This is a genomic window from Enterobacter sp. MEB024 (genome assembly GCF_030209635.1).
Taxonomy (GTDB): Bacteria; Pseudomonadota; Gammaproteobacteria; order Enterobacterales; family Enterobacteriaceae; genus Enterobacter; species Enterobacter ludwigii.
This window is the reverse complement of the sequence record NZ_JARVRQ010000010.1, coordinates 115,343-155,868: the sequence shown is the minus strand read 5'-3', so window position 1 is coordinate 155,868 and position 40,526 is coordinate 115,343. Positions and strand designations below refer to the sequence as shown.

General features: G+C 55.9%; 40 protein-coding genes and 1 other RNA gene (1 of these 41 cut by a window edge). 21 read left to right on the top strand and 20 right to left on the bottom strand.

The annotated features are described in order from the left end of the window. Positions 1 to 73: 73 nt before the first annotated feature. The 4 genes from rnpB to garL all read right to left on the bottom strand — a co-directional run bounded on the left by rnpB (position 74) and on the right by garL (position 3,373). An RNA gene (rnpB, locus tag QRN24_RS16945) (RNase P RNA component class A) lies at positions 74 to 452 on the bottom strand. 32 nt (positions 453 to 484) lie between these two features. After that, the gene (gene garK / locus QRN24_RS16940) at positions 485 to 1,630 is read right to left on the bottom strand and encodes a glycerate 2-kinase (protein WP_284942896.1); all 1,146 of its coding nucleotides are present in this window, start codon (positions 1,628 to 1,630) and stop codon (positions 485 to 487) included. A gap of 60 nt (positions 1,631 to 1,690) precedes the next feature. Continuing rightward, the gene (gene garR / locus QRN24_RS16935; RefSeq protein ID WP_284942895.1) at positions 1,691 to 2,581 is read right to left on the bottom strand and encodes a 2-hydroxy-3-oxopropionate reductase; all 891 of its coding nucleotides are present in this window, start codon (positions 2,579 to 2,581) and stop codon (positions 1,691 to 1,693) included. A gap of 21 nt (positions 2,582 to 2,602) precedes the next feature. Further along, positions 2,603 to 3,373, bottom strand: a complete 771-nt coding sequence (gene garL, locus QRN24_RS16930) for a 2-dehydro-3-deoxyglucarate aldolase (protein WP_040018767.1) — start codon at positions 3,371 to 3,373, stop codon at positions 2,603 to 2,605. A 407-nt stretch (positions 3,374 to 3,780) separates the two neighbouring features. On the opposite strand from garL, the gene garD reads away from it, so the two are divergent. Beyond that, complete coding sequence (gene garD, locus QRN24_RS16925) at positions 3,781 to 5,352, top strand: galactarate dehydratase (protein ID WP_063214113.1); 1,572 nt, start codon at positions 3,781 to 3,783, stop codon at positions 5,350 to 5,352. A gap of 35 nt (positions 5,353 to 5,387) precedes the next feature. On the opposite strand, the gene QRN24_RS16920 is transcribed toward garD, so the two are convergent. Then, positions 5,388 to 6,197 (bottom strand): DeoR family transcriptional regulator, encoded by an 810-nt coding sequence (locus QRN24_RS16920; protein ID WP_020883561.1) that lies wholly within the window; start codon positions 6,195 to 6,197, stop codon positions 5,388 to 5,390. 252 nt (positions 6,198 to 6,449) lie between these two features. On the opposite strand from QRN24_RS16920, the gene kbaZ reads away from it, so the two are divergent. The 11 genes from kbaZ (at position 6,450) to QRN24_RS16865 (ending at position 18,538) form a co-directional block, all read left to right on the top strand. After that, entirely contained in the window at positions 6,450 to 7,745 is a 1,296-nt protein-coding gene (gene kbaZ, locus QRN24_RS16915) for a tagatose-bisphosphate aldolase subunit KbaZ (RefSeq protein ID WP_279261717.1), read from the top strand. Positions 7,746 to 7,764: 19 nt separating this feature from the next. Continuing rightward, positions 7,765 to 8,238, top strand: coding sequence for a PTS N-acetylgalactosamine transporter subunit IIB (gene agaV, locus QRN24_RS16910; protein WP_221709560.1), 474 nt, complete (start codon positions 7,765 to 7,767; stop codon positions 8,236 to 8,238). A gap of 10 nt (positions 8,239 to 8,248) precedes the next feature. Next, positions 8,249 to 9,028: a PTS N-acetylgalactosamine transporter subunit IIC gene (gene agaW, locus QRN24_RS16905; RefSeq protein WP_020883559.1), complete on the top strand. Its 780-nt coding sequence runs from the start codon at positions 8,249 to 8,251 to the stop codon at positions 9,026 to 9,028. After that, complete coding sequence (gene agaE / locus QRN24_RS16900; RefSeq protein WP_025202940.1) at positions 9,018 to 9,896, top strand: PTS N-acetylgalactosamine transporter subunit IID; 879 nt, start codon at positions 9,018 to 9,020, stop codon at positions 9,894 to 9,896. The genes agaW and agaE overlap by 11 nt, the downstream gene beginning before the upstream one ends. A 15-nt stretch (positions 9,897 to 9,911) precedes the next feature. Next, positions 9,912 to 10,346: a PTS galactosamine/N-acetylgalactosamine transporter subunit IIA gene (gene agaF, locus QRN24_RS16895; protein WP_020883557.1), complete on the top strand. Its 435-nt coding sequence runs from the start codon at positions 9,912 to 9,914 to the stop codon at positions 10,344 to 10,346. After that, positions 10,343 to 11,476 (top strand): N-acetylglucosamine-6-phosphate deacetylase, encoded by a 1,134-nt coding sequence (nagA, locus tag QRN24_RS16890; RefSeq protein ID WP_284942894.1) that lies wholly within the window; start codon positions 10,343 to 10,345, stop codon positions 11,474 to 11,476. The genes agaF and nagA overlap by 4 nt, the downstream gene beginning before the upstream one ends. Before the next feature lie 247 nt (positions 11,477 to 11,723). Beyond that, positions 11,724 to 12,872 carry an SIS domain-containing protein gene (locus QRN24_RS16885; protein ID WP_284942893.1) on the top strand — a complete coding sequence of 383 codons (1,149 nt, stop codon included), beginning with the start codon at positions 11,724 to 11,726 and terminating at the stop codon, positions 12,870 to 12,872. Between the two features lie 12 nt (positions 12,873 to 12,884). Further along, on the top strand, positions 12,885 to 13,757 hold the full coding sequence (gene kbaY / locus QRN24_RS16880; RefSeq protein ID WP_014171757.1) for a tagatose-bisphosphate aldolase subunit KbaY: 873 nt from the start codon (positions 12,885 to 12,887) through the stop codon (positions 13,755 to 13,757). Between the two features lie 118 nt (positions 13,758 to 13,875). Continuing rightward, positions 13,876 to 15,447 carry a maltose/glucose-specific PTS transporter subunit IIBC gene (gene malX / locus QRN24_RS16875; protein ID WP_032679035.1) on the top strand — a complete coding sequence of 524 codons (1,572 nt, stop codon included), beginning with the start codon at positions 13,876 to 13,878 and terminating at the stop codon, positions 15,445 to 15,447. 12 nt (positions 15,448 to 15,459) lie between these two features. After that, the gene (locus tag QRN24_RS16870) at positions 15,460 to 16,632 is read left to right on the top strand and encodes a MalY/PatB family protein (protein ID WP_284942892.1); all 1,173 of its coding nucleotides are present in this window, start codon (positions 15,460 to 15,462) and stop codon (positions 16,630 to 16,632) included. A gap of 16 nt (positions 16,633 to 16,648) precedes the next feature. After that, entirely contained in the window at positions 16,649 to 18,538 is a 1,890-nt protein-coding gene (locus QRN24_RS16865; protein ID WP_284942891.1) for an alpha-galactosidase, read from the top strand. 36 nt (positions 18,539 to 18,574) lie between these two features. Here QRN24_RS16865 and rsmI read toward each other — a convergent pair whose 3' ends face one another. Then, positions 18,575 to 19,435 carry a 16S rRNA (cytidine(1402)-2'-O)-methyltransferase gene (rsmI, locus tag QRN24_RS16860; RefSeq protein WP_284942890.1) on the bottom strand — a complete coding sequence of 287 codons (861 nt, stop codon included), beginning with the start codon at positions 19,433 to 19,435 and terminating at the stop codon, positions 18,575 to 18,577. A gap of 62 nt (positions 19,436 to 19,497) precedes the next feature. Here rsmI and QRN24_RS16855 point away from each other — a divergent pair, with 62 nt between their 5' ends. The 4 genes from QRN24_RS16855 to dolP are packed head-to-tail and all read left to right on the top strand — an operon-like array spanning position 19,498 to position 23,192. Continuing rightward, positions 19,498 to 21,642: a penicillin-binding protein activator gene (locus tag QRN24_RS16855; RefSeq protein ID WP_183516736.1), complete on the top strand. Its 2,145-nt coding sequence runs from the start codon at positions 19,498 to 19,500 to the stop codon at positions 21,640 to 21,642. Continuing rightward, a complete protein-coding gene (locus QRN24_RS16850) occupies positions 21,600 to 21,995 on the top strand; it encodes a YraN family protein (RefSeq protein WP_020883549.1) in 396 nt (131 codons plus the stop codon). Before QRN24_RS16855 ends, QRN24_RS16850 begins: the two co-directional genes overlap by 43 nt. Before the next feature lie 21 nt (positions 21,996 to 22,016). Next, positions 22,017 to 22,607 carry a DnaA initiator-associating protein DiaA gene (gene diaA, locus QRN24_RS16845; RefSeq protein ID WP_003861754.1) on the top strand — a complete coding sequence of 197 codons (591 nt, stop codon included), beginning with the start codon at positions 22,017 to 22,019 and terminating at the stop codon, positions 22,605 to 22,607. Between the two features lie 9 nt (positions 22,608 to 22,616). Next, entirely contained in the window at positions 22,617 to 23,192 is a 576-nt protein-coding gene (dolP, locus tag QRN24_RS16840) for a division/outer membrane stress-associated lipid-binding lipoprotein (protein ID WP_014171764.1), read from the top strand. A gap of 51 nt (positions 23,193 to 23,243) precedes the next feature. Here dolP and QRN24_RS16835 read toward each other — a convergent pair whose 3' ends face one another. Together QRN24_RS16835 and QRN24_RS16830 are read right to left on the bottom strand one after the other, a co-directional pair. Further along, a complete protein-coding gene (locus QRN24_RS16835) occupies positions 23,244 to 24,281 on the bottom strand; it encodes a permease (protein WP_284942889.1) in 1,038 nt (345 codons plus the stop codon). A 40-nt stretch (positions 24,282 to 24,321) separates the two neighbouring features. Then, a complete protein-coding gene (locus tag QRN24_RS16830; RefSeq protein WP_047355536.1) occupies positions 24,322 to 24,966 on the bottom strand; it encodes an NAD(P)H-binding protein in 645 nt (214 codons plus the stop codon). 130 nt (positions 24,967 to 25,096) lie between these two features. On the opposite strand from QRN24_RS16830, the gene QRN24_RS16825 reads away from it, so the two are divergent. Then, positions 25,097 to 25,615: a type 1 glutamine amidotransferase domain-containing protein gene (locus QRN24_RS16825; protein ID WP_014171767.1), complete on the top strand. Its 519-nt coding sequence runs from the start codon at positions 25,097 to 25,099 to the stop codon at positions 25,613 to 25,615. Here the strand turns inward: QRN24_RS16825 and QRN24_RS16820 are convergent. Then, entirely contained in the window at positions 25,595 to 26,029 is a 435-nt protein-coding gene (locus QRN24_RS16820; protein WP_044866070.1) for a YhbP family protein, read from the bottom strand. The genes QRN24_RS16825 and QRN24_RS16820 overlap by 21 nt on opposite strands. 14 nt (positions 26,030 to 26,043) lie before the next feature. Here QRN24_RS16820 and QRN24_RS16815 point away from each other — a divergent pair, with 14 nt between their 5' ends. Beyond that, positions 26,044 to 26,373, top strand: a complete 330-nt coding sequence (locus tag QRN24_RS16815; protein ID WP_014171769.1) for a GIY-YIG nuclease family protein — start codon at positions 26,044 to 26,046, stop codon at positions 26,371 to 26,373. Here QRN24_RS16815 and QRN24_RS16810 read toward each other — a convergent pair. Together QRN24_RS16810 and ubiT are read right to left on the bottom strand one after the other, a co-directional pair. Further along, the gene (locus QRN24_RS16810; RefSeq protein WP_020883545.1) at positions 26,360 to 26,863 is read right to left on the bottom strand and encodes a GNAT family N-acetyltransferase; all 504 of its coding nucleotides are present in this window, start codon (positions 26,861 to 26,863) and stop codon (positions 26,360 to 26,362) included. The genes QRN24_RS16815 and QRN24_RS16810 overlap by 14 nt on opposite strands. Then, positions 26,857 to 27,381 (bottom strand): ubiquinone anaerobic biosynthesis accessory factor UbiT, encoded by a 525-nt coding sequence (ubiT, locus tag QRN24_RS16805; protein ID WP_032679042.1) that lies wholly within the window; start codon positions 27,379 to 27,381, stop codon positions 26,857 to 26,859. Before ubiT ends, QRN24_RS16810 begins: the two co-directional genes overlap by 7 nt. A 211-nt stretch (positions 27,382 to 27,592) precedes the next feature. On the opposite strand from ubiT, the gene ubiU reads away from it, so the two are divergent. The 3 genes from ubiU (at position 27,593) to QRN24_RS16790 (ending at position 30,571) form a co-directional block, all read left to right on the top strand. After that, positions 27,593 to 28,588: a ubiquinone anaerobic biosynthesis protein UbiU gene (gene ubiU / locus QRN24_RS16800; protein ID WP_020883543.1), complete on the top strand. Its 996-nt coding sequence runs from the start codon at positions 27,593 to 27,595 to the stop codon at positions 28,586 to 28,588. A gap of 7 nt (positions 28,589 to 28,595) precedes the next feature. Continuing rightward, the gene (locus tag QRN24_RS16795; RefSeq protein WP_020883542.1) at positions 28,596 to 29,474 is read left to right on the top strand and encodes a U32 family peptidase; all 879 of its coding nucleotides are present in this window, start codon (positions 28,596 to 28,598) and stop codon (positions 29,472 to 29,474) included. An 89-nt stretch (positions 29,475 to 29,563) separates the two neighbouring features. Continuing rightward, positions 29,564 to 30,571, top strand: a complete 1,008-nt coding sequence (locus QRN24_RS16790; protein ID WP_032679044.1) for a luciferase-like monooxygenase — start codon at positions 29,564 to 29,566, stop codon at positions 30,569 to 30,571. Between the two features lie 45 nt (positions 30,572 to 30,616). On the opposite strand, the gene mtr is transcribed toward QRN24_RS16790, so the two are convergent. The 9 genes from mtr to infB all read right to left on the bottom strand — a co-directional run. Then, positions 30,617 to 31,861, bottom strand: a complete 1,245-nt coding sequence (gene mtr / locus QRN24_RS16785) for a tryptophan permease (RefSeq protein ID WP_020883540.1) — start codon at positions 31,859 to 31,861, stop codon at positions 30,617 to 30,619. A gap of 142 nt (positions 31,862 to 32,003) precedes the next feature. Beyond that, complete coding sequence (locus QRN24_RS16780; protein WP_020883539.1) at positions 32,004 to 33,908, bottom strand: DEAD/DEAH family ATP-dependent RNA helicase; 1,905 nt, start codon at positions 33,906 to 33,908, stop codon at positions 32,004 to 32,006. Beyond that, entirely contained in the window at positions 33,901 to 33,981 is an 81-nt protein-coding gene (yrbN, locus tag QRN24_RS22740) for a protein YrbN (RefSeq protein WP_100122156.1), read from the bottom strand. The genes QRN24_RS16780 and yrbN overlap by 8 nt, the downstream gene beginning before the upstream one ends. 107 nt (positions 33,982 to 34,088) lie before the next feature. Further along, positions 34,089 to 34,973 (bottom strand): lipoprotein NlpI, encoded by an 885-nt coding sequence (gene nlpI, locus QRN24_RS16775; RefSeq protein WP_013098912.1) that lies wholly within the window; start codon positions 34,971 to 34,973, stop codon positions 34,089 to 34,091. A 108-nt stretch (positions 34,974 to 35,081) separates the two neighbouring features. Next, entirely contained in the window at positions 35,082 to 37,220 is a 2,139-nt protein-coding gene (gene pnp / locus QRN24_RS16770; protein WP_014171780.1) for a polyribonucleotide nucleotidyltransferase, read from the bottom strand. Positions 37,221 to 37,462: 242 nt separating this feature from the next. Next, entirely contained in the window at positions 37,463 to 37,732 is a 270-nt protein-coding gene (rpsO, locus tag QRN24_RS16765; RefSeq protein ID WP_013098914.1) for a 30S ribosomal protein S15, read from the bottom strand. Between the two features lie 155 nt (positions 37,733 to 37,887). Then, positions 37,888 to 38,838 carry a tRNA pseudouridine(55) synthase TruB gene (truB, locus tag QRN24_RS16760; RefSeq protein ID WP_284942888.1) on the bottom strand — a complete coding sequence of 317 codons (951 nt, stop codon included), beginning with the start codon at positions 38,836 to 38,838 and terminating at the stop codon, positions 37,888 to 37,890. Beyond that, positions 38,838 to 39,242 carry a 30S ribosome-binding factor RbfA gene (rbfA, locus tag QRN24_RS16755; RefSeq protein WP_014171783.1) on the bottom strand — a complete coding sequence of 135 codons (405 nt, stop codon included), beginning with the start codon at positions 39,240 to 39,242 and terminating at the stop codon, positions 38,838 to 38,840. Before rbfA ends, truB begins: the two co-directional genes overlap by 1 nt. A gap of 88 nt (positions 39,243 to 39,330) precedes the next feature. Continuing rightward, positions 39,331 to 40,526, bottom strand: partial view of a translation initiation factor IF-2 gene (gene infB / locus QRN24_RS16750; RefSeq protein WP_014171784.1) — the 3' portion only. Its footprint extends 1,492 nt past the window's final position; the window shows 1,196 of its 2,688 coding nt (coding positions 1,493–2,688); its start codon lies beyond the right edge, outside the window; its stop codon occupies positions 39,331 to 39,333.

Sequence of the window (40,526 nt, the reverse complement as noted above, 5' to 3'; positions counted from 1 at the left end):
AAGCGGAGTGGACAGTCATTCATCTCATTTAGTGCAGATAGCAAAAACCCCGCCGTAGCGGGGTTTTGTAAGAAGTTGAAGCTGACCGATAAGCCGGGTTCTGTCGTGGACAGTCATTCATCTAGGCCAGCAATCGCTCACTGGCTCAAGCAGCCTACCCGGGTTCAGTACGGGCCGTACCATGTGAACCCCTATTTGGCCTTGCTCCGGGTGGAGTTTACCGTGCCACGGACTGTTGCCAGCCGCGCGGTGCGCTCTTACCGCACCCTTTCACCCTTACCTGATCCCGCTTGCGCGGGCCATCGGCGGTTTGCTCTCTGTTGCACTGGTCGTGGGTTTCCCCCCCAGGCGTTACCTGGCACCCTGCCCTATGGAGCCCGGACTTTCCTCCCCTCCGCCCGTCTCCCCCCGAAAGGGGACGACGACGAAGCGGCGACTGTCTGGTCAGCTTCGGCGCGCAGTATAGAGGGTTTGTGCCCCGCTGTCACCCTTGGGCGTGCATCCCTATCTGCAAAGTGGCGGCGATATTGCGCGAGGCGCGGTAAATATTGTCAAACGCCCCACGGTAAGCCTCTTCCAGCGACTCGACGCGGCTCAGCACGCTGAATACCGCGTCGATGCCATACTGATGCACGACCCCCACATCCCGGGTCAGACTGCCGGCAATGCCGATCACCGGCTTATGGTATTTTTTGGCGATACGGGCGATACCGACGGGCACTTTGCCCTGAATGCTCTGGCTGTCAATGCGCCCTTCGCCCGTCAGTACCAGCGTGCAGTCGTGAATATGTTCTTCGAGGTTAAGTGCATGGGTGACAATCTCAATACCGCTCTTCAGTTCCGCGCCGAGGAAGGCCATCAGGGCCGCCCCCATGCCCCCCGCGGCACCCGCACCGGGAACCTGTTTCACGTCAATTCGCAGAGATTTTTTTATCACATCGGCATAGTGGCTGAGGTTAGCGTCGAGAGCGAGGATCATCTCCTCTGTCGCCCCTTTTTGCGGGCCAAAGATACGGGAAGCGCCTCTCTCGCCAACCAGCGGATTCGTGACGTCGCACGCGACGTGGATTGTGCAATCTTTTAGCCTGGCGTCGAGGCCGGAGAGATCGACGCTGTTGAGCGCCATCAGGCTGCCGCCGCCATAACCAATTTTAGTGCCGTTGGCGTCGCAGAGCGTGGCCCCCAGCGCCTGCATCATTCCGGCGCCGCCGTCGTTGGTGGCACTGCCGCCAATGCCGATAATGATATGTCGGGCACCTTTATCCAGCGCGCTGAGAATAAGCTCCCCGGTACCGCGGGACGTGGTGACGAGCGGGTTACGTTGGGTGGCCGGGACCAGTGCCAGACCGCTGGCGGCGGCCATCTCAATAAATGCCGTGCGGCCATCGCCGGACATGCCCCAGCGGGCGTTTACCTGTTCACCCAACGGGCCAGTGACCCTGGCATACTGTTCTGTGCCCTGGGTGGCGGCGATCATCGCGTCAACCGTACCTTCCCCGCCGTCAGCAACCGGCACCGAAACATAAAGTGCATCGGGGAAAATTTCCCGAAATCCTTTTTCAATCGCCTGAGCAACCCCGGAGGCAGAAAGGCTTTCTTTCCAGGAATCTGGCGCGATTACGATTTTCATAGTTGTCGCCTGTTACCGCACTCGGCAAAAATAGCGGACGCGTTCCCGCGTCCGTTTTTATTAGCGAGAGACTTCCACCTTCGCCAGTTTTTCGTAGTAGCACGCAATCGCGCTGTGGTCGGCAGTGCCCAGACCATCCGCGCGCAGGGCCTGCATCATCTCCATGACGGCGGCGGTCAGCGGCAGCTGCGCGCCCACGCCGTGGGAGGTATCCAGGGCATTCGCCAGATCTTTAATGTGCAGGTCGATTCTAAAACCGGGCTTGAAGTTACGATCCATCACCATGGGCGCTTTGGCATCCAGCACGGTGCTGCCCGCCAGGCCGCCACGGATCGCCTGATACACCAGATCAGGGTCAACGCCCGCTTTGGTGGCCAGCGTCAGCGCTTCCGACATTGCAGCAATGTTCAGCGCCACAATCACCTGGTTTGCCAGCTTGGTGACGTTACCCGCCCCGATATCGCCGGTATGCACCACGGATCCCGCCATGGCTTTCATCAGGTCGTAGTATTTGTCGAAAACAGCTTTGTCGCCGCCAACCATCACCGACAGGGTGCCGTCGATGGCTTTGGGCTCTCCGCCGCTGACCGGGGCATCCAGCATATCGACGCCCTTCGCGTTTAGCGCCTCACTGATTTCACGGCTTGCCAGCGGCGCGATAGAACTCATGTCAATCACCACCAGGCCAGGTTTGGCACCGTCAATGATGCCGTTCTCCCCCAGGGCCACCTCTTTCACATGCGGGGAGTTTGGCAGCATGGTGATAATGACATCGCACTGCTCAGCAATCGCTTTGGCGTTTGCTGCGGTTTCTGCGCCTGCGGCAATCACCTCGGCCACGGCTTGCGGATTATGGTCTGCAACCACCAGGGAGTAACCTGCTTTGATGAGGTTTTTACTCATGGGTTTACCCATGATTCCAAGGCCAATAAAACCCACTTTCAGCGTCATAATTCGTTTCCTCAATGATGGTTATTTTTTAAAGGCGTCCGCTAACTTCTGCGTGGCCGAGCGGAATACGCCGAGGTCGCTACCGACGGCAACGAAGGTCGCGCCCCACTCCAGATAGCGGCGGGCATCAGCCTCAACCGGCGCCAGAATGCCGCACGGTTTGCCGTGTGCGTTGGCACGGGCAAAGATGTGCTGAATAGCGCGCTGCACCTCCGGATGACCCGCATTGCCCAGATGGCCGAATGCCGCAGCAAGATCGCTTGGGCCAACGAAGATGCCATCCACACCGTCGGTGGCAGCGATAGCGTCGACGTTATCGACCCCCTGCTGGCTCTCAATCTGTACCAGGATGGTGATGTTGCTGTTGGACTGTGTGAAGTAGTCCGGGACGGTGCCAAACATGTTGGCACGATGGGAAACGGAGACCCCGCGGATCCCTTCCGGCGGATAACGTGTTGACGCCACGGCCTGCACCGCCTGCTCTTCCGTTTCCACAAACGGGATCAGGAAGTTGTAAAACCCAATATCCAGCAGACGTTTGATGATTACCGGCTCGTTGGTCGGGACGCGAACCACCGGCGCGCTATGGCTCCCTTTGAGCGCCATTAACTGCGGAATAAAGGTGCTGATATCGTTCGGCGCATGTTCGCCGTCCAGCACCAGCCAGTCGAAACCGGCCAGGCCCAGTACTTCGGTGCTGATGGGGCTTGCCAGCGCGGACCAGCAGCCAATCTGGATCTGGTGCGCCGCGAGGGCCGCTTTAAACTTATTCGGGAAGATATCATTATTCATCGCGTTTACCTTTTTAATTCCGCAGTCTTATTCAGGTTCATATTTATATTTTCAGACGCAGCGTCAGCGTAATATTTATTTCCTGACTTAATTTAGGCGTTATAAAATCGTCATTCAGTATAATCCTCACGTCATGACAGCACATTGTTTTAATGCTCAAGCATTGCGGCGTGTTTTGATAATATTTTGAGCATATGCACAACGCGATGGGCGCTGATGCACAGAATCAGGCATTGCTGGCCGGGTGGCATCTGCGCCGGTTTTAAGGAGCGATCGGGATCACATTTTGATATCTCGTCTCCTGACATTCTTTATTGACTCAAGCCGCGTCTTTATTTCTGCGATAAGAAAATAAACATCCCCTGGCTGCATTCACTATCAGACATTTTGCTGGAGAATATTGAACAATGGCCGACATTGAAATTCGACAAGCGTCGCCGACGGCGTTCTATATCAAAGTTCACGACACGGATAATGTGGCGATAATTGTTAACGACAACGGTCTAAAAGCGGGAACTCGTTTCCCGGATGGGCTGGAGCTGACTGAACATATTCCGCAGGGGCATAAAGTCGCCCTGGTGGATATCCCGGCCCACGGTGAAATCGTGCGGTATGGCGAAGTTATCGGGTATGCGGTTCGCGCTATTCCTCAGGGGAGCTGGATTGAGGAGTCGCTGGTTGAGCTACCCGAAGCGCCGCCGCTGAACACGCTACCCCTGGCCACCCGGGTTCCTGAGCCACTGCCCCCGCTGGAAGGGTACACATTCGAAGGGTACAGGAATGCGGACGGCAGCGTAGGCACCAAGAATCTGCTCGGTATCACCACCAGCGTGCACTGTGTGGCAGGCGTGGTGGATTACGTGGTGAAAATCATTGAGCGCGACCTGCTGCCGAAATACCCGAATGTCGACGGCGTGGTGGGTCTGAACCATCTGTACGGCTGCGGCGTGGCCATCAATGCACCGGCGGCCGTGGTACCGATTCGTACCATCCATAATATCGCCCTGAACCCGAATTTCGGTGGCGAAGTGATGGTCATTGGTCTGGGTTGCGAAAAGCTGCAGCCAGAGCGTCTGCTGCAGGGCACCGAAGATGTGAATGCCATTCCGGTCGACGAGGCCAGCATTGTTCGTTTACAGGATGCGCATCACGTCGGATTCCGTTCAATGGTTGACGATATCCTTCAGGTGGCGGATCGCCATCTGGAAAAACTGAACCAGCGCCAGCGCGAGACCTGCCCGGCGTCAGAGCTGGTGATAGGCACCCAGTGCGGCGGCAGCGATGCGTTTTCAGGCGTCACGGCGAACCCGGCGGTGGGCTATGCCTCGGATCTGTTTGTCCGCTGTGGCGCCACGGTGATGTTCTCCGAAGTGACCGAAGTGCGTGATGCCATCCATTTGCTCACCCCACGCGCCATCAATGAAGAGGTGGGCAAACGCCTGCTTGAGGAGATGGCCTGGTACGATAACTATCTCGACATGGGACAAACCGATCGCAGCGCCAACCCCTCTCCGGGCAATAAAAAGGGCGGTCTGGCGAACGTGGTGGAAAAAGCCCTCGGCTCGATTGCCAAATCCGGCCAGAGCGCCATTGTTGAAGTGCTCTCCCCGGGCCAGCGCCCCACCAGACGCGGCCTGATTTACGCCGCGACCCCTGCCAGCGACTTCGTCTGTGGCACACAGCAGGTGGCATCCGGCATTACGGTACAGGTCTTTACCACCGGGCGCGGCACGCCGTACGGGCTGATGGCGGTACCGGTGATTAAAATGGCCACCCGTACCGAGCTGGCAAACCGCTGGTATGATCTAATGGACATCAACGCGGGCACCATTGCCACTGGCGAAGAGAGTATTGAGGATGTCGGCTGGAAGCTGTTCCACTTCATTCTGGACGTGGCAAGCGGCCGTAAGAAGACGTTCTCCGATCAATGGGGATTACATAACCAGCTGGCGGTGTTTAACCCGGCACCGGTGACGTGATCGTTTTCCCCCTCTCCCAAAGAGAGGGGGGCAACTTAGCCCTTCACCAACACCACATCTATCCCGCTCTTACGCAGCCCTTCCAGGCTCTCAGGCGGAATCCCTTCATCGACGATAATCATGTCGATTCTCTGGGTATCGATGATTTTATGCAGGCTCGAACGGTTAAATTTGCTGGAGTCAGTGACCACGATAATACGCTCTGCCACCTCGCACATCCGTCGGTTCAGTCGGGCTTCATCTTCATTGTGGGTACTGACGCCGCGATCGAGGTCGATGGCATCGACCCCCAGAAAAAGCAGATCAAAGTGGTAATTCTGTAAGGACTGCTCTGCCTGGTCGCCGTAAAAGGATTGCGACTGGCGGCGCAAGTGCCCACCGGTCATCAGCAGCTCCACCCCTTCCGCTTCCAGTAATGCATTCGCCACGTTCATTCCGTTGGTCATGGCAATCACATCCGTGTGCTGACGCAGCATACGGGCGATTTCAAACGTCGTGGTCCCGGAATCCAGAATGATGCGATGACCCGGCTTCACCAGCGCGGCGGCCGCCTGCGCGATACTGCGCTTAACTGCAGTATTGAGCGAACTTTTGTCCTCCACGGAGGGTTCAGTGCCAGGCGCATTGCCTTCACAAATCAGCGCTCCGCCATAAGCACGAACGGCAATGCCCTGCTTCTCAAGAAACGCCAGGTCGTTACGGATCGTCACCGTGGAAACGCCATATAAATGAGAAAGATCGTTAACCTGCACGCTTCCCTGTGCCCGCAACCGCTGAATGATCTGCTCTCGCCTTTCACTGGTGCCGGTGACGCGCTTCTCCGCGGATGAATCGGTGCTGCTCATGCGAGCTCCTTAATAAATGGTCTTTCGTTTCATTTCGTTTTGTCTATTAAGGCCTTTCTTTTATGGGAATGCAAGCCCTGCCTGCTTCCAGTCAGCGCACACTCTCGTCGCTGAAACCTTTCATTATGTTTCTTTTGTGAAACAGATCGGAAAACTATTATCTTTCGTTTTATTTTTATACCACCATGATGCAGGATTAAATGAAACAAAACGAAAGATGAAAAACCATCACCATCCGAAATGGAGAGGAAAGTGAAACATCTGACAGAAATGGTGGAACAACATAAACGGGGGAATGCGAACGGGATTTATGCCGTTTGTTCCGCACATCCACTGGTACTTGAAGCCGCAATTCGTTACGCCCAACTGCATCACACGCCGCTGCTGATTGAAGCCACCTCTAATCAGGTGGATCAATTTGGCGGTTACACCGGTATGACACCCGCCGATTTTCACGGGTTCGTCTGTAAGCTGGCGGAATCCCTTGGTTTCCCGACATCGCAACTGATCCTCGGTGGCGATCATTTAGGGCCAAACCGCTGGCAAAACCTGCCTGCCCGGCAGGCGATGGCGAATGCCGAAGATCTGATCAGAAGCTATGTCGCCGCCGGGTTTAAAAAGATCCACCTCGACTGCAGCATGTCCTGCGAAGACGATCCAGTACCGTTAACCGACGCCATCGTTGCCGAGCGCGCGGCGCGCCTGGCGAAAATTGCGGAGAAAACCAGCCTGGCGCACGCTGATGTCGCTGACCTGGTCTATGTCATCGGTACGGAAGTGCCGGTTCCGGGCGGCGCGCATGAAACGCTCACCGAGCTTGCCGTCACGACCCCAGAAGCCGCGCGTGCCACCCTTGAAGCTCACCGCCACGCGTTCGAGAAAGAAGGGTTAAGCGACATCTGGCCACGCATTATTGGCCTGGTGGTTCAGCCTGGCGTTGAGTTTGACCACGCACATGTGTGTGACTATCAATCCCAAAACGCCGTCGCCCTGAGTCATATGGTTGAAGCTTACGACACGCTGATATTTGAAGCGCACTCTACCGACTACCAGACACCGCAGGCGCTGCGCCAGCTGGTGAAAGATCACTTCGCCATCCTCAAAGTTGGCCCGGCACTGACCTTTGCCCTGCGTGAAGCGTTGTTCTCGCTGGCCGCCATTGAAGAAGAGTTGCTGCCTGCAAAAGCCTGTTCGGGCCTGCGTCATGTCCTGGAAAACGTGATGCTCGATCGCCCCGAATACTGGCAAAGCCATTATCACGGTGATGGCAATGCGCGACGCCTGGCACGCGGGTATAGCTACTCCGATCGGGTGCGCTATTACTGGCCGGACAGCCAGATTGACGAAGCCTTTGCGCGACTGGTACGCAACCTGGCAGACGAACCGATCCCGCTGCCGCTGATCAGCCAGTACCTGCCGTTGCAGTACAGCAAAGTTCGCGAGGGTGCTCTCAAGTCGACACCACGGGACCTCATCCTCGACCACATTCAGGACATACTCCAGCAGTACCATGCCGCCTGCGAAGGCGTAACGACTCAAAACGCATAATTAAAAAGAGGAAAGCGCTATGCCAAACATTGTCTTATGCCGCATCGATGAACGCCTGATCCACGGTCAGGTAGGTGTGCAATGGGTTGGGTTTGCGGGGGCCAACCTGGTGCTGGTCGCTAATGATGACGTCGCTGAGGATCCGGTTCAACAAAACCTGATGGAGATGGTGCTCGCAGAAGGGATCGCCGTGCGTTTCTGGTCGCTGCAAAAAGTGATCGACAACATTCATCGCGCTGCCGAGCGCCAGAAAATTCTGCTGGTCTGCAAATCACCCGCGGATTTTCTGACGCTGGTCGAAGGCGGCGTGCCCATCACCCGTATCAACGTAGGAAACCTGCATTACGCCAGTGGCAAAAAACAAATTGCCAAAACGGTCTCTGTCGATGCGAACGATATCGCCGCATTTAACGGCCTGAAAGCCGCCGGAGTGGAATGCTTCGTTCAGGGTGTTCCGACTGAGACTGCTTTGGATCTCTTTAAACTGCTCTGAGGGATTCACAATGGAAATTAGTCTCTTGCAGGCATTCGCGCTGGGCATTCTCGCCTTTATCGCGGGCCTGGATATGTTTAACGGGTTAACACACATGCACCGCCCGGTGGTGCTCGGGCCGCTGGTTGGCCTCATTCTGGGCGATCTGCACACCGGTATTTTAACGGGCGGTACGCTGGAGCTGGTCTGGATGGGGCTGGCTCCGCTGGCCGGCGCGCAACCGCCAAACGTCATTATCGGCACGATTGTCGGCACCACGTTTGCGATCAGCACCGGTGTGAAGCCGGATGTCGCCGTTGGGGTCGCCGTCCCGTTTGCGGTTGCGGTACAGATGGGGATCACTTTCCTGTTCTCCGTCATGTCCGGGGTGATGTCCCGCTGTGACCGCATGGCAGCCAATGCGGACACGAACGGCATCGAAAGGGTCAACTATCTGGCACTGCTGGCGCTCGGTATCTTCTATTTTCTGTGTGCCTTCCTGCCGATCTACTTTGGCGCTGAACACGCGAAAACCGCCATTGATGTGCTGCCGGAACGTCTGATTGACGGCCTCGGCGTCGCCGGCGGCATCATGCCCGCAATTGGCTTCGCCGTATTGCTGAAAATCATGATGAAAAACGTCTATATCCCTTACTTTATCATCGGCTTTGTTGCCGCAGCCTGGTTGAAACTGCCGGTGCTGGCGATTGCCGCGGCTGCGCTGGCAATGGCGCTGATTGACCTGATGCGTAAATCGCCTGAACCGGCGACACCTGCAGCCCAGAAAGAGGAATTCGAAGATGGCATCTAATCAAACTACGCTGCCTGGCGTTTCTGACCACGAAGAGACGCTGCTCACGGGCGTGAATGAAAACGTCTATGAAGATCAACATATTGGTGCCGAGCTGACGAAAAAGGATATTAACCGTGTCGCCTGGCGTTCGATGCTGCTGCAGGCCTCGTTTAACTATGAACGTATGCAGGCTTCCGGCTGGCTGTATGGCCTGCTGCCCGCGCTGAAAAAGATCCATACCAACAAGCGGGATCTGGCCCGCGCCATGAAAGGCCATATGGGCTTCTTCAATACGCATCCGTTTCTGGTGACATTTGTCATTGGCATCATCCTGGCGATGGAGCGCTCCAAGCAGGATGTCAACAGTATCCAGAGCACCAAGATCGCCGTGGGGGCACCGCTTGGCGGCATTGGCGATGCCATGTTCTGGCTTACGCTATTGCCAATTTGCGGCGGGATCGGCGCAAGCCTTGCCCTGCAAGGCTCCATACTGGGTGCGGTGGTCTTTATTGTGCTGTTTAACGTAGTGCATCTTGGCCTGCGTTTTGGCCTGGCACATTACGCCTACCGGATGGGTGTGGCAGCCATCCCGCTGATTAAAGCCAATACCAAAAAGGTCGGCCACGCGGCTTCCATCGTGGGGATGACGGTCATTGGCGCGCTGGTGGCAACCTACGTACGTCTCAACACCACGCTTGAAATCAAGGCCGGGGATGCGGTGGTCAAGCTGCAAGCCGACGTTATCGACAAACTGATGCCCGCTTTCCTGCCGCTGGTCTATACCCTGACCATGTTCTGGCTGGTTCGTCGCGGCTGGACCCCACTGCGCCTGATCGGTATCACCGTTGTGCTGGGGGTTGTCGGTAAGTTCTGTCACTTCCTGTAAAGCAAAGAGGTCGCAATGTTAGGCATTATTTTGACGGGTCACGGCGGGTTTGCCAGCGGGCTTGAACAGGCGATGAAGCAAATCCTCGGCGAGCAGCCGCAGTTTATCGCCATCGATTTTCCTGAAAGCTCCACCACCGCGCGGCTGACCGCGCAGCTTGAACAGGCAGTCAGTGAACTGGACGGACAGCACGATATTGTGTTTCTCACCGATCTGCTCGGGGGGACGCCGTTCCGGGTGGCATCAACACTCGCCATGAAAAGACCCGGCAGCGAAGTGATTACCGGTACAAACCTGCAGCTGTTGCTTGAGATGGTACTGGAGCGCGACGGGTTAAGCAGCGAAGCCTTTCGTCTGCAGGCCCTGGAATGCGGGCATCGCGGCCTGACCAGCCTGGTGGATGAGCTGGGGCGCTGTCGTGAGGAAGCCCCCGCTGAGGAAGGGATATGAGCCAGGTACTGCGCGCGCGTCGTCTGCTGACCGAGCAGGGCTGGCTGGAGGATCACCAGCTACGCATGGAGAGCGGAATTATCACCGCCATCGAGCCGATCCCAGCTGGCGTGCATGCCCGGGATGCCGACCAGCTTTGCCCGGCGTATATCGATACCCACGTTCACGGTGGCGCGGGTGTGGACGTGATGGATGATGCCCCAGAGGTGCTGGACACGCTGGCGATGCATAAAGCGCGTGAAGGCACAGGGGCTTTTTTACCGACGACCGTCACCGCACCGCTGGAGACTGTCCACCGGGCGCTCGCACGCATCGCCCGGTGCTGTATGTCCGGGGGGCCCGGCGCGCAGATACTGGGCAGCTATCTTGAAGGTCCCTATTTTACGCCACAGAACAAAGGGGCACATCCGCCTGCGCTGTTTCGTGAGCTGGATGTCAGCGAACTGGACTCGCTGATAGAAGTATCGCAACACACCCTCAGGGTTGTCGCTCTGGCACCGGAGAAACCCGGTGCGTTGCAGGCCATTCGCCACCTTAAGCAGCGTGGGATACGGGTCATGCTCGGCCACAGCGCCGCGACGTACGATCAAACGCTTGCCGCTTTCGAGGCGGGCGCTGATGGGCTGGTGCACTGTTATAACGGCATGACCGGGCTCCATCATCGTGAACCCGGTATGGTCGGTGCAGGTTTGACGGACCCGCGGGCATGGCTGGAACTGATTGCCGACGGGCATCACGTTCACCCGGGCGCTTTGCGGCTGTGCGCCTGCTGTGCCAAAGAGCGGATCGTTCTGATTACCGATGCCATGCAGGCCGCAGGGATGCCCGACGGACGTTACAGGCTGTGTGGCGACGAGGTCAACATGCACGGTGGGGTGGTACGCACCGCTTCCGGTGGGCTTGCAGGCAGCACGCTGTCTCTCGATGCCGCCGTGCGCAATATGGTGGCGCAGGCGGGAATAACGCCAGCGGATGCGATCCATATGGCCTCGCTGCACCCTGCCCGCTTGCTGGGTATTGATCACCAGCTCGGTTCATTAAAACCGGGCAAGCGTGCCAATATGATTGCGCTGGATGAAGGCTTATACCTTCAGCAGATCTGGATCCAGGGTTTGGCTCTCCCCCTTTAGACCTTTCATTGTCTCGTTGTTGGGCCTTGCGGCAAGCGATCGCAAGGTCTTTCTTTTCCTTTCCTTAATCATTGCCTTTTCTTTGCCGATCACACTTTTCGTTTTATTTCTTTTCTTTCATTGAACTTTCGATTTCTTTTCTATAGATTTTATTTAACTGCTTAAGTGAACAAGTGAAACGAAACGAAAGATAGCGACACGTTTGCCAGCGTCTGATGTGGAATTCACACGACTAAGGACTGAAGTTATGTCAGAAACCAACACTACCGCCACCACCGGCACATGGACCGAAGAAGAGATCCGCCAGCAACCCGCCAGCTGGATCCGCTCACTCAACAATATCGATAACCTGCGCGCGTCGATCGATAACTTCCTGACGCCGCTGCTGCGCAAGCGCGAGCTGCGGATCGTGTTGACGGGGGCAGGCACCTCGGCCTTTATCGGCGACATCATTTCGCCCTGGCTCGCCAGCCACACCGGGAAAAACATTACCGCCATACCGACGACCGATCTGGTCACGAATCCGATGGACTACCTGAGCGCCGCACACCCGCTGCTGCTGGTGTCGTTTGCCCGCTCCGGCAATAGTCCGGAAAGCGTAGCCGCCGTTGAACTGGCAAACCAGTGTGTGCCGGAGTGCTACCACCTGTCGATCACCTGTAATGAGGCGGGAAGCCTTTATCAGACTGCGGTAAACAGCGATAACGCGTATGCGCTGCTGATGCCTGCCGAAACACACGATCGCGGGTTCGCGATGACCAGCAGCATTACCACCATGATGGCAAGCTGCCTGGCAGTCTTCGCCCCGGAGACGATCAACAGCCATACCTTCCGCGATGTGGCCGATCGCTGCCAGACGATCCTCACGTCACTGGGCGATTTCAGTCAGAGCGTCTTTGGCAACGATCCGTGGAAAAGGATCGTCTATCTGGGAAGCGGGGGTCTGCAGGGGGCCGCTCGTGAATCGGCGCTGAAGGTGCTGGAGCTGACGGCAGGCAAGCTGGCGGCGTTCTACGATTCCCCAACCGGTTTCCGCCATGGTCCTAAATCGCTGGTGGATCGCGAAACGCTGGTGGTGGTGTTTGTCTCCAGCCATCCGTATACGCGGCTGTACGATCTGGATCTGCTTGCTGAGCTGCGCCGCGATCGTCAGGCCATGCGCGTGGTGGCCATTGCCGCCGAAACCGATCCGGTCGTTGAGGCTGGCCCGCATATCCTGCTGCCCCCTGCCCGCACGTTTATCGATATGGAGCAGGTCTTCTGCTTCCTGATGTACGCCCAGGTCTTTGCTCTGTCTCAGTCACTTCGTGTGGGCAATACCCCGGATACACCGTCCGCCAGCGGCACGGTTAACCGTGTCGTGCAGGGCGTCGTTATTCATCCGTGGCAGGCTTGAGAGGATCCGATCATGAGTATTATTTCGACAAAATATCTTCTGCTGGACGCCCAGGCGAAAGGCTACGCCGTACCGGCGTTCAACATCCATAACGCGGAGACGATCCAGGCGATCCTCGAAGTGTGTAGTGAAATGCGATCGCCGGTGATCCTCGCGGGCACGCCGGGCACCTTTAAGCACATTGCCCTGGAAGAGATCTACGCCCTGTGCAGCGCGTACTCCACCACTTACGACATGCCGCTGGCGCTGCACCTCGATCATCACGAATCGCTCGACGACATTCGTCGCAAAGTTAACGCGGGTGTGCGCAGCGCGATGATCGACGGCAGCCACTATCCGTTTGAGCAAAACGTAAAGCTGGTGAAATCAGTGGTCGACTTCTGCCACCTCAACGATTGCAGCGTTGAAGCCGAACTGGGCCGCCTGGGCGGCGTGGAAGATGACATGAGCGTGGACGCTGAAAGCGCGTTTCTGACCGACCCGCAGGAAGCGAAACGCTTCGTTGCGCTGACCGGCGTCGACAGCCTGGCTGTGGCCATCGGAACCGCCCACGGTCTTTATACCAAACGGCCAAAAATCGACTTCCGGCGGCTGGCTGAAATCCGCGACGTGGTGAGCGTACCGCTGGTGCTGCACGGGGCGAGTGATGTGCCGGATGACGATGTTCGCCGCACCATAGAGCTGGGCGTCTGCAAAGTGAACGTGGCAACCGAGCTAAAAATTGCGTTCTCTGGCGCCGTTAAGGCCTGGTTTGCTGAGAACCCGCAGGGCAACGATCCGCGTTTCTACATGCGGGTTGGCATGGATGCCATGAAAGACGTGGTCAGAAGCAAAATCACCGTGTGCGGCTCGGCGAACCGATTGCTGCTCCCGGCGGAAGCCTGATCTCATCGCATAGAACATCAATAACTCAAAAATAACTATAAGCCTCGCAAATATGAAGGCGCGTCCTTAAGCCAGACAGCGCCTTCCATTACGATAAATAATTCCGAGGAGTCCCTACATGACACAGGAAAAGTCGTTTAAATCGAAAGCGTGGGAGTTTTTTCAGAGCCTGGGAAAGACCTTTATGTTCCCGGTCTCCCTTCTGGCCTTTATGGGGTTATTGCTGGGTATCGGTAGTTCTGTTACCAGCCCCTCCACCCTCAAAAGTTTCCCCTTTCTGGGCGGCGAATTAACTCAGCTCACCTTTGGCTTTATTGCCATGGTCGGCGGCTTCGCCTTTACCTATCTTCCCCTCATGTTTGCCATGGCGATCCCAATGGGGCTGGCCAGACGCAACAAAGCAGTGGGCGCTTTTTCCGGGTTTGTTGGCTATATGCTGATGAACATGAGCATCAATTATTACCTGATTGCGACCCACCAGCTTGCCGATGCCGCCTCCATGAGACAAGTCGGGCAATCGATGGTGCTGGGCATTCAAACCCTGGAGATGGGTGTGCTGGGCGGTATCGTGGTTGGGGTCATTACCTTTTTCCTGCACGAACGTTTTCAGGACACCGTTTTACACGACGCGTTCGCCTTCTTTAGCGGCATTCGTTTTGTGCCGATTATCACCGCCCTCACCCTCTCACTGGTGGGGCTGTTTATTCCCCTGCTGTGGGAGTATGTTGCGCTGGGCATTACCGGGATTGGCCATATTATCCAGAGCACCAGCGTGTTCGGCCCGTTCCTCTACGGCGTGGGGGTACTACTGCTCAAACCCTTTGGCCTGCACCATATTTTGCTGGCGATGGTGCGCTTCACGCCCGCGGGCGGTATTGAAATGGTCAATGGTCATGAAGTCGCCGGGGCGCTGAACATTTTCTACGCCGAACTGAAAGCGGGTCTGCCGTTCAGCCCGCACGTTACCGCGTTCCTGTCGCAGGGCTTTATGCCGACCTTTATCTTCGGCTTACCGGCGGTGGCATACGCCATCTATCGCACGGCCCGCCCGGAAAACCGCCCGGTGATTAAAGGCCTGCTGCTCTCCGGCGTGCTGGTCTCCGTCGTCACCGGGATCTCCGAGCCAATTGAATTCCTGTTCCTGTTTATCGCTCCTGCCCTTTACGCCTTCCATATTGTGATGTCGGGCCTGGCCCTGATGGTCATGGCTCTGCTGGGGGTGACCATCGGCAACACCGACGGCGGCATTCTGGATCTGCTTATCTTCGGGGTCATGCAAGGAATGTCGACCAAATGGTATCTGGTATTCCCGGTAGGCATTGCCTGGTTTGCCCTCTACTTCTTCGTCTTCCGCTGGTACATCCTCAAACACGATATTAAAACGCCGGGCCGTGAAGTGGACACCCAGGGTGCACAGCAAGCCGTCGAGGCCAATACCCGGGCACGCGGAAAATCGAAATACGATCATGGGCTTATCCTGCGTGCGCTCGGCGGTAAAGAGAACATCGAGTCGCTTGATAATTGCATTACCCGGCTGCGTCTGGTGGTGAAAGACATGAGTCTCATCGACCAGCAGGCGTTAAAAGAGGCCGGTGCATTGTCGGTTGTGGTGCTGGATGCGCACAGCGTCCAGGTGATCATCGGCCCGCAGGTGCAAAGCGTAAAAACCGGCATTGAAGCCTTAATTTAACAGGGGGTTGTGGTGTTTAATTTTGACGAAATCATTGAGCGTAAAAGCGACCGGTGTCGAAAATGGGATCACGCCTTTGTTCGCTCGCGCTTTGGTGATGTGCCTGAAGGTTTTATCCCGCTGTGGATTGCCGATATGGATTTCACCTCCCCACCTGCCGTGACAGAAGGTTTCCAGCGCATCGTGGAGCATGGCACCTTCGGCTACACCTGGTGCTTTGACGAATTTTACGATGCGGTTATCGCCTTCCAGCGCGAACGACATCATGTTGACGTCGATAAATCGTGGATCACGCTGACGTACGGTACCGTCTCCACGCTGCATTATACGGTTCAGGCGTTTTGTAAACCTGGCGACACGGTGATGATGAACACACCGGTGTACGATCCGTTTGCCATGGCCGCCCAGCGTCAGGGGGTAGCGATACTGGCAAACCCACTGAGCGTGAGGGAAAATCGCTACCAGCTTGATTTTAATCTGGTGGAAGAACAGCTCAGAACATACCGTCCAAAACTGTGGTTCTTCTGCTCGCCGCATAACCCTTCCGGCAGGATCTGGCACGCCGATGAGATACGCCAGGTTTCAGACCTCTGTCAACGCTACGGCACACTTCTGATGGTTGATGAGGTCCACGCCGAACATATTCTGGACGGTCATTTCGTCAGCTGTCTGGCATCCGGCTGCGCGGCGCAGGACAATCTGATCCTGCTGACCTCCCCGAATAAAGCGTTCAACCTTGGCGGGCTGAAAACCTCCTACGCCATCATTCCGGATGCCACCCTGCGCCAGCGCTTTCGCCACCAGCTTGAGAAGAACGCCATCACCTCACCCAATATATTCGGGATATGGGGAATTATTCTTGCCTACCAGCATGGTCTGCCATGGCTCGACGCGTTGAATGGTTATCTGCGCCGTAACGCTGGCTATCTGGCAGAGGCCATCCAGACCCACTTCCCGGCCTGGAAAATGATGAACCCGGAATCATCGTATCTGGCCTGGGTTGACGTCAGCGCAGATGAACGTAGCGCCACTGAATTGACCCGACATTTCGCCCATCAGGCTGGCGTCGTCCTCGAAGATGGCAGCCACTACGTCCAAAACGGCGAACACTACCTGCGCATTAATTTCGGCACCCAGCGCTACTGGCTGGAGCAGTCCATCACCCGAATGCTGAAGCATTACTAATAAGGATCTTACCCTGATGAAAAAAGTGCTCACACTCTCGATGCTTGCCTTGTGTGTTTCTCATGGCGCGGCGGCAGCGCAATACGCGCTCGATAACGACTCCATTGCCCTCTCGTTTGATGACGCCAGTTCAACGGTGGTAGTGAAAGACAAAACGGCTAACCATCCGCTCACGCCGCAGGAGCTGTTCTTTCTGACCCTGCCGGATGAGACCAAAATTCACACCGCAGATTTTACAATTAAGCATGTAGAAAAACAGGCCAACGCGATTGTCATTGATTTCACCCGTCCGGATTTTAACGTGACGGTGAAGCTGAATCTGGTGAAGGGAAAATATGCCAGTATTGATTACACCATTGCGGCCGTCGGCCAGCCGCGAGAGGTGGCGAAAATCACCTTCTTCCCGACGAAAAAACAGTCTCAGGCACCGTACGTTGATGGCGCCATCAACAGCTCGCCCATTATTGCTGATTCGTTCTTTATCCTGCCGGATAAGCCCATCGTTAATACGTATGCCTATGAAGCGACGACCAATCTGAACGTGGAGCTGAAAACGCCGGTTCAGCCCGACGCGCCGGTCAGCTTTACCACCTACTTTGGTACGTTCCCTGAAACCAGCCAGCTGCGCCGTAGCGTAAACCAGTTTATCGACGCCGTGCGTCCACGGGCGTACAAACCCTATCTGCACTACAACAGCTGGATGGATATCGGCTTCTTTAACCCCTACACCGAACAGGATGTGCTGGGGCGGATGGATGAGTGGAATAAAGAATTTATCACCGGACGCGGCGTGGCGCTGGATGCATTCCTGCTGGACGATGGCTGGGACGATCGTACCGGACGCTGGCTGTTTGGCCCGGCCTTCAGCCACGGCTTTGGTAAGGTCAGGGAAAAAGCGGACAGTCTGCACAGCTCCGTCGGGCTGTGGCTCTCACCGTGGGGAGGTTATAATAAGCCGCGCGATATTCGCGTCTCCCACGCCAAAGAATACGGCTTTGAAACGGTAGACGGGAAGCTGGCTCTCTCGGGCCCGCGCTACTTCAAAAACTTCAATGAGCAGATCATCAAGCTGATTAAAAACGAACATATCACCTCGTTTAAGCTCGACGGGATGGGTAACGCCAACTCGCATATTACTGGCAGCCAGTTCGCGTCCGATTTTGATGCGTCTATCGCCCTGCTGCATAACATGCGCAGCGCAAACCCCAATCTGTTTATCAACCTGACAACCGGTACCGACGCCAGCCCGTCCTGGCTGTTCTATGCCGACTCCATCTGGCGTCAGGGGGATGACATCAACCTTTACGGCCCCGGCACGCCGGTACAGCAGTGGATGACCTACCGCGATGCTGAAACATACCGCTCTATTGTGCGTAAAGGCCCACTGTTCCCGCTGAACTCGCTGATGTACCACGGGATAGTCAGCGCGGAAAATGCCTATTACGGACTGGAGAAGGTGCAAACGGACAGCGATTTTGCCGATCAGGTCTGGAGCTACTTCGCCACAGGGACGCAACTGCAGGAGTTATATATCACGCCATCAATGCTGAATAAGGTGAAATGGGACACCCTGGCGCAGGCAGCAAAATGGGCGCGAAATAACACCAGCGTGCTGGTGGATACGCATTGGATCGGTGGCGACCCGACGGCGCTTGAGGTTTACGGCTGGGCCTCCTGGAGCAAAGACAAAGCCATTCTGGGCTTGCGAAACCCGTCAGACAAGCCGCAAAGCTATTATCTGGATTTGGCAAAAGACTTTGAAATCCCGACAGGGGGCATGGCGCAGTTCAGTCTGAACGCCGTGTACGGCAGTAACACAAGCGTACCAGGAGAGTATCAAAAGGCCGTGGTGATTACGCTGCAGCCGCTGGAAACGCTGGTGTACGAGGCCATTCCCGCGAAGTAAAATAAACTGGCCCGGCGTGATTGCCGGGCCGATATATTACGCCTGCTGCTCCAGCGCATACTTATACAGTGCGTTTTTCTTCACGCCGTGGATCTCTGCCGCCAGCGCAGCCGCTTTCTTGAGCGGCAGTTCAGCCTGCAGCAGCGCAAGTGTACGAAGCGCATCGGCAGGCAATGCGTCCTCCTGCGCCTTATGTCCTTCGACAATCAGCACCATCTCGCCCTTGCGGCGGTTTTCGTCTTCCTTCACCCACGCCAGCAGTTCTCCTACCGGTGCGCCGTGAATGGTTTCCCAGGTTTTGGTCAGCTCGCGTGCCAGCACCACGTAGCGGGCTTCCCCCCAGACGGTCACCATATCTTCCAGGCTTTCCAGCAGGCGATGCGTAGATTCGTAGAAAATCAGGGTGCGCGGTTCAGCTTCCAGCGCTTTTAACACGTCGCGTCGGCCTTTGGATTTGGCAGGCAGGAAACCTTCATAGCAGAAGCGGTCGGAAGGCAGACCCGCAGCGCTCAGCGCCGCGATAGCCGCACATGGGCCAGGCAGCGGCACCACGCGGATCCCGGCTTCACGGCAGGTACGCACCAGATGGTAGCCGGGATCGTTAATCAGCGGCGTACCCGCATCGGAGACCAGGGCAATGTTCTGCCCCTCTTTCAGCTTCGCCACCAGCGTTTCGGCTTTTTGTTGCTCATTGTGATCGTGTAACGCGAACAAACGCGCGCTAATGGCGAAGTGCTGGAGCAGTAAGCCTGTGTGTCGGGTATCTTCAGCGGCAATTAAATCAACAGCCTGCAATACGGTAAGCGCACGTTGGGTAATATCAGATAAATTCCCGATAGGAGTAGGTACAATATAGAGCTGGCCTTGAGAATTATCTGCCGTTTCGTGTTGTTTCATTGTTTCGTCCGTATTGCCGATTTAATATTGAGCATTGCGTAAAAAAAATCACTGGATACAGTATGGTACCGTTAACGTTTCTTCGAAAAAAAGCCACGCGCAGCGTGCCGCTCCTGCTGGCAGCCCTGATCTTTGCAGGCTGTGGCACCCAGGCACCCGACCAGAGCACCGCCCATTTGCAGGGTTCTGCTCAGGCTGACTCTGGCTTTTATCTGCAACAAATGTCGCAGAGTTCAAATGATACCAAGACCAACTGGCAATTACTCGCCATTCGTGCACTGCTGAAAGAGGGGAAAACCCAGCAGGCTGCCGAATTGTTCAACCAGTTGCCAAAAGATCTGAATGATGTTCAGCGTCGTGAGCAGAGCCTGCTCTCTGCCGAGCTGAAAGTCGCGCTGAAAGATTACGATGCCGCGAAAAAGATCCTCGGGGATATCGACGTGAGCGCGCTGGACAAAAATCAGCAGGCTCGCTTCTGGCAGGCGGGCATTACCGCTGAACAGGGCCGCCCTTCCCTGACGCTGCTCCGTGCGCTGATCGCCCAGGAGCCTCTGCTCGGCGGGGCTGATAAGCAGAAAAATATCGATGCCACGTGGCAGGCGCTGGCCTCTATGACGCAGGAGCAGGCGCGTGCACTGGTGATCAATGCAGATGAAAACGTCCTGCAGGGCTGGCTGGATCTGCAGCAGATGTGGTTTAACAACCGCAACGATCCGAAGATGCTGAAAGCCGGTATCACTGACTGGCAGACCCGCTACCCGCAGAATCCGGGCGCGAAAATGCTGCCGACGCAGCTGGTAAACGTGCAGAACTTTAAGCCGGCCTCGACCAGCAAGATTGCACTCCTTCTGCCCTTAAACGGTCAGGCGGCGGTATTCGGTCGCACTATTCAGCAGGGTTTTGAAGCCGCGAAAAACGGCACGACGCCAGTGACGGGCAGCGCAGTACCGACCCAGGCAGCACAGGCGGCAAACGTGAACGACGTGGTCAGCCCTTCCGCCGCTGAAACCAGTGACCTGACCACCGCGCAGACGCCGGCACAGGGAACGATGCAGAACCCGGTAACGGCCCCTACGACGGCAACGCCAGCGCCGGCTGAAACTCAAGCAGCTCCGGCGACTGACGCCGCGTCTGAACAACCTCAACCGCAGAACGTTCAGCCTGCACAGCCCGCAGAACAAACGGCACAACCTGTCGCGCAAACACCGCCGGTGGCCACCACCAGCGCGAACCCGGGTGCTGAGCTGAAAATCTACGACACCAGTTCGAAGCCGCTTGACCAGGTACTGGCGCAGGTTCAACAGGATGGTGCGAGCATCGTTGTCGGCCCGCTGCTGAAAAACAATGTCGAAGAGTTGATGAAGAGCAATACCACGCTGAACGTGCTGGCACTCAACCAGCCAGAGCAGGTTCAGAACCGTGCCAATATTTGCTACTTCGCGCTGTCGCCGGAAGATGAAGCCCGCGATGCGGCGCGTCATATTCACGAGCAGGGTAAACAGGCTCCGCTGTTGCTCATCCCACGCAGTACGCTGGGGGATCGCGTTGCTAATGCTTTTGCCGATGAGTGGCAGAAGTTGGGCGGCGGCATTGTGCTGCAGCAGAAATTCGGCTCCGCGTCTGAACTGCGCGCGGGCGTCAATGGCGGAGCGGGCATTGCCCTCAACGGCAGCCCGGTCAGCGCAAGCCTGCCGCAGCAGCAGAGTGTGACCATTGGCGGTCTGTCGATCCCTGCGCCACCTACCGACGCGCAGATCAGCGGTGGCGGTAAAGTGGATGCAGCGTATATCGTTGCCACCCCGCAGGAAATCGCCTTCATCAAACCGATGATTGCAATGCGTAACGGTAGCCAGAGCGGCGCAACGCTGTACGCCAGTTCACGCAGCGCGCAAGGTACCGCCGGCCCGGATTTCCGTCTGGAGATGGACGGCCTGCAGTACAGCGAGATTCCCATGCTCGCAGGCAGCAACCCGGCACTGATGCAGCAGGCGCTGAGCACCGTCCGCAACGACTACTCTCTGGCACGTCTGTATGCCATGGGTGTCGATGCCTGGGCACTGGCGAACCACTTTACCCAGATGCGTCAGGTGCCGGGCTTTGAGCTTAACGGCAATACCGGCGATCTGACGGCCACTCAGGATTGTGTGATTAACAGGAAGTTATCATGGCTCAAATACCAGCAGGGGCAAATCGTCCCGGCCAGTTAAGCCGTAAAGAGACCGGTGACGCGTGGGAATTAAAAGCGCGTCGCTGGCTTGAAGGCAAAGGACTGCACTTTATCGCCGCTAACGTTCGCGGACGTGGCGGCGAAATCGACCTCATCATGAAAGACGGTGAGGTCATCGTGTTTGTAGAAGTTCGCTACCGACAGTCTTCCCGTTTTGGCGGCGCTGCCGCCAGCGTGACGTTCGCCAAACAACATAAATTATTACAGACTGCCCACTTGTGGCTTGCCCGCCATAATGGGAGTTTTGATACTGTGGATTGCCGGTTCGATGTGGTAGCCTTCACCGGCAATGCGATCGAATGGCTGAAAAACGCTTTTGGCGAAGACGCATAATTAAGATTTAAAAGGGATAACGTGCTCGAAAGAATTAAAGTGTGCTTCACTGAAAGCATCCAGACTCAGATTGCAGCGGCGGAAGCCCTTCCGGACGCTATCTCTCGTGCCGCCATGACGCTGGTGCAATCCCTGCTCAACGGCAACAAAATCCTCTGTTGTGGCAATGGCACTTCAGCCGCCAACGCACAGCATTTTGCTGCCAGCATGATCAATCGTTTTGAAACAGAACGACCGAGTTTACCCGCCATTGCACTTAATACCGATAATGTGGTCTTAACAGCGATTGCTAACGATCGTCTGCATGATGAGATTTACGCAAAGCAGGTGCGAGCCCTGGGTCATGCCGGAGATGTTCTGCTGGCAATCTCCACGCGCGGCAACAGCCGGGACATTGTCAAAGCCGTTGAAGCCGCCGTCACCCGCGACATGACTATCGTTGCCTTAACAGGCTATGACGGTGGTGAGCTGGCGGGTTTGCTTGGGCCGCAGGATGTTGAAATCCGCATTCCCTCTCACCGTAGCGCGCGCATTCAGGAGATGCATATGCTCACGGTGAACTGCTTATGCGATTTGATCGATAACACGCTTTTCCCTCACCAGGATGATTAAGGAGTTCTTATGAAGGCTTTATCGACCCTCGCAGTCCTTATGTCTGCATTACTGCTTCAGGGATGTATCGCTGCGGCTGTCGTGGGTACCGCCGCGGTTGGTACTAAAGCGGCAACCGACCCGCGTTCCGTAGGGACACAGGTCGATGACGGTACGCTGGAGCTGCGCGTCAACAGTGCGCTGTCGAAAGACGAACAAATCAAGAAAGAAGCGCGTATCAACGTCACGGCCTATCAGGGCAAAGTGTTGCTGACGGGCCAGTCGCCGAATACCGAACTCTCCAGCCGCGCAAAACAGATCGCAATGGGCGTTGAGGGCACCACGGAAGTCTTCAATGAAATCCGTCAGGGGCAGCCAATCAGCCTGGGTACCGCGTCGTCTGATACCTGGATCACCACCAAAGTTCGCTCCCAGCTGCTGGGCTCGGACCAGGTGAAATCCTCAAACGTGAAAGTGACAACGGAAAACGGCGAAGTGTTCCTGCTGGGTCTGGTCACCGACCGTGAAGGGAAAGCGGCGGCCGATATCGCCAGCCGGGTGAGCGGCGTGAAACACGTCACCACCGCCTTCACCTACATCAAGTAACCAGAACGTCTGACAGAAAGCCCGGTAAGCGGTAACGCTACCGGGCTTTTTTTATACCAGTGCAATACTTCCTACTATCACCCCGCTCAGCGCCACCAGCCCCGCGGTCAGCCACAGCGCTTTCGCCGGGAATGACTTACGCAACATGACAAGCGACGGCAGGCTGATTGCAGGCAAGGTAATCAGCAGCGCCAGTGCAGGCGCGGTGCCCATCCCGGCCAGCATCATGGTCTGAACAATGGGAATTTCAGCGGCCGTTGGGATCACGAACAGGCAACCGGCAACGGCCATTGCAACGACCCACAGCAGCGTGTTGTCGATAGCCCCGTCAGTATGCGGGAACAGCCAGACGCGCGCCGCGCCCAGCACCAGAACCGCCAGGATATAGACCGGAATGGTGCTCCAGAAAAGTTGCCACAGCGCCCTGCCCCAGCGCGCGAAGAAGCCGCCCTGCGGTTCGCTGATATCCACGTCAACTGACGCAGGCGCTACGGTTTTGTCTTTCACCAGATGTTGCACCAGGGTCGCCACGACCAGCACCGTCAGCAGCCCGGCCACCAGACGAATAATGGCGAAATGCCAGCCCAGCACAAAGCCCATAAACACCAGCGTCGCCGGGTTTAACAACGGGTTCCCCATCCAGAAAGCAAGCGCACCGCCCATCGAGACGCGCTGACGACGCATCCCGGCGGCCACAGGCGCCGCACAGCACGAGCACATCATGCCCGGCAGGGAGAAAATCGTCCCCAGCAGCGTACCCTGAAAGCGGGGCTGACCGAGGGTTTTCACCAGCCAGTGACGCGGGATAAGCACCTGAATCAGCGAGCCCAGCAGGACGCCCAGTACCGCGGCTTTCCAGACGGCAAGGAAATAGATCATGGCGTAATCCCACGCCGCCTGAAGCGGGCTGGAATCAGCCTGAGCGAGAATAGATTTTCCGATACTGTGCGTTTCGGCGGCCGTGAAGGCTTTACCGTAATACGGCTGCCATTTCACATACCAGAGGCCGATGATGACCACGAGAAAGAAGAGCGCGGGCTTCCACCATTGAACAGGTGAAGCCGCCTGAGATGAAGACTGACCAGTCATAGCATTCCCCGGAGAGTAGTAGGTTATTAGCCGGGGGAGTTTACGCCTCGCCCTGTGCGATTTCACGCAGTTTTGCCGACGGGATGATATTCACGCCCTCCTTCGATGGCGAGAGCCCTTCTTTTAGCATCGCACGCGCCACGTCCGCTGCCTCAATGGATTTCCAGTTACCCGGCAGGATGCGGAACAGAGGCGCGAAAAACGATTCGTTAAAACGGCGTTCATCCCGATGCCCGAGCAGCATGGAGGGGCGAACAATGGTCAGTTGCTCCCACTTCTGGGCAATCAGCGCCTCTTCCATTTTGCCCTTCACCTTGTTGTAGAAAAAAGGTGACCCGGCATTGGCACCGAGCGAACTGATCACCACAAAATGTGTTGCCCCCAGCTTTTTAGCCGTCAGCGCCGTATCGACCACCAGCGTGTAGTCCGCATGCACAAACGCCTCTTTACTGCCCGCTTCACGCAGCGTTGTACCGAGGCAGCAAAAGGCGATATCAACAGGATCCTGTACCTGCGCCAGTGCATCGGTAAGCTGCGGGTCGTGGGGGTTAAAGACGCCGGAGATATCCGCGAGAGGCCGACGCGTCGGGGCGGCAATATAGTTAACCCGGTGCTCCTGAAGCAGCAGCCGCAGCAGATGTCCGCCCACCAGCCCGGTCGCGCCGGTAATCAGTACCTGACTCATCTCATCTCCCCTTTACAGAATTGTCCGTTTGCGAACTCAGCGTCGTCGACCACACTTAGAAGTCTGTTACAGGTAAGTATTTACCACAAGCGGAGAAAAATCTGTCTGAAGCCAAAACAACGGAGGAAGCATGGGCAAGAAAATCGCAGTCTTGATCACCGACGAGTTTGAAGATTCAGAATTCACCTCGCCAGCCGAGGCATTTCGCAAGGCAGGACATGAGGTCATCACCATTGAGAAAGAGGCGGGTAAAACGGTGAAAGGCCATAAGGGCGAAGCCAGCGTGACCATCGATGAAACCATCGATAACGTCAGCCCGTCAGATTTCGATGCCCTGCTGTTACCCGGCGGTCATTCACCGGATTCCCTGCGTGGGGATGAACGGTTCGTGACCTTCACGCGAGACTTTGTCTCGACGGGCAAACCGGTCTTTGCCATCTGCCACGGTCCGCAGCTGCTCATCAGCGCAGATGTCGTGCGCGGGCGTAAACTCACGGCCGTGAAACCGATCGTTATCGATCTGAAAAATGCGGGGGCTGAGTTTTACGATCAGGAGGTTGTGAACGACAAAGACCAGCTGATCACCAGCAGGACCCCGGACGATCTGCCCGCGTTTAACCGTGAAGCGCTACGCCTGCTCGGCGCGTAGCCAGTGAAGCTTTGTGCCAAAGCCCAGGGTGTTGTCGGTAAATTTCAGCTCATCAAGGCGGATTTCCCACACCGGAGCTTTTAGCGCAATGGCAACCGGAAAGCGGCGCGTGTAGCGTTTTCGCTGCGCGTCGCTCTCTTCTCCGTCCAGGCGGCGGATCTCCCCTTTAAATTGCAGGCCACGAATCAGCGCAACCGTTTTAGGCTGGCCGTTCACCGTGCCCGCCACCTTCGCCTGCGAACCCGACATTTGCGCATGACGGGTTTTATCCTCGCTCAGGACATAAAAGGCGACACGCTCGGGATCGTAGTAATAAAACGCGTTTGCACACCACATTTCACCTTCGTCATACACGCACCAGGTGACGACATGCTGTTTTGCCAGCCAGCGGTTAATGGTGGTCAGAGTTTCCATTTTCGCTCTCTCTCATGCTAAGGTGCGTTCACCTTAACATACTGAATCTGTTTACCGTGTGCTGGTTTCTCTATCTTGTTCGTACCGCCGATAACGCCCTGTACACCGGGATCACTACCGATGTGGCGCGGCGTTTTCTGCAACATCAAACGGGGAAAGGTGCCAAAGCGCTGCGGGGGAAAGGGGAATTACAGCTCGCCTTTTCAGCGCCCGTTGGCGACAGATCGCTGGCGCTCAGAATGGAATACCGCATTAAGCAGCTGACGAAGCGTCAGAAAGAGCGCCTCGTCACCGGAGACGGCTCCTTTGAGGCGCTTCGCGAGAGCCTGATTAAAAGCGATTGAAATGGTCGTGATACTCAACCAGACCGTTCACGCCGTTAAGCGCGTCATCCGCCAGACGGTGCACCTGGAAGGCGGATTCCGTTCCCGGCCAGCGGCAGCGGAGATCGTAATGCGCTGCCGGTTCGAAGCCTAAACGGCCATAGAACGTAGCATCTCCCAGCGTCACCACGGCGGCATAGCCAAATTCGTTGAGCGAGTCCAGCCCTTCGTAAACCAGCTGGCGCGCCAGCCCCTGGCCGCGGTAGTGTTCATCAACCGCCAGCGGTGCCATTCCTACCCACTGTAGCTCTTCGCCCTGAACGGTAACCGGGCTGAAGGCAACGTAGCCCACCACCTGACCTTCGTCATCGGTGGCAACCAGCCCCAGCGTAATCAGGCCGTCTTCGCGGAGATCGTGGACCAGTTGCGCTTCGTCATCCCGCGCAAAAGAGCGGCGTAACAACGCATCGATTCCCGGTGCATCAATCCCAATTTCGACTCGAATCAGCATGGCTCACCTACTGAAGTGTGTTTACTTTCCGGCGGGGTTTTCAGCCCCGCCTCAACGAAATCTGCCATTTGCATCAACATCACACGCAGCGCTTTTGGCATCTGCTCCAGCTCAATGGCATCCATTAAATTCTTTACGTACAGACCAAGTTCCGTATCGCCTTCGATAACCAGTCGGCGCTGGAAGAAGAGTGTGTCCGGATCCTGCTTACGCGCGGCGATCATCAGCAGATCGCTGGCGCTGGCGCTAAAGCTCACATCCGCCTCGGCGGACTCACGGACGATCAGTTGGTCATTCTCAACAGAGGTAAACCAGCGCAGCCCGATATCGTGGACGTCAATGCTTAACCAGCGCCCTTCCAGGAACGCCAGCTCACCGTCCTGCAGCGCCTGGCGGAATTGCCAGCTCAGCACCTGCTCCAGCACCTGGCGTTTAAGCGCGAACGGGGCCAGTTTTACCGGCACGCTCAGCATTGATGGACCAAATTGTACGAGACGTGAACGCAGTTTATCCAGCACGAGCTTTACTCCCTGATAGCTATAGTCCTGCTATTTTGCCATATCCGAAGCACAACATAGCGGCGTAAATCAACAAACTGTCGTCAGGTGTACCTCATTATTGGTGCCATCAATACGCCATTAGCTGCCTTAAATCAAAAATTGTCGCGTATGGGTTAATTAAAATCCCAGCTCGTTAACAAATTTGCGATCGACTACATCAGGATAAATTATGGAGCTGCTCTGCCCAGCCGGAAATCTTCCGGCGCTTAAGGCGGCCATCGAAAATGGGGCCGATGCGGTCTATATCGGGCTGAAAGATGATACCAACGCCCGCCATTTTGCTGGCCTCAACTTTACGGAGAAAAAGCTTCAGGAAGCCGTTACCTTCGTCCACCAGCACCGCCGCAAACTGCATATCGCCATCAATACCTTCGCCCATCCTGATGGCTACGCCCGCTGGCAACGCGCGGTGGATATGGCAGCACAGCTGGGCGCCGATGCGCTGATCCTCGCCGACCTCGCTATGCTTGAGTATGCGGCAGAACGCTATCCTCATATTGAGCGTCACGTCTCCGTTCAGGCATCTGCCACTAACGAAGAGGCGGTGCGTTTTTATCATCGTCACTTTGATGTTGCCCGCGTGGTGCTGCCACGCGTGCTCTCTATTCATCAGGTTAAGCAACTCGCGCGCGTCACGCCAGTACCACTGGAAGTTTTTGCCTTCGGCAGCCTGTGTATCATGGCCGAAGGCCGTTGCTATCTCTCTTCCTATTTAACCGGCGAGTCCCCCAATACCGTTGGGGCCTGCTCGCCCGCCCGCTTTGTTCGCTGGCAACAAACGCCGCAGGGGCTGGAATCGCGCCTGAACGACGTGCTGATTGACCGCTATCAGGACGGCGAAAATGCCGGTTACCCGACGCTGTGCAAAGGCCGCTATCTGGTAGACGGTGAGCGTTACCACGCGCTGGAAGAGCCAACCAGCCTTAATACGCTGGAACTGCTGCCAGAACTGCTGGCCGCCAATATCGCCTCGGTGAAAATTGAGGGCCGCCAGCGCAGCCCGGCGTACGTCAGCCAGGTGGCGAAAGTCTGGCGCCAGGCTATCGATCGCTGCATGGCAGACCCGCAGAACTACGCACCGCAACCGGCGTGGATGGAGACACTCGGTGCGATGTCCGAGGGTACACAAACCACGCTTGGCGCGTATCACCGTAAATGGCAGTGAGATAATCATGAAATATTCATTAGGGCCGGTGCTCTACTACTGGCCAAAAGAGACGCTGGAAGATTTTTACCACCAGGCCGCGACCAGCAGCGCAGATGTGATTTACCTCGGTGAAGCGGTATGCAGCAAGCGCCGCGCCACCAAAGTGGGCGACTGGCTGGATATGGCGAAAAGCCTCGCCGGAAGCGGTAAACAGGTGGTGCTCTCAACGCTCGCCCTCGTCCAGGCCTCCTCCGAACTGGGTGAACTCAAACGCTACGTAGAGAACGGTGAATTCCTGCTGGAAGCCAGCGATCTGGGCGTAGTGAACATGTGCGCCGAACGCAGGCTGCCGTTTGTCGCAGGCCATGCGCTGAACTGCTATAACGCCGTGACGCTGCGCCTGCTGCTTAAACAGGGAATGACGCGCTGGTGCATGCCGGTCGAACTCTCGCGCGACTGGTTGGCCAACCTGCTCAACCAGTGTGAAACGCTGGGCATTCGCAATCAGTTTGAGGTGGAAGTGCTGAGCTATGGTCATCTGCCGCTGGCCTATTCTGCCCGCTGCTTCACCGCCCGCTCTGAAGACCGTCCGAAAGACGAGTGTGAAACCTGCTGCATCAAGTACCCGAACGGGCGCAGCATGCTGTCGCAGGAAAATCAGCAGGTGTTCGTCCTGAACGGTATCCAGACCATGAGCGGCTATGTGTATAACCTCGGCAATGAACTGGCGTCGATGAACGGTCTGGTCGACATGGTGCGCCTGTCACCGGTGGATACGGGCGTATTCGCCATGCTGGATGCCTTCCGCGCCAATGAAAACGGTGATGCTCCGCTGCCGTTAACCGCTAACAGCGACTGTAACGGCTACTGGAAACGCCTCCCCGGGCTGGTGTTACAGGGCTGAAGAAGAAATGTAAAAGCTCACTTTGTTAACAACGGTTATTAAATTTTAATGCACTATTAAAAGATTCACCGTCGACAAAGTGAGCTGTTATGACTGATAAAACCATTCCGTTTTCGGTGCTGGATCTGGCACCGATCCCTCAAGGGTCCTCAGCACGAGAAGCCTTTACCCACTCTCTCGATCTCGCTCGCCTGGCAGAAAAACGCGGTTATCACCGTTACTGGCTGGCTGAGCACCACAATATGGTTGGTATCGCCAGTGCCGCGACCTCCGTGCTGATTGGTTACCTGGCGGCGAACACCACCACGCTGCATCTTGGCTCCGGTGGCGTGATGCTGCCGAACCACGCCCCGCTGGTGATTGCCGAGCAGTTTGGTACGCTGAATACTCTCTATCCTGGCCGTATCGACCTGGGTCTTGGCCGTGCGCCGGGCAGCGACCAGCCGACCATGCGCGCCCTGCGTCGCCATATGAGCGGCGACATCGATAACTTCCCGCGCGATGTGGCTGAACTGGTGGACTGGTTTGACGCGCGTGACCCTAACCCGCACGTGCGCCCGGTGCCAGGCTACGGTGAGAAGATCCCGGTATGGCTGCTGGGCTCAAGCCTGTACAGCGCGCAGCTTGCCGCGCAGCTGGGGCTGCCGTTCGCCTTTGCCTCACACTTCGCGCCAGATATGCTCCATCAGGCGCTTCACCTCTATCGCACAAACTTCAAACCTTCAGAGCGTCTGGAAAAACCGTATGCGATGGTGTGCATCAACATCGTTGCCGCCGACAGCAATCGCGATGCGGAATTCCTGTTCACCTCCATGCAACAGGCTTTTGTGAAGTTGCGTCGCGGTGAGACCGGCCAGCTGCCGCCGCCGGTGGAGAATATGCATCAGCTGTGGTCGGCATCCGAACAGTATGGCGTTCAGCAGGCGCTGAGCATGTCGCTGGTGGGGGATAAGGCAAAAGTGCGTCACGGGCTGGAGGCGGTGCTGCGTGAGACACAGGCGGATGAAATTATGGTTAACGGCCAGATTTTCGATCATCAGGCACGCTTGCATTCGTTTGACCTGGCGATGCAGGTGAAAGAGGAAGTGTCAGGTTAGCGCGGTTTGTTCCCCTCTCCCGTCGGGAGAGGGGAACAGGCGGTGTTACTGATACACCGGCAGCAGGTTAAAACTCGACAGGACATGCACCAGCGCGTTGCCAATACCGAACACCAGAATCAGCGCAATCATCGGCTTTCCGCCCCAGACGCGGAATTTCGGGCTGCCGAAGCGTTTACGTGATTTGCGTGCCAGCAGCGCAGGCACAATCGCCGCCCAGATGGTCGCCGCCAGCCCGGCATAGCCGATGGCATAGAGGAAACCATTCGGCCACAGCAGACCGCCAACAATCGGTGGCAGGAAAGTCAGCAGCGCGGTTTTAAAGCGCCCCATAGCAGAATCATCAAAACCAAACAGATCGGCCAGGTAGTCAAACAGGCCCAGCGTCACGCCGAGGAAAGAGCTCGCGACGGCAAAGTTAGAGAACACCACCAGCAACAGATCCAGACTGCGGCTGTTCAGTACGCCGCTCAGCGCCTGTACCAGCACATCAATGTTACCGCCCTTCTGCGCAATGCCGATAAATTCAGGACGCGGGATATTGCCCATCGTCCCCAGCAGCCAAATCACGTACAGCGCCAGCGCCAGCAGCGTGCCGTAGATCAGGCACTTCACAATCGTGCGGGGATCTTTACCGTAATACTTCATCAGGCTCGGCACATTACCGTGGTAACCAAATGATGCGAGACAGAACGGCAGGGTCATCAGCAGGTACGGCGTGTAAGCGGTATTCGTCTCCGCCACGTTGAATAGCGTGGCCGGCGTAACGTGCCCAAGCAGGCTGCCGAAGGTCAGGAAGAAGGTGATCACCTTCGCGCCCAGCACAATCGCCGTCATGCGGCTCACCGCTTTGGTGCTCATCCAGACGATAAACGCGACGCCCAGCGCGAAGCACAAGCCCGCCACTCTTGCCGGCACGTTCAGCGACAACTCCGAGAATGTGTGATGCAGAATAGAGCCGCTTGCTGAGATGTACGCGTAAGTCAGGATGTAGAGCACAAAGGCAATGGAGAGGCCATTAACCAGGTTCCAGCCTTTGCCTAACAGGTCTTTAGTGATGGTGTCGAAGCTGGAGCCAATGCGGTAGTTCAGGTTGGCTTCGAGGATCATCAGCCCGGAATGAAGCATACAGAACCAGGTAAACACCAGTGCCGCCAGCGACCAGAAGAACCACGCACCGGACATAACCACAGGCAGGGAGAACATCCCGGCACCAATGATGGTTCCGCCGATGATCACCACGCCGCCAAGCAGCGAAGGTGACGTTTGGGTGGTGGTAAGTGTCGCCATACAGCCTTTTCTCCAGTCAATAATGCGGTTATGCATGTTAATGCGCAGCACTGTACCAGTACAAGAGTACAAAAGGAATAAAAAAAGCCCCGATTGTGTTTATCGGGGCTGTATAGATTACTTTACGTCAGAAACGAAAGACTTACGCGTCACCGAAACGACGACGAGCGGTACCTTCTTCACGACGTGGGCCGCGGCTTTCGCGACGCTCGCCAGAGAAACGACGACCTTCGCCTGCGCCAGCGCGGTTGCCTTCGCTACGACCGCCTTCACGACGTTCGCCACCGAAACCACGACCACCGCCACGACGTTCGCCACCACGGTCAGTACGTGGCTGGGCATCGCCCATCAGCTGCATGTTCATCGGCTTGTTCAGGATGCGGGTGCGAGTAAAGTGCTGCAGTACTTCGCCCGGCATGCCTTTTGGCAGCTCGATGGTAGAGTGAGATGCGAACAGCTTGATGTTACCGATGTAACGGCTGCTGATGTCGCCTTCGTTAGCGATCGCGCCAACGATATGACGAACTTCAACACCATCATCACGGCCCACTTCAATGCGGTACAGTTCCATTTCGCCAGCGTCACGACGCTCACGACGTGGACGCTCTTCGCCACTGCGCTCTGGACGGTCAGCACGTGGACCACGATCGTTACGGTCGCCACGACGTTCGAAACGCTCGTCACGGTCACGGAACTCACGCTTAGGACGCATCGGTGCATCTGGTGGCACGATCAGGGTACGTTCGCCCTGTGCCATTTTCAGCAGTGCTGCGGCCAGTGTTTCCATATCCAGCTCTTCGCCTTCAGCGGTAGGCTGAATCTGTGCCAGCAGCGCACGATACTGGTCCAGGTCGCTGCTTTCCAGCTGCTGCTGGACTTTCGCGGCGAATTTTTCCAGACGGCGTTTGCCCAGCAGTTCTGCATTTGGCAGTTCCGCTTCTGGAATGGTCAGCTTCATGGTGCGTTCAATGTTACGCAGCAGACGACGCTCGCGGTTCTCAACGAACAGCAGCGCACGACCTGCACGACCCGCACGACCGGTACGACCGATACGGTGAACGTAGGATTCGGAGTCCATTGGAATATCGTAGTTAACAACCAGGCTGATACGCTCAACGTCCAGACCACGTGCTGCCACGTCGGTTGCAATCAGGATATCCAGACGACCGTCTTTCAGGCGCTCCAGCGTCTGCTCACGCAGAGCCTGGTTCATGTCACCGTTCAGCGCTGCGCTGTTGTAGCCGCTACGCTCCAGCGCTTCAGCCACTTCCAGGGTCGCGTTTTTGGTACGAACGAAGATAATCGCCGCATCAAAATCTTCCGCTTCCAGGAAACGAACCAGCGCTTCGTTTTTACGCATACCGTATACAGACCAGTAGCTCTGGCTGATGTCAGGGCGAGTAGTCACGCTGGACTGAATGCGCACTTCCTGCGGCTCTTTCATGAAGCGGCGGGTAATGCGACGAATCGCTTCTGGCATGGTTGCAGAGAACAGAGCGGTCTGATGACCTTCCGGGATCTGCGCCATAATTGTTTCTACGTCTTCGATGAAGCCCATACGCAGCATTTCATCTGCTTCATCCAGTACCAGACCGCTCAGTTTAGAGAGGTCAAGGGTACCGCGCTTCAGGTGATCCAGCAGACGGCCCGGCGTACCGACAACAATCTGTGGACCCTGGCGCAGGGCACGTAACTGCACGTCATAACGCTGGCCACCGTACAGGGCCACCACGTTTACGCCGCGCATATGTTTAGAGAAATCAGTCATAGCTTCTGCAACCTGAACAGCCAGTTCACGGGTTGGAGCCAGGACGAGGATCTGCGGTGCACGCAGTTCCGGATCGATGTTGTGCAGCAGCGGCAGCGAGAACGCTGCGGTTTTGCCGCTACCAGTCTGGGCCATGCCCAGCACGTCACGACCAGACAACAGATGTGGGATACATTCTGCCTGGATCGGAGATGGTTTTTCGTAACCCAGATCGGTAAGGGCTTCAAGGATAGGAGCCTTCAGGCCCAGATCTGCAAAAGTGGTTTCGAATTCAGCCATGTAGTACGAGTGCCTCAATGTCAATGGCGGCCAGTCTACTTAGCTCATCGTGAAAATGATTAGCAATTTTCATTGAAAAGTGTGAACCGGCTCAAAGTAGATGTATTGACGAACAACAACGCCCTCACCAGTTAAGGTGATGGCAATCAAAAGATTACGGGCTGATGTTTATGTCGTCAGCTATTGCTGGTCCGATTCTGCCAGGTCGTCTTGCTCCTGGCCCAAGAGCGATAATTCCAACAATGCATAACGGTGCTCAACGAAGTTGTGTACGTTGTTAGCAACCGCTAATTTGAACAGTGCCGTAGCGCTGTCCTTATCCCCCAGACTTAGGTAGTACTTACCTAAATAGAAGTTGGTTTCACTGAGATGCTCAGCGAGCGAGGTGTTATCCGTTGCGTCCGCCTTGAGGCGTTCCATCAGCGTTGCTTCGCTAATGTTGCCCAGGTAGAACTCGACAATGTTCCATCCCCACTGTTCCTTGTCCGATTTATCGAAGCGCTGTTTCAGTGCTTCTTTTGCCTGCTTCTCATCGAGCTTCTGCTCAACGATGTATAACCACAGACTGCGGAAAGGATCATTAGGATCGTCTTGATAAAACGCCAGCAGATCATCTTGCGCTAACTTATCACGACCGCCGTAATACAGGGCGATACCGCGATTCAAGTGCGCGTAGTTGTAAGTTGGATCAAGCTCAAGTACAGAATCAAACGCTTCATAGGCAGCATCAAAATTGCCTGCCTGCGTTAAATAAATGCCTAAGTAATTGAATACTTCAGGCATATCAGGTCGGATTGCCAGCGCTTGTGAGAAATCATTCCGCGCTAATGCCCTCAGACCGAGACTATCATACAACACTCCGCGCTCATATAAAAGCTGTGCGCGTTCGTCATCGGTTAAAGCCCGACTGGCAAGAATTTGTTCCATGCGTGCCAGAATCACTTCCTGCTGCAAAGTCGGTTGCAATGGCACTGCGAGGACTTCGCTCTTACGCCAGGCAGAGTTGCTGCATCCTGCCAGCGTTAAAGCTGTCGCAACGAAACACCAGCGCAAAAAAGGCTTCATTTCCCACTCCCGAAGACAACTATTGGATGAACGTCCTGTCCCCCGGCGGCTTAACAAGGCGTCCTGCCTGATAATAGGCCCTCCGCCGAAGCGGAGGGCAAATGCAACTTACTCGCCTTGCTGTTCTGCTGCCGATGCTTCTGGCGCAGCAGCCGGCTGAGACTGCTCGGTTGCTTCTTTAATGCTCAGACGGATACGGCCCTGGCGGTCAACTTCCAGAACTTTAACCGGGACTTCCTGACCCATCTGCAGGTAATCGGTCACTTTCTCAACGCGCTTGTCAGCGATTTGAGAGATGTGAACCAGACCTTCTTTACCGCCACCGATGGCAACGAACGCGCCAAAGTCAACGATACGGGTCACTTTACCATTGTAGATACGGCCCACTTCGATTTCTGCAGTAATTTCTTCGATGCGACGAATAGCGAATTTCGCTTTCTCGCCGTCGGTCGCTGCAATTTTCACCGTACCGTCATCTTCGATTTCGATAGTGGTGCCAGTCTCTTCGGTCAGAGCACGGATAACGGAACCGCCCTTACCGATAACATCTTTGATCTTGTCTGGATTGATCTTGATGGTGTGGATACGCGGAGCGAACTGAGAAATGTCGCCACGTGGCGCGTTGATCGCCTGTTCCATCACGCCCAGGATGTGCAGACGAGCACCTTTAGCCTGGTTCAGCGCAACCTGCATGATCTCTTTGGTGATACCTTCAATTTTGATATCCATCTGCAGCGCAGAGATACCGTCACGGGAACCCGCAACTTTGAAGTCCATATCGCCCAGGTGGTCTTCGTCGCCCAGAATGTCAGACAGAACAACAAAGTTCTCGCCCTCTTTCACCAGGCCCATTGCGATACCCGCAACGGCGGCTTTGATTGGCACGCCTGCATCCATCAGCGCCAGAGATGCGCCACACACGGAAGCCATGGAAGAAGAACCGTTAGATTCGGTGATTTCAGAAACCACACGAACGGTGTACGGGAATTTGTCAGCATCCGGCATCACTGCCAGCACACCACGCTTCGCCAGACGACCGTGACCAATTTCACGACGCTTAGGGGAACCTACCATACCGGTTTCACCTACGGAGTATGGAGGGAAGTTGTAGTGGAACAGGAAGCTGTCAGTACGCTCGCCCATCAGTTCGTCGATGTTCTGCGCGTCACGTGCTGTCCCCAGGGTCGCGGTAACCAGCGCCTGCGTTTCGCCACGGGTGAACAGTGCAGAACCGTGAGTACGTGGCAGAACGCCAGTACGCACGTCCAGACCACGGATCATGTCTTTTTCGCGGCCATCGATACGCGGCTCACCCGCCAGGACGCGGCTACGAACCACGTTTTTCTCGATAGCGTGCAGAATTTCGCTCAGCTCGTTAGCATCCAGCGTTTCGTCTTCAGCAATCAGCGTTGCGATAGTTTCGTCTTTGATCACGTCAACCTGAGCATAACGCTCCTGTTTGTCGGTGATGCGATAAGCATCGCTCAGACGAGATTCAGCCAGCGCAGCAACGCGTGCATTCAGCGCGTCGTTGACTGCTTCAGGCTGCCAGTCCCAACGTGGTTTGCCCGCTTCTTTAACCAGATCGTTGATGTTCTGAATAACGATCTGCTGCTGATCGTGGCCAAAGACCACCGCGCCCAGCATCTGGTCTTCACTCAGCAGTTCCGCTTCGGATTCAACCATCAGCACAGCCGCTTCAGTACCAGCAACAACCAGGTCCAGCTTACTTTCTTTCAGCTCTTCCTGCGTTGGGTTCAGCACGTACTGGTCGTTGATATAACCAACGCGTGCAGCACCGATTGGGCCATTGAATGGAATACCAGACAGTGACAGGGCCGCGGAAGCACCGATCATCGCAACGATATCCGGGTTAACCTGTGGGTTAACGGAAACAACGGTCGCGATAACCTGCACTTCGTTCACGAAGCCTTCCGGGAACAGCGGACGAACCGGGCGGTCAATCAGACGCGCAATCAGGGTTTCGCCTTCGCTTGGACGGCCTTCACGACGGAAGAAGCCACCCGGGATTTTACCGGCAGCGTAGGTACGCTCCTGGTAGTTAACGGTCAGCGGGAAGAAGTCCTGACCTGGTTTTGCTTTTTTCTGGCCAACTACGGTTACGAATACCGCAGTGTCATCCATGCTTACCATAACGGCAGCAGTAGCCTGACGTGCCATCATGCCGGTTTCCAGCGTGACGGTGTGTTGACCATACTGGAATTTACGAACGATCGGATTCAGCAAAGTTCTGTCCTTTCTTAAATGTATGACAGCACACCACCGGTGTGCTGACGATTTAACCCGACCTTCTTCGCATCCTCGCGACTAATGACAACCAACACCCCCATGGGTGAAGCCTCTCATTAGCCGCGCGAACCTCTGCAATGAAGATCATTTATAGCAACAATACAATAGTTTCCAGTGAATTGCTGCCGTCTGGTTGAAAAAAGGGGCCATCAGGCCCCCTTTTCTGAAACTCGCAAGACTTAGCGACGCAGACCCAGACGCTCGATCAGCGCGGAGTAACGTGCAACATCTTTACGTTTCAGGTAGTCGAGCAGTTTACGACGCTGAGAAACCATACGCAGCAGACCACGACGGCTGTGGTGATCTTTTTTGTGCTCTGCAAAGTGACCCTGCAGGTGGTTAATCTGTGCAGTCAGCAGTGCAACCTGAACTTCGGTAGAACCGCTGTCGTTAGTACCACGACCAAACTCAGAAACGATTTTAGCTTTAGCTTCAACGCTTAGAGACATTTTCAAACTCCAGAATATAAAGAATGTAAGGATGCCGATCTCTAATTCAGCAATCCCAGTATACGTCCCGCAATATGTTAAACAATTTGCCGAACGTTAAGCCGCGATATTCTACTCGTCTCCCCTGCTTATCGCAAGGCGAGCCGTTATCGCTATCAGGCTTCTACCGGATACTCAACGACCAGGCGACGCGGCGCGACGCGCCCTTCGCCATCCATTTCACCCATGCCGATAAACTTACCTTCATCCCCCTCGGTCACGCGTACCAGACCTTCAGAAGGAGCACTGGTGGTACGAACCGGGTTTCCGTTCTTAAAGTAAACGGAGGATGTTAAAGGAAGATTAACAACCGGGAAATCGGCCGCCGGGCTGTCCATTGGCATCAGCAGCGGATCGAGCAAATCGGCCGGCACAATCTCCTGCGCTTCCGCCTGCTCAACCAACTCGCGCAGATGTTCAAGGGTCACCATTCGCTCAACCGGGTACGTGCTGACAGCCAGGCGACGCAGGTAAATCACGTGCGCACCGCAACCCAGCTTTTCACCCAGGTCGTCAATGATGGTACGAATATAGGTGCCTTTCGAACAGTGAACTTCCAGCTCCAGCTCATCGCCTTCGTGACGAATAAAGAGCAGTTCGTACACGGTAATCGGACGGGGTTCACGAGGAACGTCAATGCCCTGGCGTGCATATTCGTACAGTTTTTTACCCTGGTACTTCAGCGCCGAATACATTGACGGTACCTGCAGCGTGTCGCCACGGAAACTTTCCAGCGCAGCATCAAGTTGCTCCGCGCTGAAGGTCACCGGACGCTCTTCTACCACCTGACCATCGGCATCGGAGGTGTCAGTGCGCTGGCCTAATCGGGCGATGACCCGATAGCGCTTATCGGAGTCCAGCAGGTACTGGGAAAACTTTGTCGCTTCCCCCAGGCAGATCGGCAGCATGCCGGTCGCCAGCGGATCGAGCGCGCCCGTGTGGCCCGCACGGTTGGCGTTAAAAATACGCTTAACTTTTTGCAGCACGTCGTTGCTGGAAGCGCCCTGGGGTTTATCCAGCAGCAGCACACCATGCACGTCGCGACCGCGACGACGAGGACGACTCATTAGTCCTCCTTGCTGTCGTCCGTTGGGTTAACACGACGTTCGTCGTCATGTTTCACCACGCTGGTCACCAGGTTGGACATGCGCATACCTTCGACCAGAGAGTTGTCGTAGAAGAAGGTCAGCTCAGGCACGATACGCAGACGCATCGCTTTGCCGAGCAGAGAGCGGATGTAGCCAGAGGCTTCCTGCAGCGCTTTAATGCCGTTTTTTACCGCGGCTTCGTCCTGATCGTTCAGGAAGGTCACGAACACTTTGGCATACGCCAGGTCGCGGGACATTTCCACGCCGGACACGGTGGTCATCACACCCACGCGTGGATCTTTAATTTCACGTTGCAGGATGAGGGCGATCTCTTTCTGCATTTCTTGCGCTACGCGCTGCGGGCGACCAAATTCTTTCGCCATAATAAATTCTCCAGACAAAAAAGGGGCAAAAAGCCCCTTTTAAAATTATTACCGGGTGGCGCTTTGCTTACCCGGCCTGCATCGATGATTAAGCAATCGTACGCTGAATTTCGATGATCTCGAACACTTCGATCATGTCGCCAACGCGAACGTCGTTGTAGTTCTTCACGCCGATACCACATTCCATGCCGTTACGGACTTCGTTAACGTCATCTTTGAAGCGGCGCAGGGATTCCAGCTCGCCTTCGTAGATAACCACGTTGTCACGCAGTACGCGGATTGGGTTGTGACGTTTGATGATACCTTCGGTAACCATACAGCCCGCGATCGCACCAAATTTCGGTGATTTGAACACGTCACGCACTTCAGCCAGACCGATGATCTGCTGTTTCAGCTCTGGAGACAGCATGCCGCTCATCGCAGCTTTCACTTCGTCGATCAGGTTATAGATGACGGAGTAGTAACGCAGATCCAGACTTTCAGCATCAATCACTTTACGTGCAGACGCGTCAGCACGTACGTTGAAGCCGACCAGGATTGCATTGGATGCAGCAGCCAGGGTGGCGTCGGTTTCGGTGATACCCCCTACGCCAGAACCGATGATCTTCACTTTAACTTCGTCAGTAGACAGTTTCAGCAAGGAGTCGGAGATCGCTTCCACAGAACCCTGAACGTCGGCTTTCAGAACGATGTTCACTTCGTGAACTTCGCCTTCGGTCATGTTCGCAAACATGTTCTCGAGTTTAGATTTCTGCTGACGAGCCAGTTTAACTTCACGGAATTTGCCCTGACGATACAGTGCAACTTCACGCGCTTTCTTCTCGTCACGTACGACGGTCACTTCATCACCCGCAGCCGGCACACCGGACAGGCCCAGGATTTCCACTGGAATGGACGGACCTGCTTCCAGAACTTCCTGGCCCAGTTCGTTACGCATCGCACGAACACGACCGTATTCGAAACCACACAGGACGATATCGCCTTTATGCAGCGTACCTTCACGAACCAGAACGGTTGCAACCGGACCACGACCTTTATCCAGGAAGGATTCGATAACCGCGCCGCTCGCCATACCTTTACGAACCGCTTTCAGCTCCAGAACTTCAGCCTGCAGCAGGATAGCGTTCAGCAGGTCGTCGATACCGGTACCGGCTTTCGCAGATACTGGGATGAACTGCGCTTCACCGCCCCACTCTTCCGGCATAACACCGTACTGGGAGAGTTCGTTTTTAACGCGATCCATGTCAGCTTCTGGCTTATCGATCTTGTTCACTGCAACCACCA

Bases quoted from the DNA above. Each gene is read 5' to 3' on its own strand.
- garK (WP_284942896.1), bottom strand. From the start codon at position 1,630: ATGAAAATCGTAATCGCGCCAGATTCCTGGAAAGAAAGCCTTTCTGCC.
- garR (WP_284942895.1), bottom strand. From the start codon at position 2,581: ATGACGCTGAAAGTGGGTTTTATTGGCCTTGGAATCATGGGTAAACCC.
- garL (WP_040018767.1), bottom strand. From the start codon at position 3,373: ATGAATAATGATATCTTCCCGAATAAGTTTAAAGCGGCCCTCGCGGCG.
- garD (WP_063214113.1), top strand. From the start codon at position 3,781: ATGGCCGACATTGAAATTCGACAAGCGTCGCCGACGGCGTTCTATATC.
- QRN24_RS16920 (WP_020883561.1), bottom strand. From the start codon at position 6,197: ATGAGCAGCACCGATTCATCCGCGGAGAAGCGCGTCACCGGCACCAGT.
- agaV (WP_221709560.1), top strand. From the start codon at position 7,765: ATGCCAAACATTGTCTTATGCCGCATCGATGAACGCCTGATCCACGGT.
- agaW (WP_020883559.1), top strand. From the start codon at position 8,249: ATGGAAATTAGTCTCTTGCAGGCATTCGCGCTGGGCATTCTCGCCTTT.
- agaE (WP_025202940.1), top strand. From the start codon at position 9,018: ATGGCATCTAATCAAACTACGCTGCCTGGCGTTTCTGACCACGAAGAG.
- agaF (WP_020883557.1), top strand. From the start codon at position 9,912: ATGTTAGGCATTATTTTGACGGGTCACGGCGGGTTTGCCAGCGGGCTT.
- nagA (WP_284942894.1), top strand. From the start codon at position 10,343: ATGAGCCAGGTACTGCGCGCGCGTCGTCTGCTGACCGAGCAGGGCTGG.
- QRN24_RS16885 (WP_284942893.1), top strand. From the start codon at position 11,724: ATGTCAGAAACCAACACTACCGCCACCACCGGCACATGGACCGAAGAA.
- kbaY (WP_014171757.1), top strand. From the start codon at position 12,885: ATGAGTATTATTTCGACAAAATATCTTCTGCTGGACGCCCAGGCGAAA.
- malX (WP_032679035.1), top strand. From the start codon at position 13,876: ATGACACAGGAAAAGTCGTTTAAATCGAAAGCGTGGGAGTTTTTTCAG.
- QRN24_RS16865 (WP_284942891.1), top strand. From the start codon at position 16,649: ATGAAAAAAGTGCTCACACTCTCGATGCTTGCCTTGTGTGTTTCTCAT.
- rsmI (WP_284942890.1), bottom strand. From the start codon at position 19,435: ATGAAACAACACGAAACGGCAGATAATTCTCAAGGCCAGCTCTATATT.
- QRN24_RS16855 (WP_183516736.1), top strand. From the start codon at position 19,498: ATGGTACCGTTAACGTTTCTTCGAAAAAAAGCCACGCGCAGCGTGCCG.
- QRN24_RS16850 (WP_020883549.1), top strand. From the start codon at position 21,600: ATGGCTCAAATACCAGCAGGGGCAAATCGTCCCGGCCAGTTAAGCCGT.
- dolP (WP_014171764.1), top strand. From the start codon at position 22,617: ATGAAGGCTTTATCGACCCTCGCAGTCCTTATGTCTGCATTACTGCTT.
- QRN24_RS16835 (WP_284942889.1), bottom strand. From the start codon at position 24,281: ATGACTGGTCAGTCTTCATCTCAGGCGGCTTCACCTGTTCAATGGTGG.
- QRN24_RS16830 (WP_047355536.1), bottom strand. From the start codon at position 24,966: ATGAGTCAGGTACTGATTACCGGCGCGACCGGGCTGGTGGGCGGACAT.
- QRN24_RS16825 (WP_014171767.1), top strand. From the start codon at position 25,097: ATGGGCAAGAAAATCGCAGTCTTGATCACCGACGAGTTTGAAGATTCA.
- QRN24_RS16820 (WP_044866070.1), bottom strand. From the start codon at position 26,029: ATGGAAACTCTGACCACCATTAACCGCTGGCTGGCAAAACAGCATGTC.
- QRN24_RS16815 (WP_014171769.1), top strand. From the start codon at position 26,044: ATGCTAAGGTGCGTTCACCTTAACATACTGAATCTGTTTACCGTGTGC.
- QRN24_RS16810 (WP_020883545.1), bottom strand. From the start codon at position 26,863: ATGCTGATTCGAGTCGAAATTGGGATTGATGCACCGGGAATCGATGCG.
- ubiU (WP_020883543.1), top strand. From the start codon at position 27,593: ATGGAGCTGCTCTGCCCAGCCGGAAATCTTCCGGCGCTTAAGGCGGCC.
- QRN24_RS16795 (WP_020883542.1), top strand. From the start codon at position 28,596: ATGAAATATTCATTAGGGCCGGTGCTCTACTACTGGCCAAAAGAGACG.
- QRN24_RS16790 (WP_032679044.1), top strand. From the start codon at position 29,564: ATGACTGATAAAACCATTCCGTTTTCGGTGCTGGATCTGGCACCGATC.
- mtr (WP_020883540.1), bottom strand. From the start codon at position 31,861: ATGGCGACACTTACCACCACCCAAACGTCACCTTCGCTGCTTGGCGGC.
- QRN24_RS16780 (WP_020883539.1), bottom strand. From the start codon at position 33,908: ATGGCTGAATTCGAAACCACTTTTGCAGATCTGGGCCTGAAGGCTCCT.
- yrbN (WP_100122156.1), bottom strand. From the start codon at position 33,981: ATGAAAATTGCTAATCATTTTCACGATGAGCTAAGTAGACTGGCCGCC.
- nlpI (WP_013098912.1), bottom strand. From the start codon at position 34,973: ATGAAGCCTTTTTTGCGCTGGTGTTTCGTTGCGACAGCTTTAACGCTG.
- rpsO (WP_013098914.1), bottom strand. From the start codon at position 37,732: ATGTCTCTAAGCGTTGAAGCTAAAGCTAAAATCGTTTCTGAGTTTGGT.
- truB (WP_284942888.1), bottom strand. From the start codon at position 38,838: ATGAGTCGTCCTCGTCGTCGCGGTCGCGACGTGCATGGTGTGCTGCTG.
- rbfA (WP_014171783.1), bottom strand. From the start codon at position 39,242: ATGGCGAAAGAATTTGGTCGCCCGCAGCGCGTAGCGCAAGAAATGCAG.